This is a genomic window from Streptomyces sp. NPDC015127, assembly GCF_043080095.1.
GTDB lineage: Bacteria > Actinomycetota > Actinomycetes > Streptomycetales > Streptomycetaceae > Streptomyces.
Map to the genome: position 1 here is coordinate 1 of NZ_JBIBVE010000020.1, position 56,902 is coordinate 56,902.

The 56,902-nt window shown below is 73.5% G+C and carries 45 protein-coding genes (1 of these 45 cut by a window edge); 22 read left to right on the forward strand and 23 right to left on the reverse strand.

Features of this window, described 5'->3' with window-relative positions; genetic code table 11:
- The first annotated feature begins 450 nt into the window (after window positions 1-450).
- Both ACF08N_RS31550 and ptsP read left to right on the forward strand, forming a co-directional pair.
- Window positions 451-900, forward strand: a complete 450-nt coding sequence (locus ACF08N_RS31550; RefSeq protein ID WP_392328133.1) for a PTS glucose transporter subunit IIA — start codon at window positions 451-453, stop codon at window positions 898-900.
- Window positions 901-976: 76 nt separating this feature from the next.
- Window positions 977-2,647 carry a phosphoenolpyruvate--protein phosphotransferase gene (ptsP, locus tag ACF08N_RS31555; protein ID WP_392328134.1) on the forward strand — a complete coding sequence of 557 codons (1,671 nt, stop codon included), beginning with the start codon at window positions 977-979 and terminating at the stop codon, window positions 2,645-2,647.
- 72 nt (window positions 2,648-2,719) lie between these two features.
- On the opposite strand, the gene ACF08N_RS31560 is transcribed toward ptsP, so the two are convergent.
- Both ACF08N_RS31560 and ACF08N_RS31565 read right to left on the reverse strand, forming a co-directional pair.
- Window positions 2,720-3,628, reverse strand: a complete 909-nt coding sequence (locus ACF08N_RS31560) for a hypothetical protein (RefSeq protein ID WP_392328135.1) — start codon at window positions 3,626-3,628, stop codon at window positions 2,720-2,722.
- Window positions 3,629-3,741: 113 nt separating this feature from the next.
- Window positions 3,742-5,718: an acetoacetate--CoA ligase gene (locus tag ACF08N_RS31565; protein ID WP_392328136.1), complete on the reverse strand. Its 1,977-nt coding sequence runs from the start codon at window positions 5,716-5,718 to the stop codon at window positions 3,742-3,744.
- Between the two features lie 227 nt (window positions 5,719-5,945).
- Between ACF08N_RS31565 and ACF08N_RS31570 the strand changes: the two genes are divergently transcribed.
- The gene (locus ACF08N_RS31570) at window positions 5,946-8,366 is read left to right on the forward strand and encodes a glycoside hydrolase family 31 protein (RefSeq protein WP_392328137.1); all 2,421 of its coding nucleotides are present in this window, start codon (window positions 5,946-5,948) and stop codon (window positions 8,364-8,366) included.
- 104 nt (window positions 8,367-8,470) lie between these two features.
- Here the strand turns inward: ACF08N_RS31570 and ACF08N_RS31575 are convergent, their stop codons facing one another.
- Window positions 8,471-9,001, reverse strand: coding sequence for an NUDIX domain-containing protein (locus tag ACF08N_RS31575; protein ID WP_392328138.1), 531 nt, complete (start codon window positions 8,999-9,001; stop codon window positions 8,471-8,473).
- A gap of 39 nt (window positions 9,002-9,040) precedes the next feature.
- On the opposite strand from ACF08N_RS31575, the gene ACF08N_RS31580 reads away from it, so the two are divergent.
- The 6 genes from ACF08N_RS31580 to glpK all read left to right on the forward strand — a co-directional run bounded on the left by ACF08N_RS31580 (window position 9,041) and on the right by glpK (window position 14,703).
- The gene (locus tag ACF08N_RS31580) at window positions 9,041-9,856 is read left to right on the forward strand and encodes a M15 family metallopeptidase (protein WP_392328139.1); all 816 of its coding nucleotides are present in this window, start codon (window positions 9,041-9,043) and stop codon (window positions 9,854-9,856) included.
- A gap of 31 nt (window positions 9,857-9,887) precedes the next feature.
- Window positions 9,888-10,235, forward strand: coding sequence for an Mpo1-like protein (locus tag ACF08N_RS31585; RefSeq protein ID WP_392328140.1), 348 nt, complete (start codon window positions 9,888-9,890; stop codon window positions 10,233-10,235).
- Between the two features lie 63 nt (window positions 10,236-10,298).
- Entirely contained in the window at window positions 10,299-10,742 is a 444-nt protein-coding gene (locus ACF08N_RS31590) for a Zn-ribbon domain-containing OB-fold protein (protein WP_392328141.1), read from the forward strand.
- Window positions 10,739-11,929, forward strand: a complete 1,191-nt coding sequence (locus tag ACF08N_RS31595) for a lipid-transfer protein (RefSeq protein WP_392328142.1) — start codon at window positions 10,739-10,741, stop codon at window positions 11,927-11,929. The genes ACF08N_RS31590 and ACF08N_RS31595 overlap by 4 nt, the downstream gene beginning before the upstream one ends.
- Window positions 11,930-12,372: 443 nt before the next feature.
- Complete coding sequence (locus tag ACF08N_RS31600; protein WP_392328143.1) at window positions 12,373-13,134, forward strand: MIP/aquaporin family protein; 762 nt, start codon at window positions 12,373-12,375, stop codon at window positions 13,132-13,134.
- A 54-nt stretch (window positions 13,135-13,188) separates the two neighbouring features.
- Window positions 13,189-14,703 (forward strand): glycerol kinase GlpK, encoded by a 1,515-nt coding sequence (gene glpK, locus ACF08N_RS31605; RefSeq protein ID WP_392328144.1) that lies wholly within the window; start codon window positions 13,189-13,191, stop codon window positions 14,701-14,703.
- A gap of 159 nt (window positions 14,704-14,862) precedes the next feature.
- Here the strand turns inward: glpK and ACF08N_RS31610 are convergent, their stop codons facing one another.
- From ACF08N_RS31610 to ACF08N_RS31625, 4 genes are read right to left on the reverse strand one after another with little or no spacing between them, the layout of a single operon-like run.
- Entirely contained in the window at window positions 14,863-15,468 is a 606-nt protein-coding gene (locus tag ACF08N_RS31610) for an ATP/GTP-binding protein (protein WP_392328145.1), read from the reverse strand.
- A complete protein-coding gene (locus tag ACF08N_RS31615; RefSeq protein WP_392328146.1) occupies window positions 15,449-15,853 on the reverse strand; it encodes a DUF742 domain-containing protein in 405 nt (134 codons plus the stop codon). Before ACF08N_RS31615 ends, ACF08N_RS31610 begins: the two co-directional genes overlap by 20 nt.
- Before the next feature lie 9 nt (window positions 15,854-15,862).
- Window positions 15,863-16,318, reverse strand: coding sequence for a roadblock/LC7 domain-containing protein (locus ACF08N_RS31620; RefSeq protein ID WP_392328147.1), 456 nt, complete (start codon window positions 16,316-16,318; stop codon window positions 15,863-15,865).
- The gene (locus ACF08N_RS31625) at window positions 16,315-19,221 is read right to left on the reverse strand and encodes a nitrate- and nitrite sensing domain-containing protein (RefSeq protein WP_392328148.1); all 2,907 of its coding nucleotides are present in this window, start codon (window positions 19,219-19,221) and stop codon (window positions 16,315-16,317) included. The genes ACF08N_RS31620 and ACF08N_RS31625 overlap by 4 nt, the downstream gene beginning before the upstream one ends.
- 502 nt (window positions 19,222-19,723) lie before the next feature.
- On the opposite strand from ACF08N_RS31625, the gene ACF08N_RS31630 reads away from it, so the two are divergent.
- Window positions 19,724-20,188, forward strand: coding sequence for a hypothetical protein (locus tag ACF08N_RS31630; RefSeq protein WP_392328149.1), 465 nt, complete (start codon window positions 19,724-19,726; stop codon window positions 20,186-20,188).
- A 146-nt stretch (window positions 20,189-20,334) separates the two neighbouring features.
- Here ACF08N_RS31630 and ACF08N_RS31635 read toward each other — a convergent pair whose 3' ends face one another.
- The 4 genes from ACF08N_RS31635 to ACF08N_RS31650 all read right to left on the reverse strand — a co-directional run bounded on the left by ACF08N_RS31635 (window position 20,335) and on the right by ACF08N_RS31650 (window position 29,292).
- Window positions 20,335-25,533: a hypothetical protein gene (locus tag ACF08N_RS31635; RefSeq protein ID WP_392328150.1), complete on the reverse strand. Its 5,199-nt coding sequence runs from the start codon at window positions 25,531-25,533 to the stop codon at window positions 20,335-20,337.
- Window positions 25,534-25,640: 107 nt separating this feature from the next.
- Complete coding sequence (locus ACF08N_RS31640) at window positions 25,641-26,573, reverse strand: hypothetical protein (RefSeq protein WP_392328151.1); 933 nt, start codon at window positions 26,571-26,573, stop codon at window positions 25,641-25,643.
- Window positions 26,574-26,925: 352 nt separating this feature from the next.
- Window positions 26,926-28,452 (reverse strand): hypothetical protein, encoded by a 1,527-nt coding sequence (locus ACF08N_RS31645; protein WP_392328152.1) that lies wholly within the window; start codon window positions 28,450-28,452, stop codon window positions 26,926-26,928.
- Window positions 28,453-28,581: 129 nt separating this feature from the next.
- A complete protein-coding gene (locus ACF08N_RS31650; RefSeq protein WP_392328153.1) occupies window positions 28,582-29,292 on the reverse strand; it encodes a GntR family transcriptional regulator in 711 nt (236 codons plus the stop codon).
- Window positions 29,293-29,520: 228 nt separating this feature from the next.
- Here ACF08N_RS31650 and ACF08N_RS31655 point away from each other — a divergent pair, with 228 nt between their 5' ends.
- The 5 genes from ACF08N_RS31655 to ACF08N_RS31675 all read left to right on the forward strand — a co-directional run bounded on the left by ACF08N_RS31655 (window position 29,521) and on the right by ACF08N_RS31675 (window position 33,920).
- Complete coding sequence (locus tag ACF08N_RS31655; RefSeq protein ID WP_392328154.1) at window positions 29,521-30,798, forward strand: MFS transporter; 1,278 nt, start codon at window positions 29,521-29,523, stop codon at window positions 30,796-30,798.
- Window positions 30,799-30,887: 89 nt separating this feature from the next.
- Window positions 30,888-31,634 carry a putative hydro-lyase gene (locus ACF08N_RS31660; RefSeq protein ID WP_392328223.1) on the forward strand — a complete coding sequence of 249 codons (747 nt, stop codon included), beginning with the start codon at window positions 30,888-30,890 and terminating at the stop codon, window positions 31,632-31,634.
- Window positions 31,635-31,651: 17 nt separating this feature from the next.
- Entirely contained in the window at window positions 31,652-32,416 is a 765-nt protein-coding gene (locus ACF08N_RS31665; RefSeq protein ID WP_392328155.1) for a LamB/YcsF family protein, read from the forward strand.
- Window positions 32,413-33,057 (forward strand): 5-oxoprolinase subunit PxpB, encoded by a 645-nt coding sequence (gene pxpB, locus ACF08N_RS31670; protein WP_392328156.1) that lies wholly within the window; start codon window positions 32,413-32,415, stop codon window positions 33,055-33,057. Before ACF08N_RS31665 ends, pxpB begins: the two co-directional genes overlap by 4 nt.
- Window positions 33,054-33,920, forward strand: a complete 867-nt coding sequence (locus tag ACF08N_RS31675) for a biotin-dependent carboxyltransferase family protein (protein WP_392328157.1) — start codon at window positions 33,054-33,056, stop codon at window positions 33,918-33,920. Before pxpB ends, ACF08N_RS31675 begins: the two co-directional genes overlap by 4 nt.
- Before the next feature lie 363 nt (window positions 33,921-34,283).
- On the opposite strand, the gene ACF08N_RS31680 is transcribed toward ACF08N_RS31675, so the two are convergent.
- From ACF08N_RS31680 to ACF08N_RS31705, 6 genes are all read right to left on the reverse strand, one after another.
- A complete protein-coding gene (locus tag ACF08N_RS31680) occupies window positions 34,284-37,934 on the reverse strand; it encodes a hydantoinase B/oxoprolinase family protein (protein WP_392328158.1) in 3,651 nt (1,216 codons plus the stop codon).
- A complete protein-coding gene (locus ACF08N_RS31685) occupies window positions 37,931-38,857 on the reverse strand; it encodes an SGNH/GDSL hydrolase family protein (protein ID WP_392328224.1) in 927 nt (308 codons plus the stop codon). Before ACF08N_RS31685 ends, ACF08N_RS31680 begins: the two co-directional genes overlap by 4 nt.
- Window positions 38,858-39,060: 203 nt before the next feature.
- Entirely contained in the window at window positions 39,061-40,221 is a 1,161-nt protein-coding gene (locus tag ACF08N_RS31690; RefSeq protein ID WP_392328159.1) for a glycosyltransferase, read from the reverse strand.
- Window positions 40,218-41,342, reverse strand: coding sequence for a glycosyltransferase family 4 protein (locus ACF08N_RS31695; RefSeq protein ID WP_392328160.1), 1,125 nt, complete (start codon window positions 41,340-41,342; stop codon window positions 40,218-40,220). Before ACF08N_RS31695 ends, ACF08N_RS31690 begins: the two co-directional genes overlap by 4 nt.
- Window positions 41,343-41,451: 109 nt before the next feature.
- Window positions 41,452-42,870, reverse strand: coding sequence for a HEAT repeat domain-containing protein (locus tag ACF08N_RS31700; RefSeq protein ID WP_392328161.1), 1,419 nt, complete (start codon window positions 42,868-42,870; stop codon window positions 41,452-41,454).
- Window positions 42,871-43,201: 331 nt separating this feature from the next.
- Window positions 43,202-43,594: an ankyrin repeat domain-containing protein gene (locus ACF08N_RS31705; RefSeq protein WP_392328162.1), complete on the reverse strand. Its 393-nt coding sequence runs from the start codon at window positions 43,592-43,594 to the stop codon at window positions 43,202-43,204.
- Window positions 43,595-43,915: 321 nt separating this feature from the next.
- Between ACF08N_RS31705 and ACF08N_RS31710 the strand changes: the two genes are divergently transcribed.
- Both ACF08N_RS31710 and ACF08N_RS31715 read left to right on the forward strand, forming a co-directional pair.
- Complete coding sequence (locus tag ACF08N_RS31710; RefSeq protein WP_018850156.1) at window positions 43,916-44,110, forward strand: hypothetical protein; 195 nt, start codon at window positions 43,916-43,918, stop codon at window positions 44,108-44,110.
- A gap of 38 nt (window positions 44,111-44,148) precedes the next feature.
- Window positions 44,149-45,732, forward strand: coding sequence for a hypothetical protein (locus ACF08N_RS31715; protein ID WP_392328163.1), 1,584 nt, complete (start codon window positions 44,149-44,151; stop codon window positions 45,730-45,732).
- Window positions 45,733-45,858: 126 nt separating this feature from the next.
- On the opposite strand, the gene ACF08N_RS31720 is transcribed toward ACF08N_RS31715, so the two are convergent.
- Window positions 45,859-47,358: a PLP-dependent aminotransferase family protein gene (locus tag ACF08N_RS31720; RefSeq protein WP_392328164.1), complete on the reverse strand. Its 1,500-nt coding sequence runs from the start codon at window positions 47,356-47,358 to the stop codon at window positions 45,859-45,861.
- A gap of 101 nt (window positions 47,359-47,459) precedes the next feature.
- Between ACF08N_RS31720 and ACF08N_RS31725 the strand changes: the two genes are divergently transcribed.
- The 4 genes from ACF08N_RS31725 to ACF08N_RS31740 all read left to right on the forward strand — a co-directional run bounded on the left by ACF08N_RS31725 (window position 47,460) and on the right by ACF08N_RS31740 (window position 50,894).
- Window positions 47,460-48,107, forward strand: coding sequence for a YitT family protein (locus ACF08N_RS31725; RefSeq protein ID WP_392328165.1), 648 nt, complete (start codon window positions 47,460-47,462; stop codon window positions 48,105-48,107).
- Window positions 48,104-48,868 (forward strand): glycerophosphodiester phosphodiesterase, encoded by a 765-nt coding sequence (locus tag ACF08N_RS31730; RefSeq protein ID WP_392328166.1) that lies wholly within the window; start codon window positions 48,104-48,106, stop codon window positions 48,866-48,868. Before ACF08N_RS31725 ends, ACF08N_RS31730 begins: the two co-directional genes overlap by 4 nt.
- Before the next feature lie 40 nt (window positions 48,869-48,908).
- Window positions 48,909-50,264, forward strand: coding sequence for an MFS transporter (locus ACF08N_RS31735; RefSeq protein WP_392328167.1), 1,356 nt, complete (start codon window positions 48,909-48,911; stop codon window positions 50,262-50,264).
- Window positions 50,265-50,519: 255 nt separating this feature from the next.
- Window positions 50,520-50,894: an RNA polymerase-binding protein RbpA gene (locus ACF08N_RS31740; protein WP_026278069.1), complete on the forward strand. Its 375-nt coding sequence runs from the start codon at window positions 50,520-50,522 to the stop codon at window positions 50,892-50,894.
- A 507-nt stretch (window positions 50,895-51,401) separates the two neighbouring features.
- Here the strand turns inward: ACF08N_RS31740 and fxsA are convergent.
- From fxsA to ACF08N_RS31760, 4 genes are all read right to left on the reverse strand, one after another.
- Window positions 51,402-51,971: an FxsA family membrane protein gene (fxsA, locus tag ACF08N_RS31745; RefSeq protein ID WP_392328168.1), complete on the reverse strand. Its 570-nt coding sequence runs from the start codon at window positions 51,969-51,971 to the stop codon at window positions 51,402-51,404.
- 46 nt (window positions 51,972-52,017) lie between these two features.
- A complete protein-coding gene (locus tag ACF08N_RS31750) occupies window positions 52,018-52,815 on the reverse strand; it encodes a polyprenol monophosphomannose synthase (RefSeq protein WP_392328169.1) in 798 nt (265 codons plus the stop codon).
- A gap of 565 nt (window positions 52,816-53,380) precedes the next feature.
- Complete coding sequence (locus ACF08N_RS31755; RefSeq protein ID WP_392328170.1) at window positions 53,381-55,006, reverse strand: amidohydrolase; 1,626 nt, start codon at window positions 55,004-55,006, stop codon at window positions 53,381-53,383.
- 10 nt (window positions 55,007-55,016) lie between these two features.
- The gene (locus tag ACF08N_RS31760) at window positions 55,017-55,457 is read right to left on the reverse strand and encodes an Lrp/AsnC family transcriptional regulator (protein WP_392328171.1); all 441 of its coding nucleotides are present in this window, start codon (window positions 55,455-55,457) and stop codon (window positions 55,017-55,019) included.
- Window positions 55,458-55,661: 204 nt separating this feature from the next.
- On the opposite strand from ACF08N_RS31760, the gene ACF08N_RS31765 reads away from it, so the two are divergent.
- Window positions 55,662-56,066: a hypothetical protein gene (locus tag ACF08N_RS31765; RefSeq protein WP_392328172.1), complete on the forward strand. Its 405-nt coding sequence runs from the start codon at window positions 55,662-55,664 to the stop codon at window positions 56,064-56,066.
- A 551-nt stretch (window positions 56,067-56,617) separates the two neighbouring features.
- On the opposite strand, the gene ACF08N_RS31770 is transcribed toward ACF08N_RS31765, so the two are convergent.
- A protein-coding gene (locus ACF08N_RS31770; protein WP_392328173.1) for an acyl-CoA dehydrogenase family protein crosses the window boundary here: on the reverse strand, window positions 56,618-56,902 show its final stretch. Its footprint extends 888 nt past the window's final position; 285 of the gene's 1,173 nt are visible here — the last part of the coding sequence; its start codon lies off the right edge, out of view; it ends in the stop codon at window positions 56,618-56,620.

A 56,902-nucleotide genomic window follows, 5' to 3' on the forward strand; every position in this document is an offset into this window, starting at 1 on the left:
ATCTCCCGAGGGAGACGGGGTATCAACATATCTGGCGTTGATTTTTGGCACGCTGTTGAGTTCTCAAGGAACGGACGCTTCCTTTGTACTCACCCGCAGAACATTCTCTGGGGCTTTCCTCCGGGCGCTTCCCTTCGGTGTTTCCAACACTATCAGGCTTTCCCGCTCCCCCTGACCACCACCCTGCGGACAGCAGTGGTTTAGACCAGTTAGGATCTCGGCTTGATAGCGCTGCCGACCCCCGACTCGATGTCGCGTTGGGGCCAGGCAGGGGTACGACAGTACAGGTCGGCCGCAGACGAGGCAAATCGTTTGTGGTGCTCCCCTAGGTCCGTCAACTGGTAGCTGTCATGCGGAACTAGGACTTCATATGACATACCCTGCAGAACAGTGCGTCGTCGGGTACAAGCCGTGACGGCGCAGCAGGAAATCCCCGCCCTGGGAGGCTCCATGACCACAGTGACGTCCCCTCTCGCCGGACGGGCCATCGGGCTCGCGGCCGTGCCCGATCCCGTGTTCTCCGGCGCGATGGTCGGTCCTGGGACTGCCATCGATCCCGAGCGCGGGGCTTCGGAGGCCGTCTCCCCCGTCGCGGGCATCGTCGTCTCGCTCCACCCGCACGCGTTTGTGGTCGTCGACGACGAGGGGCACGGCGTACTGACGCACCTCGGCATCGACACCGTGCAGCTCAACGGTGAAGGGTTCGAACTGCTTGTCAGCAAGGGCGACACCGTGCAGCGCGGACAGGCTGTGGTCCGGTGGGACCCTGCGGCCGTCGAGGCAGCCGGGAAGTCGCCGATCTGTCCGGTCGTGGCGCTCGAGGCCACTCCCGACTCCCTCTCCGACGTCCGTGAGGACGGCGACGTGAAGTCCGGCGACAGCCTCTTCGGCTGGCAGTGACCGCCGCACGCCGGTGACGGCGAGTTCGACATCGACCGCGGCGGCACGGATCGCCGCTCAATCGGAGACGGGTGACATGGAGACAACGCTGCGAGGCGTCGGCGTGAGCCACGGGGTGGCGATCGGCGAGGTGCGGCACATGGGCACGGCGGTTCTCGAGCCGCCGGCCAAGCAGATACCGGCTGAGGACGCCGGGCGGGAGCAGGGGCGGGCGCGTAAGGCGGTCGAGGCCGTGGCCGCCGATCTGATCGCCCGGGGCAATCTCGCCGGCGGCGAGGCGCAGGCCGTGCTCGAGGCGCAGGCCATGATGGCGCAGGACCCCGAGCTGATGGCGGACGTGGAGCGTCGGATCGCCGTCGGCAGCACGGCCGAGCGTGCCGTGTACGACGCGTTCGCCGCCTACCGTGCTCTGCTGGCGGGTGCCGGTGAGTATCTGGCCGGGCGGGTCGCGGACCTGGACGACGTACGGAACCGGATCGTGGCCCGGCTGCTCGGGGTGCCGATGCCGGGTGTGCCGGACAGTGACGAGCCGTACGTCCTGATCGCGCGTGACCTGGCGCCGGCGGACACCGCGCTGCTGGACCCGGCGCTCGTGCTCGGTTTCGTGACCGAGGAGGGCGGGCCGACGAGTCACAGCGCGATCCTGGCGCGGGCGCTGGGCGTCCCCGCCGTCGTGGCTCTGCCGGGCGCCGGTGAGCTGGCCGAGGGCACGCTCATCGCGGTGGACGGCAGCACGGGAGAGATCTTCGTCGAGCCGAGCGCCGCGAAGCGGGCCGAGATGGAGCGGGCCGCCGCCGAGCGCAAGGCCGCTCTTGCGGCGTCGAGCGGTCCGGGTGCCACGTCGGACGGGCACAAGGTGCCGCTGCTGGCGAACGTGGGCGGTCCCGCGGACGTGCCGGCGGCGGTGGATGCCGGTGCCGAGGGCGTCGGTCTTTTCCGTACCGAGTTCCTCTTCCTCGACGACAGCAAGCAGGCGCCGTCGGAGGAGAAGCAGGTCCAGGCGTACCGCCAGGTGCTCGAGGCGTTCCCCGAGGGGCGGGTCGTGGTGCGCGTCCTCGACGCGGGTGCCGACAAGCCGCTCGACTTCCTGACGCCCGCCGACGAGCCGAACCCGGCGCTGGGTGTGCGCGGGCTGCGCTCGCTGCTGGACCACCCGGAGGTGCTGCGGACGCAGCTGTCCGCGCTGTCGAAGGCGGCGCAGGGTCTGCCCGTGTACCTGGAGGTCATGGCGCCGATGGTGGCGGACCGTACGGACGCCAAGGCGTTCGCGGATGCGTGCCGGGAGGCGGGGCTGCAGGCGAAGTTCGGGGCGATGGTGGAGATCCCGTCCGCCGCGCTGCGGGCGCGGGCGATCCTGCAGGAGGTCGAGTTCCTGTCGCTGGGGACCAACGACCTCGCCCAGTACACGTTCGCCGCCGACCGTCAGGTGGGTGCGGTCTCGCGGCTGCAGGACCCGTGGCAGCCGGCGCTGCTGGATCTGGTGGCGCTGGCCGCGGAGGCCGCGAAGGCCGAGGCGAAGAGCTGTGGTGTGTGCGGTGAGGCGGCCTCCGATCCGCTGCTCGCGTGTGTGCTGACGGGTCTGGGTGTCACGTCGCTGTCGATGGGCGCCGCGTCCATTCCTTACGTACGGGCGACGCTGGCGAAGTACACGCTCGCTCAGTGCGAGCGGGCCGCGGCGGCGGCCCGGGCTGCCGACACCGCCGAGGAGGCGCGACTGGCCGCCCAGGCGGTGCTGTCCGGCGAGTAGTCGTCGGCCGGGTCTGGAGAAGGGGGCTTTCCGCCAGGTGGCGGGAGGCCCCCTTCGCCGTTCGTCGGCCGGTCAGTGGTGGGCGTCCGGGTCGTCGGTGGTGACGGGGAAGCCGGCGCAGTATTCGACGCCGGGTTCGGGCGACAGCGGCTCGCCGGTGGCGGCGTCGGTGCAGTAGGCGCTGAAGACCTCTCCGGCGGTGAGCGGGATCAGCCGTCCGTGGTCGAGGCGCCAGCCGTGGAGGTGGTCCGGGCTGCCGGGGCTGCTGGTGCGCAGGACGACTCCGCCGGTGGTTTCGAGCGCGATTCCCGCCGCGAGGACGGTGACGAATTCGGCGCCTTCGTCGGCGTCGAGCTCGGCGGAGGACGTGGCGGACCCTTGGGCGTGCAGCACGGCGATGAGCTGTTCGTCGGGGCCGGGGACGCTGCATACGAGGTGGTGCGTGCCGGGTCCGGCGACTTCGAGGAGTCTCATGAGGATCCGGGACGCCCGGTCGAACGCGGAGCGTCCGATGTCCTGGCCGCAGTCGGCGCAGGCGCCGAGGTCGGCGAGCAGCAGGGTCGCGTACTGCCAGGTGGCCTGGCGGACGGCCTTGTTGATGAGCCGGGGCAGCAGCTCGGCCAGGGGCTGTCCGGTGTAGGGCACGGTGGGGCCGCGGCTGGCGAGCTCGGCGGTGAAGCGGCTGCGGGCCTCCGCGGTGTCGGCGTCGAGGCCGGTCTCGGTGCAGAACTCCGCGTATTCGTCGGGGTCGAAGAGGGCGATCGTCGTGTGCAGTTGCCGGGTGGCGAGCGTCTTCAGCAGGTGCTCGGCCTGGCGGAGGTAGGTGGTGTGGTCGTCGAAGGTGAAGCTGCGGTAGCGGCGCATCGCGGTGAAGTCGCGGGCGTCGGCGAGGATGCCGACGGTGCTGGGGACTTCGCGGCGCAGGGTGCGCCGCATCGATGCGTGGGTGCCGGGCCGCTTGGACCTGCTGGTGTGCGCCATGCTGATTTCCCCCTGAGCGCTGTTGGTCACTGCTCACTCACGGTAGGTGGTGGCACTGACAACGGCGGCCGGGCGTCCCGGGCGCCGCCCGTCGGCGGCGCCCGGGCGGGGGACTACCTGCGGGAGCGGGCCAGTTCCTCGTAGAAGCGCAGGAGTTCGAGGTTGTCGACCGATCCCGGGTTGACCGCCTTTTCCAGCGCCGTGCCCTGGAGGAGGCGCTTGACGGGGACCTCGATGCGCTTGCCGGTGAGGGTGTGGGGCACGCCGGGGACCTCGATGATGTCGTCGGGGACGTGGCGCGGCGAGAGGTTTTCGCGGATGGTGCGCTTGATGCGGTCCCTGAGGGCGTCGTCGAGTGCGGCGCCTTCGGCGAGGTGGACGAACAGGGGCATCCAGTAGCCGCCGTCCGGTTCCTCCAGTCCGATGACGAGGGACTCGCGGATCTCCGGCAGGCGTTCGACCGCCTCGTAGATGTCGGCGGATCCCATCCGTACGCCCTGGCGGTTCAGGGTGGAGTCGGAGCGGCCGTGGATGACGACGGAGCCGGTTTCGCTGATGGTGATCCAGTCCCCGTGCCGCCAGACGCCGGGGTACATCTCGAAGTAGCTGTCGCGGTAGCGGCTGCCGTCGGGGTCGTTCCAGAACCGGATGGGCATGGAGGGCATGGGGTTGGTGACGACGAGTTCGCCGACCTCGCCGATGAGCGGCTTGCCCTGGGGGTCCCAGGACTGGAGGTCCGTGCCGAGGCAGGCGGCCTGGAGTTCGCCGATGTGGACGGGGAGGGTGGGGACCGCGCCGGCGAAGCAGCTGCAGACGTCGGTGCCGCCGCTGACGGAGGCGATCCAGACGTCGTCGGCCAGCTCGTCGTGGAGCCAGCGGAAGCCGTCGGGCGGCAGGGGGGATCCCGTGGTGGCGACGCAGGCGACCTTGGAGAGGTCGTGGTCGCGGGCGGGGTGGACGCCGGCTTTGGCGCAGGCCATGACGTAGGCGGCGGAGGTGCCGAAGAGGGTGGCGCCGGTGCGTTCGGCGACGCTCCACTGGGCGCCGGTGGTGGGATGGCCGGGGCTGCCGTCGTAGAGGACGACGGTGGTGCCGGTGAGCAGGCCGGAGACGAGGAAGTTCCACATCATCCAGCCGGTGGAGGTGTACCAGAAGAACCGGTCGCCGGGGCCGAGGTCGCAGTGGAGGCCGAGCTGCTTGAAGTGTTCGAGGAGGATGCCGCCCTGGGACTGGACGATGGCCTTGGGCAGTCCGGTGGTGCCGGAGGAGTACAGGACCCACAGCGGGTGGTCGAAGGGGACCTGCTCGAAGACCGGGTGGGCGTCGCCGGCGGTGACGGCGGACCAGTCAAGGGCGCCGTCCGGGGCCTCCGTGCCGAGCAGGGGGATGTGGACGACGGCGCGCAGGGTGGGCAGTGCGCGGCGGAGCTCGGCGACGGTCTCGGTGCGGTCGTGTTCCTTGCCGCCGTAGCGGTAGCCGTCGACGGTGAAGAGGACGACCGGTTCGACCTGCTGGAAGCGGTCGAGGACGCTGCGTGCGCCGAAGTCGGGGGCGCAGGAGGTCCATACGGCGCCGACTGCCGCGGTGGCGAGCAGGGCGGTGACGGCCTGGGGGATGTTGGGCAGGTATCCGCTGACGCGGTCGCCGGGGCGTACGCCGAGGGCGCGCAGTTCGGCGGCGAGTGCGCCGACCTGGCGGCGGAGCTCGGTCCAGCTGATGGGCGTGGGCTCATGTGTCTCGTCCACATGCAGCAGCGCGGGGTCGTGTGCCCGGGCAGGGTCTTCGGCGGTGCGCAGGGCGTGTTCCGCGTAGTTGAGGGTGGCGCCGGGGAACCACTGGGCGCCGGGCATCGACCGGTCGCCGAGTACGCGCTCGTACGGGGTGGAGAAGCGGATGTCGAACCAGTCGGCGACGGCACTCCAGAACGTCTCGAGCTCGTCGACGGACCAGCGGTGCAGCGCCGGGTAGCCGCCCTCGGCCGGTGCTCCGTAGCGCTCGGCGGCCCAGGACTGGAAGTGGGTGACGCGGGCGGCCGCGATGCGGTCGGCGTCGGGCTGCCAGAGCGGGGCGGATTTCGCTGCTGAGGTCATGGGTCGGCTCCCGGGCTTTCTCTACGCGGTCGGTGCGCGGTGTCTGCGCGGCCCGCGGGCGGGCGGGGTGTGCGCGGACGCGGGCTGACAGGGACGATGCCATGTGATCGTCTTTCGCACCAGGGCTCCCCGCCCATGGTCGGCGGAGCGCATATGTGCTCCCACCACGGGTGAACGGCAGTTGAACACGGTCTCTGATCCCTCGGGCGGGTGGCAGGGTGATCCGCATGGACGGTCGTGACCTGGTGCGCTCGGTGAGGAATGTCGGCTCGGTTCAGGGGCTGCGGGCGGCGCGCTCCGCGTGGCGCCGGGGCCGGGCGGATGCGCGGGAACTGCCGGCCAGGGGTGCGGAGCGCGCCCGGGTGCCGGGGGCGGCGGTGGTGGCGCAGCCGCTGCCGGGCGGCGGGGTCGTCCGGTTCGCCCGTTCCGAGCTGCGCATCGTGGTCGCGACGGGCGGGGCGGTGTTCCGGGGCTGGGACGGCGCGGAGCCGCTGCCGTCGTACGGGCTGGCCGGGCCGCCTCCGGAGCCCGATCTGCGGGCCGGTCTGGAACCGGACAAGGACGGCGGCTGGCGGGTGGTCTCGGAGCGGGTGACCGTCGAGGTGTCCCGGCACGGCGCGGTGGAGATCCGTACTCCGGGCGGCGTGGTCCTTCGCCGGGATCTGCCGCCGCGCTGGTGGGAGCCGGCCGGGGGCGGCGGTCCGGCGCGCTGGGTGCAGCGCAGCGAGGTCGGCGCCGACGCGCGGGTGTTCGGTCTGGGCGGCCGTGGCTCGGGGCTGCGGCTGCACGGGGGGACGTACGCGCTGTGGAACCGCGGTCCCGGCGGGGGCGCCGGGCCGGAGGGGGATGCTCCGCACATCACGATGCCCGTGCAGATGGTGGTCGCCGATGCCGGGACGCATCTGGCGTTCCACGACACGTCGTGGGGCGGGCGGGTCACGGTGCGGGAGGGTGAGGAGGGTGCGGGCTCGGGGCACGACCGGCCGGGAGCCGTCGAGCTGCGGATGGACGGCGGGCCGCTGCGCAGCTGGGTGCTGGTGGGCACTCCGGCGCGGGTGATGAGTGGTTTCGCGCAGCTCACGGGTGCTCCCGCGCTGCCGCCTTCATGGGCGCTCGGGCTTCAGCACGCGGGCGGTGGGGCGGACGACGAGCAGGCGGTGCGGCGCCTGGTGGCCGCGTACCGGGAGCGGGGGCTGCCCTTGTCGGCGGTGCATCTCGGCGCGGGCGGTGGGCGTCCGGCGGACCCGGGCGGGCCGGGTCGTCGCGGGACCGGCCCTGTCCGCGGCGGACCGGCCGCGGATGCGGCGGGGTCGTTCGGCGTGGACGAGGCGCGGTTCCCGGATCTGCCCGCGCTGGCGAAGGATCTGCGGGAGGACGGGGTGCGGCTGGTCCGTGTCGTCGGTCCGACCGTCGCGGCGCGGCCGGGGGACGAGGTGTACGAGGCCGGGGTGCGCGCGGGGGCGTTCGTGCGGGACGCGCGCGGCGGTGAGGTCCGTGGCGTGGCGGCCCCGGGCGACCGCGTGCATCCGGACTTCACGGATCCGCGAACCCGGATGTGGTGGGGGGAACTGTACGGCGAGCTGGTGGACCAGGGCTTCTCGGGGATGTGGCACGAGTCGGACGGGCCGTGGGCCGCGTCGCTGTTCGGCGCCATGGCTCTGCCGCGTTCGGCCCGGCATGTGCTGGAGGGGCGTGGCGGGGACCATCGGGAGGCACACAACGTGGGCGGGCTGGCGATGGCGCGCGCCGCGTACGAGGGCCTGTGCCGGGTGCGTCCCGAGGAGCGGCCGTTCCTCGTCTCCGGCTCCGGCTGGACCGGGGTGCAGCGGTACGGCGGTGTGTGGGCCGGGCCGGTGCCGGAGGGGTGGCCGGGACTGCGTGCCTCGCTGGCGATGGTGCTGGGGCTCGGGGTGTGCGGGGTGCCGTTCGCGGGGGCGGAGGCGGGGCCCGTTCCCGGCATGCCGGCGGAGCTGTATCTGCGCCGGCTCCAACTGGCCGCGTATCTCCCGTTGCTGCGCACGGGGGCGACGGGCGAGCGGACGCGGGACGCGGAGCCGTGGGAGTTCGGGTCCGAGGTGCTGGCGCATGCGAGGGCGGTGCTGCGGGAGCGGGAGCGGCTGCGGCCGTATCTGGTCGGTCTTGCGCAGCTGGCGCGGCTGACCGGTGCGCCGTACGCCCGGCCGCTGTGGTGGGGCTGTCCCGAGGACCGGGTGCTGCGGGACTGCGAGGACGCGTTCCTGCTGGGCGACTCGCTGCTGGTGGCGCCGGTGCTGGAGCCCGGGGCGGACCGGCGGGCGGTGCGGCTGCCGCGGGGGCGCTGGTACGACACGGCGACGGGCCGTGCGTACGAGGGCCCGGCCCAGGTGCTGGTGGACGCCCCGGTGTCCCGGATCCCCGTGCTGGCGCGGGCGGGGACGGTGCTCGCGGTGCAGGACGGGGACGGCCGGGTGGAGCTGGAGGCGTGGGCGCCCGCCGCCGGGCGCAAGGGCGGTGGTCTGGTGGTGCGCGACACCGGTGAGGGCTGGGCGCTGTCGCGGATCGAGCGGTACGCGACGCGTCTGGTGGACGGCCGTGTGGTGGTGGAGCGGGTCACGGACGAGGGTCGGGTGGCGGTCGAGGAGCCGGTGCGGGTGCGCGGGCTCGACTGAGGTCTCGGCTGACGCGGGGCCGGTGCGGGTGCGCGCGCTCGACTGACGGCGGGGCCGGTGCGGGTACGGGGCTCGACTGACGTCTCGGCTGACGGCGGCGCCGCTCAGCACCGTGTGTACGAGCCCCTGAACCAGTTGGCGGCCGCGACGGTGTGGAGGGGGAAGGCCAGCTCGGCGGGGCCGCGCAGCAGGTGCCAGCCGTCGGTCTCCTCGGTGGGCCGGGGCGGTGGCAGCGCGGCCGAGGGGCGGGCGGGCAGCAGTCCGAAGAGCAGCAGGTGCCCGGCCGGCGAGCTGAGTGCGTCGGCGAGGCGCACCTCGTGCTGCGGCGCCTCGATGCCGGTCTCCTCGGCGAGTTCGCGCACGACCGCGTGCCGCCAGTCCTCGCTGTGGTCGATGAAGCCGCCGGGCAGTGCGGTGCCGCCGCGGGCGGGTTCGATGGTGCGGGTGATGACGACGAGTCCCGTGCCCCGGTCGTCGTAGGCGGGCAGCAGGGCGACGGCGACGGGCAGGGGGTTGCGGTACGCGGTCTCACCGCAGGCGGGGCAGGTGCGGGGCCAGCCGACTGGAGAGCCGTACGGCGCTCCGCAGTGGCCGCAGTGGGAGTCCTTGGACACGGGCGGACTGTATCCGATCACTCTTTCCCGCCACGGCGGGAAGTGATAAACGGTGTGCGCATGACTCGACTTGGTTCCGCTTTCCGCGCTCTGACCGTGGCGGCCGCCGGGCTGCTCGCCGTCGCACCGGCCGCCCCCGTCGCTCAGGCGACTCCCGAACCGAAGGCGCCGCGGGAGTTCGTGTCGCTGCGCTCGGTCGCGCCGACGATCATCGAGGAGATGCGCTACACGACGGACCACAACTTCGTCGGCGTGCCCGTCGACGGGTATCGCCGGCCGCTGTGCATCCTGACCAGGCCGGCCGCCGAGGCGCTGGCCCGGGCGCAGTCCCAGCTGCTGCGGCAGGGCTACTCGCTGAAGGTGTACGACTGCTACCGGCCGCAGCGGGCGGTCGACCACTTCGTGCGCTGGGCGAAGGACCTCGACGACGAGGCGATGAAGCAGGAGTTCTACCCGCGGGTCGACAAGTCGCGTCTGTTCGCGGACGGTTACATCGCGGAGAAGTCCGGGCACAGCCGGGGCAGCACGGTGGACCTGACGATCGTGAAGCTGCCCGCCGAGCCGACCCGGGCGTATGAGCCGGGCGAGCCTCTGACGGCGTGCTACGCGCCGCAGTCCGAGCGCTTCCCGGACAACTCCGTCGACATGGGCACCGGTTACGACTGCTTCGACACGCTGTCGCACACCGACGATCCCCGGACGACCGCGGCCCAGCGCGCCAACCGCCAGTTGCTGAAGGGGACTCTGGCCGCGCAGGGGTTCGTGAATCTGCCGGAGGAGTGGTGGCACTTCACGTACAAGCCGGAGCCGTTCCCGGACACGTACTTCGACTTCCCGGTGGCGCGGCGCTCGGTCGCGGGGCACCGGGCGGGCTGACGCGGGAGCGCCGGGCCGTTACGGTGCGGTCATGGCGCAGCAGACGTTCGATACGTACGAGGAGTTCTGGCCGTACTACGTGGCGATGCACTCGCGGGCCGCTACTCGATGGGTGCATGTGGCGGGCACCCTGGCGGGGCTCGCGATCAGTGTGTACGGCCTGGCACGGGGGCGGCTGCGGTACGCGGCCGCCCTCCCGCTGATCGGTTACGGGACGGCCTGGCCGGCCCATTTCCTCATCGAGAAGAACAACCCGGCCACGTTCGGGCATCCGGCCTGGTCGCTGCGCGGTGACGCGCAGATGATCCGGATGATGGTGGCGGGCCGGGACGGGGAGCTGGCGGAGATCGCCGCCAAGTGGCTCGCCGAGAACCGCTGACGGTCCCGGCCCGGCATGGCACACTTCTGACGATCCGTCAGTTCTCTGTGCCGGGGAGGGGTCGTGACACGCACACCCGTGGTGGCCCGATGGTTCACCGACCAGGGCGGTGAGGAGGACTTCCGGCTGCTGGGCACGCGGTGCACCGCCTGTGCGTCGGTCTTCTTCCCCCGCGAGGACGCGTTCTGCCGCAACCCGGCCTGCGAGGGCGGCGAGCCGGTCGAGGTGCCGCTGTCCAAGCGGGGCACGGTGTGGTCGTACACCGACAGCCGCTACCGGCCCCCGGCGCCCTACGTCTTCGACCCGGACGCCCCATGGCGGCCGTACACCCTGGTCGCCGTGGAGCTCGCGGCCGAGCGGATGATCGTCCTCGGCCGGGCGGCACCCGGCATCACCCCCCGCGACCTCGCCGTCGGGATGGAGGTCGAGGTCGTGCCGGGCGTGCTGGACGAGGGCGACGGCACCGGCCCGGCCACCTGGCACTGGTGTCCTGTGGCGGCGTCGTGAGCGGGGACGTGGCCGTGCTCGGTGCCGGTATGCACCCGTGGGGCAAGTGGGGACACGGCTTCGTCCGGTACGGAATTGCCGCTGCGCGGGCGGCGCTCGCCGACGCGGGTGTCGAGTGGCGGCGTGTGCGGTCGGTGGTCGGCGCGGCCACCGTGCGCGGCGGCTACCCGGGTCATGTGGCGGGCTCGGCGTTCGCGCAGGCCCTCGGCTGGCAGGGGGCGAAGGTCACCAGCGTGTACGCGGCCTGCGCCTCGGGCGCGCAGGCGATCGCCGCGGCACGCGCGCAGATCCTCGCCGGGCAGGCGGACGTGGTGCTGGTCGTGGGCTCGGAGTCGGCGCCGAAGGGATTCTTCGCGCCTGCGGGCGGCGAGCGTCCCGACGACCCGGACTGGCTGCGCTTCCGGGTGCTGGGAGCGACCAACCCCGCCTACTTCGGTCTGTACGCCCGGCGCCGTATGGCCGTCCACGGGGACACGCCGGAGGACTTCGCGCTGGTCAAGGTGAAGAACGCCGCCGCGGGCGCGCTCAATCCGTACGCCCGCTACCGCAAGGCCGTCACGGCCGAGGAGGTGGCCGCCTCCGCGGTGGTCGCCGATCCGCTGCGGCTGCTCGACATCTGCGCGACCTCGGACGGGGGCGCGGCGCTGGTGCTGTCGAGCATGGACTTCGCCCGCCGGCACGGGGTGGTCGATCCGGTGCGCGTCCGCGCGGTCTCCACCGTCACCCCGGTCTATCCGCGCGCTGCGCTCGACCTGCCGGACATCGCGACGGACTCGGCGGTCGCGGTGTGCCCTCCCCCGCTCTCCTTCCGGGCGTCGATCGCGCGAGCCGCGTACGAGGAGGCGGGGATCGGTCCGGAGGACCTCTCGCTTGCCGAGGTGTACGACCTGTCCACGGCCCTCGAACTGCAGTGGTACGAGGACATCGGGCTCTGCGCGGAGGGCGGGGGCGCGGCGCTGCTGCGGGCCGGGGTCACGTCCCCGGGCGGGCGGGTGCCGGTCAACCCGAGCGGGGGGCTGGCCTCCTTCGGCGAGGCCGTGCCCGCCCAGGCCATCGCCCAGGTGTGCGAGCTGACCTGGCAGCTGCGCGGCACGGCGGGAGCACGGCAGGTGCCGGGCGCCCGTGTCGGGATCACGGCGAACCAGGGGCTGTTCGGGCACGGTTCGGCGGTCGTGGCCGTGCGCTAAGGGCGGCCGGCTCCTGACGTCCCCGCCTGCCCGGGGGGTGTCCGGCTCTTCGTGTTCCCGCCCCCAGGGGCTGTCCGGCTCCTGAACGCTTCCGTCCCCAGGGCCTGTCCGGCTCTTGACGTTCCCGCCCGCCACGGCCTGTCCGGCTCCCGGCGTTACCGCCTCCCCAGACCCGTCCCGCTCTTGACGTTCCAGCCCGCCGTGTCCAGCGCCCGCCGTGAACTGCGCATGCTGTCCGCGACCTTGACGCCCCAACACGGCAGGGGAAAACTGCCTCCTCATCGGCATCGCCGCACTTCGGCACGCTCACCACGCTCGTCACGGACGCCGGGCGGGCCGGGGATCTCCCCTGCCTCCGGGTCCGCAGCCATGGCACGCCATGGAGCACGCACCCTGCACGGAGGAACGGGGCCGGGCCCCGGGACCAGGGCAAAGGAGCCGCCATGAGCAACGGAGACATATTCCTCGGTGAGGTCATCGGCACCGCGATCCTCATCCTCTTCGGCGCGGGTGTCTGCGCCGCCGTCACACTGCACCACTCCAAGGCAAGGGCAGCCGGCTGGGTCGTCATCGCCTTCGGCTGGGGCTTCGGTGTGCTGGCAGGCGCCTACACCGCGGCTCCCCTGTCCGGCGGGCACCTCAACCCGGCCGTGACCGTCGGCGTCGCCGTCGACACCGGGGACTGGGGCAAGGTGCCGCTCTACATCGCGTCGCAGATGGTGGGCGCGATCATCGGCGCCGTACTCGCCTATCTCGTCTACTACGCCCAGTTCCAGGCGAACGCCGACATCAAGACCGCACAGCCGACACTGGGGATCTTCTCCACCGGCCCGGAGATCCGCAAACCGGCCGCCAACGTCGTCACGGAGATCATCGCCACGGTCGGACTGGTGCTGCCGATCCTCGCCTTCGGGAAGAACGACGGCATCGGAGTGGGCCAGATACCGGGCCAGGACGCCGGAATCTACGGATCCGGCATCTCCATCCTGCTGGTGTCCCTCCTGGTCGTCGGCATCGGCCTGTCCCTCGGCGGACCGACCGGATACGCCATCAACCCGGCCCGCGACCTCGGTCCGCGCATCGTCCACGCCCTGCTGCCGATCCCCAACAAGGGGACGTCCGACTGGGGTTACTCGTGGGTGCCCGTCGCCGGGCCCCTCGTCGGCGGACTGCTGGCGGGCCTGATCTTCAACGCGGCCTTCTAGCCGCATGCCTCCCGGCCTCGGGGCCGCTTCGACAAGGGGACGTAAGGGGACGTCATGACCGACAGGTTCGTCGCCGCTATCGACCAGGGCACCACGTCCAGCCGCTGCATCGTCTTCAACCAGGACGGCGAGATCGTCGCCGTCGACCAGCGCGAACACCGCCAGATCTTCCCCAGGCCCGGCTGGGTCGAGCACGACGCGACCGAGATCTGGTCCAAGGTGCAGGCGGTGGTGGCGGGTGCCCTCGCGAAGGCGGGGCTGCGGGCCGGCCAGCTGAGCGCGCTGGGCATCACCAACCAGCGCGAGACGACGGTCCTGTGGGACCGGGCCACCGGCAAGCCGGTGCACAACGCGATCGTCTGGCAGGACACCCGCACCGCGGCGCTCTGCCGTGAACTCGGCGGCGCGGACGGCCAGGACCGCTTCCGCGACACCACCGGCCTGCCGCTCGCCAGCTACTTCTCCGGGCCCAAGGCCGCGTGGCTGCTGGACAACGTGCCGGGGCTGCGCGCCCGCGCCGAGCGCGGCGAGATCGCCTTCGGCACCATCGACTCCTGGCTGATCTGGAACCTCACCGGCGGCACCGACGGCGGCGTCCACGTCACGGACGTCACCAACGCCTCGCGCACCATGCTGATGGACCTGGAGACCCTGCGCTGGGATCCGGCCATCCTGTCGGCGATGAACGTGCCGGAGGCGATCCTTCCGGAGATCAGGTCGTCCGCCGAGGTGTACGGCACCGCCGTGGGCCAGCTCTCCGGCGTCCCGGTGGCCTCCGCGCTCGGCGACCAGCAGGCCGCCGTCTTCGGCCAGGCGTGCTACGACACCGGTACGGCCAAGAACACGTACGGCACCGGCAGTTTCCTGCTGCTCAACACCGGAAACCGGCCCGTGCCCTCGAAGAGCGGGCTGATCACCACGCTCGGCTACAAGATCGGCGACGAGAACCCCGTGTACTGCCTGGAGGGATCGATCGCGATCACCGGGGCACTGGTGCAGTGGTTCCGCGACCAGCTCGGGATCATCCGGTCGGCAGGCGAGATCGAGACATTGGCCGCGAGCGTCGACGACAACGGCGGCGCGTACATCGTGCCCGCCTTCTCCGGCCTCTACGCGCCCTATTGGCGCTCCGACGCGCGCGGGGTGATCACGGGACTCACCCGGTACGTCACCAAGGCGCACCTGGCGCGGGCCGTGCTGGAGGCGACGAGCTGGCAGACGCGCGAGGTCGTCGACGCGATGTACCAGGACTCCGGCGTGCGGATCACCACGCTGAAGGTCGACGGCGGAATGACCGCCAACAACCTGCTGATGCAGCACCAGGCGGACGTGCTGGCCGTGCCCGTGATCCGGCCGAAGGTCTCCGAGACGACCTGTCTGGGCGCCGCGTACGCGGCCGGCCTCGCGACCGGTGTGTGGTCGGACCTGGACGAACTGAAGGCCCACTGGCGGCGCGACGTGGAGTGGTCGCCGCGGATGGAGGCCGAGGTGCGCGAGCGCGAGTACCACAACTGGCGCAAGGCGGTGGAGAAGAGCTTCGGCTGGGAGGAGGAGCCCGGCGGGAGCTGAGACCGCGCCGGCGGCTCCCGCGCGGACGCCCTGCAGTGCTCACCGAGCGGGACGCACGCTTCAGGCACACCGCGCCGGCGCCCCCCGCGGGACGCCCTTCAGGCGCACGGCCCGTACCCCTGTCGGTGGGGGTACGGGCCGTGTCCTGTGGGTGTGCGGTCAGGTGGTGGCGGGCTCGCGGGCCCGGTCGGCGCGGGCCCACGCGTGTTCCACGACGGCCACCAGGATCTCCTTGACCGACTCGCGTTCGCGCGCGTCGCCGATCAGCAGCGGAACTTCGGCGTCGAGGTCCAGGGCCGCCCGTACGGTCTCCGCGGGATACCGGTTCGCCCCCTCGAAGCAGTTGACGGCGACGGCGAACGGAATGTTCCGGCGCTCGAAGTAGTCGATGGCGGCGAAACAGTCCTCCAGGCGGCGGGTGTCGGCGAGGACGACCGCCCCGAGCGCCCCCTGCGCCAGTTCGTCCCACAGGAACCAGAAGCGGTCCTGTCCAGGAGTGCCGAAGAGGTAGAGCACCAGGTCGTCGCGGAGGGTGATCCGCCCGAAGTCCATGGCGACCGTGGTCGTCGTCTTGCCCTCCACGCCGGAGAGGTCGTCGACGGGCCGCCCCGCCTCGCTGAGCGTCTCCTCGGTGCGCAGGGGTCTGATCTCGCTGACGGCGCCGACCAGGGTGGTCTTGCCGACGCCGAAGCCGCCCGCCACCAGGATCTTCAGAGTCACCGGCTCCGGCGGTGCCTCTCGGCGGCTAGAGCGCCCGAAGGCCATTGATCACCTCGCGCAGAATGCTCACGTCCGGCAGCTCGGCCGGGGGAACGGGACGGGTTACGTGGACGAGTTCGTCGTCGACGAGGTCGCCGACCAGGACCCGCACCACGCCCACGGGCAGGTCCAGTCCGGCGGCGAGCTCGGCGATCGACTGGGGTGTGCCGCCGCAGCGTTCGACGATCTCGACGTGCTCCGGGGACAGCGTCTGGTCGTGACCGGGGTCGGCGGCGGACGCATCGGGCACGACGAGCGCGATCAGATCGAGCCGGTGGCGGCTGTCGTGCGCGGTGCGGCCGCGCGTCATGGCGTACGGACGGACCACGGGACCGGCGTCCGCGTCGATCCAGTGGTGCGAGGTGCGGCTGTTCCGGAGTGAATCACTCATGGCAGCCTCTCACCCCCCGGCGGCCTGACCGGTCCGCGGCGCGGTGGCGAGGTGGACACCCACCCGCTTGACCATCAGCGTCATCTCGTAGGCGACCTGGCCCACGTCGGAGTCGGCGTCGGCGAGCACGGCAAGGCAGCTGCCGTCGCCCGCCGCGGTGACGAAGAGGAACGCCTCGTCGAGCTCCACCACCGTCTGCCGGACCTGGCCGACGTCGAAGTGGCGGCCGACGCCCTTGGCGAGGCTGTGGAAACCCGAGGCCACGGCGGCCAGGTGCTCGCTGTCCTCGCGGGTCAGGTCCTTGGAGGTGCCGGTGGCGAGGCCGTCGCTGGAGAGCACGAGCGCTTTGCTGATGCTGGCGACGCGGTCGACCAGCTCGTCGAGGAGCCAGTTGAGCTCGCCGGAGCTCCCGGCGGCGAACGGTGCGCCGGTGGCGCTGGATGCTGCGGCGTGCGGTGCGGTCATCGACCGTCCCCCTCCGATGTCGTTCCTGGTGCGTCCGGGCCCCGGCCGGTGGCCTGGTCCGTGCCGCGTTCGGCCGCGGCTTCCTCGGCGTTGCGGCGGCGGCCGCGCTGCCAGCCGCGCTGCATGGACGCCATGCGGTTGCGGACTTCCTCCGCGTCCCGCTCGTACTCCCGCCCCGCGGCGGGAGCCGTCGGCGGCTGCGCGGCCGACGCGGCCGCGTCCCTCAACTGCGGGGCCAGGCTCGCCTGCCGGACCCGCCGCGGCAGTCCGTCGAGCAGTGGTGCGGCGGGCGGCTCCTGGTGGCCTGGGGCCGGGTCGCGAGGCACGTCCGGCGGGTACGGCAGGTCCGGGGCCGGGGACACGGGGTCACGTCCCTGGCCGGGCCGGTCGCGGCGGTCCGGAACGAGCGGGATCGGCGGGGAGGGTGCACTGGCGCCGCCGGGAAGCGGCGAGGGCCGGCCGAAGGGCGCCGGGACGTCGCCGCCGCGCCCCGCGTCGGAGGCGGCGCGGTGCCGACCGGCGTCGGAGGCGGCATGGTGTCCGGCGTCCGGAGCGGGATGGTGCCGTCCGGCGGCGCCGCGCTCGTCGACGCGGCGGCCGTGGTCGGCCACCAGCGTCGGGGGCCGCCTGCGCTGGGGCAGCGGCACCGGTCCGGCCGGCGGCTCCTGTCCCGGTACGAATCCCTGCCGGTGCTGGTCCCTGCCGGCACCTTCGCGGCGGTTGTGGGAACGGGGGCGGAAGATGCCGCCGCGCTCGCTCTCGGTGTCCTCCAGGTCGGCGAGAGCGGCGTCGACGATGCCCGCGCGGCCTGCGGTGCCGGGCCGGTCGCCGGCGCGGTCGTCCGGCCCCAGGGCGCCGACGGGCGCCTCCAGTTCCACGGGCCCGTCGAGCAGGGCGGAGCCGTTGAGCCCGGAGGGGACCTTCGACAGGGCGAGCCTGCCGTGGTCGCGCCGTCCGGCCGCGCTCTCGGACTTGCGGTCGAGCCGGAACCCCGTCCCCTGTGTCTCCGGCGCCTCGGTGAGCAGCGCGGCGGGGATGAACACGACGGCCGTGGTGCCGCCGTACGGCGACTGCTGGAGCGAGACCCGCACGTTCTGGCGCTGGGCGAGGCGGCTGACGACGAACAGGCCGAGCCGGTCGGTGTCGGACAGCTCGAACTCGGGCGTCTCTGCGAGGCGGAGGTTCGCGTCGAGGAGCGCGTCGGGCGCCATGCCGAGACCGCGGTCGTGGATCTCCAGGGTGAATCCGTTGGCCACGCGCTCGCCGTGGACCTGCACACCCGTGTGCGGGGGCGAGAACACCGTGGCGTTCTCCAGCAGTTCGGCGATCAGGTGGGTCAGGTCGGCGACCGCGGGACCGCCGACGCCGATGCGCGGCAGCCGTCGCACCTCGATGCGCTCGTAGTCCTCGACCTCGGCGACCGCCGCCCGGACGACGTCCATCAGCTGGATGGGCTTGCGCCACTGGCGGGAGGGCGCCGCGCCGGAAAGGATCACCAGGCCTTCGGCGTGGCGGCGCATACGGGTGGTCAGGTGGTCGAGGCGGAAGAGGTCGGCGAGCTCCTCGGTGTCCTCCGTGCGCCGCTCCATCGCGTCGAGGAGGGTGAGCTGCCGGTGCAGCAGGACCTGGTTGCGGCGGGCGAGGTTGACGAAGACCTCGGAGACGCCGCGCCGCATGTCGGCCTGGCGCACGGCGGCCTCGACGGCGGCGCGCTGGAGGGTGTTGAGCGCCTGCCCCGCCTGCCCGATCTCGTCCTTGTCGTACTCCAGGCGCGGGGCCTCGGTCTCGACGTCGACGTGCTCCCCGGCGGCGAGGCGGCGCATCACGCTGGGCAGGCGCACGCCGGAGACCTCGTGGGCCTCCTTGCGCAGCCGGGTCAGGTCGCGGACCAGGCCGCGGCCGATACGGACCGAGACGATCACGGAGACGAGGACGGCGAAGAAGCCGAGCACCCCGGCGACTCCGGCCCGTACGAAGACGCTGTACGCGGCGGGTTCGATGCGGTCCTCGTGGCGGTCGCCGGCCTCCTTGCTCTCGCGGGCGAGGTCGTCGAGGACGGGGGTCGCGGCCTCTTCCCAGCGGTCGACCTCGGCGGCGGCGAGCCGGTCCACCGGGCCCTCGGTGATGAGGCGTTCCTCGGCCTCGCGCAGCGGCACGGTCTCGGGGCTGCGCCAGTACTCCTCGTGGATCTCGCGGTCCTTGGCGGGCAGGCTCGCCCGGTTGAGCTCGTAGTACAGGTTGCGCTGGGCCACGAGGTCGGTGAGGGTGCGTATCTCCTCGCCGGTGACCTTGCGGGTGGTGAGCGTGGAGGCGACCAGGGCGTCCTCGCGGGCGAGCATCTCGCGGGCACGGAGCAGCCCGACCAGGCCGGTCCCCTGCCGTTCGAGCTCGGCGTCGTTGAGGCCGTGCAGGGTCAGCAGGAAGTTGTAGGACGGGTCGACGAGCCGGTTGAAGAACTCGAGGGCCTGGACCCGGGTGATCGTGTTGCCGTCCACGGACCGGCGCAGCGCGCCGAGGCCGTCGAGCGCGTCGAGGAGCGAGGTGAGCTGCTGTGCGGCCGAGGGCGTCATGTCGTCGCGCACGGACTGTGCCCGGGCCTTGTCGCGGAGCGCGGCGATGACGGCGTCCGTCTCGTCGCGCCGGGTGCGCAGGGCCGGCTGCGCGTCGGAGGCGCGGCGGTCGGCCAGGTAGACGAGGGTCTGGCGGCGTTCCCTCTGGAGGACGTCGACGGTGTTCTCGACAGGGGGTCCGACCTCTTCGGCGACGGAGCTGGCGTCCAGGAGCTGGGCGGCGTCCCGGCCCGTCAGGGCGGTGGCGAACACCCACAGCGCCGTGAGGGACAGCAACGGCACGAGCAGCAGCGCCACGATCTTCCGGCGGATGGACTTCCCGCGAAAGCGCATGGCCTCCCCCTGCTCAACCCGGCCCGGCTCGGCGGGTGTTCCGTCAACAAACGGCGTGAGCCTACTACTGTCACACAGACAACTCGAAGGCACGTCCGGACGATTTTCGGCCGACGGAAGTGATCCGGGTAGCGGGATGTCCTGGTGTTCGTGGAGATGGCATTCCTCTCTGTGCCGCCGGGCAGCGACGACACGTCCTCTTTTCGGACCGGGGCAGTTGGCCGGAAATATGCGGCGCAGGGGTACGCGGTGGCGTGCGGGCGGGAATCTTCACGGCCTCCCGCTCGTCCATACGTACGGGGAGCCGCGCGGGTTCAGTGTCGTTCGGGCGCCGACTCGTCGGCGGGGCACCGCATTCCACGGGATGGGGGCAGATGTCCGGGTTGGGAATGCGCGAGCCGGTGCAGCCGGTGCAGCCGGTGCAGCCGGTGCAGCCGGAGTAGAACGACGGATTCCGGGCAGCCACCCTGATATTGGACAGAGGTGGGGAGTGACAGGATCCATGGACACGCACGAGCGCCGGGAACGGACACCGGTCTCCGCGTCCGAGGCGGCGTCGGGGCACGATGACGCCTATGCGCCGCGGCCGCTCTGGATCGAGGAGCCGAAGGCCAGGCGACGCATGGCGGACCCGGTGCGCACGGCCGCGGTCCGGGCGGTGATCATCACGTCGCTGACGATGATTCAGGCGATGGCGGCGTTCCTCCTCTCGGTGACGGGGTCCTGGCTGGCGTTCCCGATGGTGCTCAGCAGCGTGGCGAGCACCGTGGTCGCGACCTGGGCGGTGCTGGACGTGTGGGTGACGCGGCAGGTGTGGAACCAGCGGCATGGCGTGGTGTCCACGCCGAGCAGCACTGCGCGGCACCTGCGCCGCGAGCGCCGCCGGGCGCGCCGGACGGCACGCGCGTCCGCACGCGAGACGTCCCGGATACGGAGGCCCGGCGCGGGCGGGCTGTCGCGAGCGTGACGCGGGGGCATGGCCGGGGGGCGGGGTGTCGGGGATGGCCCTCGCTAACTGGCCGCCCCGTGCCGGCTACGCGTCCCGGGTCGGCGCTGTCCGGCCGGGTGCCGGGCTAAGCGTCCCGGGTCGGCGCTGTCCGGCCGGGTGCCGGGCTAAGCGTCCCGGGTCGGCGCTGTCCGGTCGCCCGAAGGGGACGGCTCGGGCGTCGGCTGCTCCGGGACCGGGGCCCGCTTGAACATGCGCGTGGCTGTGATCTCGCCGTGCACCGTCTCCCCCGTGGGATCGACCTGGGGAAGCCCGGGACGCAGGTGCTCCTCGACGCTGATGTACTTCAGGCCGGCCCGCAGGTCCGCGTCGTTCCGGAGCCGGATCACCAGGGGGAACTCGGCGAGCGCCGTCGTGTCGAACAGGCCCGTCGTATACAGCAGCTGCACACCGAGGGCGTCCGAGACCGCGCGCTGGAGTTCCAGCAGGTACGTCGCGTTGGCCCGGCCGATCGGGTTGTCGAGGAACAGGGTGCCCGCGTGCCGGTGCTTGTCGCGGCCGCGGTCGTTGCTGCGCAGGGCTGCCATCGTGCAGTACAGCGCGATCGCCGCCGTCAGCAGCTGGCCGCCGGAGAACACGTCGCCCATCTGCCCCACCGGCACCCGCTCCGCCCGGAGCACGGCGTCCGGTTTGAGGATCTCCACCGCGACGCCCTTGGGCTCCAGGGCCGCCTGGACGCCCCGCAGCAGCAGGGACATGCCGTCCCGGCGCCCCTCCCCGTAGGCCGCCGACGCGTTCTTCTTCACCGCGGCACGCGTCGCCTCGTCGACGACCTCGCCGAGCCGCTCCGCGAGCGTGGCCTGGTCCGGTTCGTCGAAACGGATCCGCAGGAACTCCTGTCCGGACCACTCCCCGAGCCCCTCCGGCAGCCGGGACAGCCGCTGGGCCGAGCGCAGCGTCGCCAGTGCCGATTCCACCAGACCGCGCAGCCGGTCCACGATGGTGTCCCGGTTGCGCTCCAGCTGCGCGAGTTCGTCGCTGAGCACCCGCAGCCGGGGCGCGAACGCCTCCGCCCACTTCGCGGCGTGCTCGGGCAGCGCGGCCGCGGGCAGTTCGCGGATCTGCTGGCGGGCAGGGGTGCGGACCTGCTCGTACCGCGTCGCGTTGGCATGCCGTACGAGGACGTCGCTCGCCTCACGGACGGCCGACTCGGCGGCCGACAGGTCGGTCGCGCAACCGCGGAGCGAACGGCGGGCCTCGGCCGCGGAGTGGCGGGCCTCCTCCAGCGTGCCCGGATAAGGCTCCGGGGCCTGGGCCGTCTCGTCGTCCTGCTGGTGGTCGCGGAGCAGGTCGCGGAGGAGCGCGGCCGTCTCGTCGAAGCCTCCGGCGGCGTCCTCGGCGGCGCGGTGGGCCCGGAGCAGTGCCGCGTGCGTGATGCGGGCGGTTTCCAGCGCCTCGGTGCGCGCGGCCAGTTCGCCGTCGGCCGTGCGCAGCAGTGCCTTGGCGTGCTCGGCGTCTGCGGGGACGAGGTCGTCGGGGAGTTCGGTGTGCGAGGCGCCGTCGGCCGGGGCGAGCCGTTCGGCCTCGCCACGGAGCCGGCCGAGCTTCTCGCTCGCCTCGGACGCCCGTGACTCCAGCATCTGCACGAGCGCTTCGGCGCGGGCGGCGGCTGCCTGGCGGGAGGGGCCGTCGGCGCCGTCCGTGCCTTCGAGCAGCTGGGCCGCGCGGGTGCGGACCTTGTTGGTGAGCCGGTCGAGCTCGGCGAGCGCGGCGCTCTCGTCGCTCTCGGCGCGGGCCTGTTCGGCTCGGAGGTCGGCACCGACGCCGACCTTCTCGTAGAGCTGGGAGGCCGCGCGGTAGGCCTCGCGGAGCGCGGGCAGGGAGGCGCGCGGGGCGTCGCCGTCGGTCTCGGGGAGGTTCTCGGGGGCTCCGGCGATCTCGGCACGTTCGGCGCGGAGGGCGCGGGCGGTGCGGCGGGCGTCGTCACCGGCGCGCTGCGCGGCGCGGCGGTCCTCGTCGGCGGCCTTGGCCCGCTCCAGGCAGGCGGCGGCGCGGGCCTCGGACTCGGCGGCCTCGTCGGCCAGTTCGCGCAGCTTCGCCTGCCAGCCCGCGCGTTCGCGCAGCCGGAACGCGAGGCCGGCGAGCGCGTCCGCGGCGCGGCGGGCGCGTTGGGCGGCGTCCTGCCGCTCGTCCCGCACGCGCGCGGCGTCGGCGGCCGCCTCGTCCGCCTCGGCCCGTGCGGTACGGGCCTCGGCAAGGGCCTCCTGCGCCTCCGCGGCGGCGGCGCGGGCGGTGCGCGCGCCGTCGGCGAGCTCGGCGAGCATGCCCTGCGGGCAGTCCTCGCGCCAGGCGGCGAGCCGGGCCGCGAGGGAGCGGTCGCCCGCGAGGCGGGCGGCCAGCGCGCGGATCTCCTCGTCCCGGGCGGTCGCCCTGGCCCGCAGCGCGTGCCGCTCCTCGTCGGCGGCGGCCTCGTCGTGCATGGCGGGGTTCGGCGGGACGAGGAAGACGTCCTGCTCGCTGCCGGTGCCCGCGGCGGGCACGGGCGCGAGCAGCGCGGCGGCGGTGCCGACGGCGACGGCCGAGCGCGGCAGCAGTGCCGCGCCGGTGAGCGCCTCCCGGGCCCGGGCGTGCGAGGCGGGGTCGGTGATCACGACACCGTCGACGAGCTCGGGCCGGGCGGCGAGGACGGCGGCGTGGTCGGCGGGGTCGACGGACTGGGCGAGGTAGCGCCAGCCGGGCAGTGCGGGGATGCCGTGCTCGCCGAGGTACTCGACGGTGGCGAGCACGTCGGGTGCGGGCGGCAGCAGCCCGCCGTCACCGAGGGCGCCGAGGATGCAGGCGTCGTCGGCGGCGGCGGTGCGCAGGTCGAAGAGCTGTCGCTCGGCGGAGGCGACGGACTGCTCCAGCAACTCGCGGAGCTCGTCCGCGAATCCGTCGAGCTCGCCGGCACTGAGGGCACCGTCGCCGTCCCGTCGCGATGCGGCGCCGTCGCGCGGGGCGCCCGCGGGAGCCGAGCGTCGCGACGCGGCACCGTCCTCGGCCGAGGCCCTGGTGTCCGGGTGCGCGAAGGGGGTCGCGTCGCGCTGGGCGTGGCCGCCGGACACGGCGCCGTCATGCCCGGACGGGACGTCGCCCTGCGCGTGCCCGCCGGACCCATCGGTGCCCGCTGCGCCCGCTCCGGCGCCGGGGCCGGCCTGGTCCGACGCGCCGTCACCTCGGGCGCGGCCGGCATCGCCGTACGCCGCGGCGCCCGCTGCGCCTGCGGGCCAGGCGCCGTCTTGCCTGGTCTCGACGTCGCCCCGGCCGTGCCCGCCGGACCCATCGGCGCCTGCCGCGGCCGGCGCCCCGGAGCCGGTCCGGTCCGACGCGGTGTCAGGGTGAGCGGACTCGGCCGGGACGGCTGCGCCGGTGCCGCCGGCAGCCACGTCGTCGTGCGCGGCGTCGCCGGGGCGTGGCCCGCGGGCCGTGGACGCCACGCCCGGGGCGCGGGGTGCCGGGACCGCCGGGCCAGGCAGCCCGGGGGTGGGCAGGCCCAGCAGGTCCGCCAGCCGGCCGTCCTCCGCGATCGACTCGGCCGCGCGGCGCTCCGCCTCGTACGCGTTCTCCGCGGCCTGCGCCGCGTCCGCCGCGCGCGCGGCGGTGAGCTCGGCGCGCGACTCGGCCGCGGCCGCCTCCTTGGCGCGCTCGGCCGTGACACGGGCTGCCTCACGGGCGGTGTCCCACGCGGCGACCGCCGTCTTCTCCGCGTCGCTCGCGGCGAGCGCGGCCCTGGCCGGGTCGGCATCGGGTGCGGTGTCGTCGAGCCAGCCGGCCCGTACGGCCTCCGCCGTCTCCTGCTCGACCTCGGCGAGGCGCTGGCGCAGGTGGCCGATCTCGCTGCGGGCGCGCTGGGCCTCCGTCGCGGCGACCGTGGCGTCGCGGTGGGCCGCCTCGCCGGTCTCCTGGAGGGCGCGGGAGCGCTCCTCCTCCTCGTTGGCGACCCGTTCGCCGTCCTCGGCCGCCGTGTGCAGGGCGCGTACGAGATCGCCGGCGGCCTTGGCCCGTGCGGCCAGGGCGGGGGCCGCGTCCCGCTCGGCCTCGCGGATCGCCGCCGCCACGCGGGCGGAGCGGTCACCGGCGGCGCGGTGGCGCAGTACGGCTTCGGCGGCCTGCCAGGCCGAGTGCAGCGTGCGTGCGTCGATGAGCTCACGGCGCTGGGCCGCGGCGCTCTTCTCGGCGACGGTCAGGGCCAGGGAGGCGTGCCGGTAGGCCAGTTCGGCGGCGATCAGGGCACTGCGGCCGCGGGCCTGCTCGGCCTCGGTGACCGTGTGCGCGGCGGCCGTGACCTGCTGGGCGAGGTCGGCGGCACGGGCCCGTTCCTCCGTGGCGCGGGCGGAGAGGCGGCGCGCCAGGGTGCGGGTACGGCGCTCGGCGTCGGCGTGGACGTCCCGTGCCCGCGTACGCGCCTCGGCGGCCTCGACGATGCGGCCGAGGAGGTCGACCGAGCCCGCTGTGAAGTCCCGCTCCGCGGTGAGCTCGGCGCGCCGGCCGAGCTTGTTGCCGAAGCCGCTGACGAGGTCGGCGAGACCGTCGGTGTCGCGGGTGTCGGTGACGGCTCGCAGCAGCAGGTCGGTGAAGTCGGAGTCCTTCTTGACGGCGAAGAGGCCCGCTGCCTCGCCCTCGTCGGCGTTCATCTCCCGCTGGTAGCGGAACAGTTCGGGGTCGAGACCGAGATCGCCGAGGTGTTCGTTCCAGCGGTCGTGGATCTCCTCCCAGTACACGTCGAGGTGCGGGTACGCCTTGCCCGCCTCGGTGACGGCGTCGCGGAAGCCCTTCATGGTCCGGCGGCGGCCCCGGGCTCCGGATGCTCCTTCGACGGGTGGTCGCACGGCCGTGGACTCGGCGACCGGGAGGGAGTCGAGGCTGAGTCCGGGGCCGGGCCGGAACGAGTACCAGGCCTCGGCGAACTTCCGCGGGTCGTTGGACACCTGGCGGCCGCGCCACTCGCTGACCTTGCCGACCACGACGAGCTCACCGGTCTGCGTGTGCTGCCACTCCAGGGCGACGTGTCCGCAGTCGTCGGCCAGCAGGAACTTGCGCAGCACACCGGAGCTGGCGCCGCCCAGGGTGTTGCGGTGGCCGGGCAGCATGACGGAGAAGATCAGCTTGAGCAGGACGGACTTGCCGCCGCCGTTCTCCAGGAAGAGCACGCCGGCGGGCGCCGGGCGGCGCGGCGGGCCGACCGGCTCCTCCTCGAAGAACTCCGCCTGGGCGGGGGCGGGGTGGGGCACCGGCTCGCCGACTCCGCGCAGGTCGAGCACGGTGTCGGCGTAGCGCGCACCGGCAGGGCCGATGGAGTAGAGGCGGACCCGGGACAACTCGTACATGGCGGCGGACTCTCAGTCTTCTTCTGGCTTCGTCGAGCGGTTGCGCGTGGGGTGCGGTGCCGCGTGGAGGGCGGCCGCGCGGGGGCGGTGGCGCCGGGCGGGGACGGTCACGCGTGGAACGGCAGGCCGGCGTCGGCCGCGAGCTCCAGATCGTCGCCGTCGGGCGGCGCGACGAGGGTCGCGGTGCCGTCGCTGACGGGGACGACGCCCAGCTCCAGCAGTTCGGCCATGGCGGCGCTGCCCGCCATGTCGCGCACCTGGAGCTGGTAGCGGGCGGTGGTGCGGTACGCGCCTCCCGCGTCGTCGCCGGTCCGCTGGAGGAAGCCGGAGTCGGTGAGGAAGGCGACCGCCTTGCCGACGATGCCGGTGGTGGATCCGGCGAGGCGGCGGGCGTCCTTGGTGGCGCCGGTCGCGCTGCGGCGCGCGTAGACCCGCCAGGCCGCCTCCAGTCCGGGGGCGTCGCTGGCCGGGTCGCTGTTCTCGCCGTGTTCCGCGGCGCGCTCTTCCAGCCTCCGGCAGGCCTGCCGGACGAAGGCGTCGACGCCGTTGACGGTGATCCGGCCGATGTAACCGTCGTCCGCGAGGTCCTCGGGGCGCGGGAAGGCCATGGCGGCGACGGCGAGGTGGGCCAGGCCGTGCAGGAAACGATCGGCGGAGTCGGCCGCGGCGCGGCGCGCGTAGTCGCCCATGCGGACGGCGAAGACGGAGTCCTCGGCAGCGGTGACCGCCATGCCCGCGCGGGGTGAGACCTCGAGCACGACGAGGCCGAGGCCCGTTGCGACGGCGTCGGCGAGCCGCGCGAACGGGGTGTCCTCGCGGTAGCGGCGGAGCAGTTCGGCGTATTCGGCGTCGCGGGCGGGGAGCAGCTTGGGCTGGAGACCGAAGGAGACGAGACGCGCGGCATCCGCGGCGTCGGCCGGAGTGACGGCGCCGGCGCCGCGGGCGGGGCCCGTGGCCCCGGAGGCGGGGCCGGTCGGGTGGCCGAGCGGCGCGTCGGCCTCACGCCACGGCGTGGCGTGGTCTGCGTGCGGCTCGGTCACGGGCGGTGCTCCTCTGTGCGGTGGTGGTGCGGGTGGGCACGGGTGGCGCCTCCGGCGGGACGTGCCCCACGCCGCCCCTGGCCGCGGCCGGGGGCTGTGCCCCCGGGCTCTTGCTCTGCACCCTGCGGGCGCGCGGGGACCGCCGGCGCCTCGATCGACGGCTGGGCTCGGTCTGCCTGCGGCAGACCGAGCCGGTCCGGGCCCGGCGCCCACGGTCGCCGGGCCGTGGACGCACACCGCCGAAGGCGGTACGGGATCCGGGGCGAAGCCCCGAAGTCCGCGCCCGCCGGGGCGCAGGGCCACGAGGCCCGGCGCAGAATCCCGGTCGGGGAAGGGGCGGGGTGGAGAGGCTTCACGTCCCCTCCGCGCGGTCCGCGGCCATGCCCGCCGCGTCCAGCAGCGCCGTGCCCACGATCAGGTCGGCGCCGCCGAATTCGGGGTCGTCCAGCTCCGTGCCGTCGTCGACGGCGAAGAGCAGGCGCTGCTCGCCCTGGCGGTACGCCGTGCCGACCGGCGGGCTCGCCGCGTGGACGGCCAGCAGGGCGACGAGATAGGGCAGTTCGGGATCGGTACGGCGGGCGTCGGCGAGCAGTCCGGAGAGCCGACGGGGTGCGTCGTGCTCCAGGTCGAGCAGCTCCATGGCGCTCGCCAGTTGCTCTTCGCTGAAGCGGCTGTCGTCGGGAGTGGCGATGAGGTCGGGCTCCGGCATCTCCGCGCCGAGGTGCTCGCGCTCCGGCGGCGGGGTGAGCAGGAGATCGACCAGGTCGCCGACGCGGACGGAGGCGGGCGTGCGCAGTCCGGTGCCGCGCGCGAAGAAGGCGTCGGTGACGCGGGTCGCCGAGGCGACGGGCAGGGGCAGCAGGGGTGCCACCAGCTGACCGTACAGGTCGAGTCCGGTCCGGGCGGTGGGGCGGGCGAAGGCCTGGCGGTCCTGCTCGGCACGGAAGAGCGGTCCGGCTTCGAGGAGCCGGGACTGCAGCTGGGTGTGGCGGCGGATGCAGTCCTTGACGATGTCGACGAGCTCGGCGGCCCGCCGCTTGTGCTCCGGGTCCTCGGCCTCGTCGCGTGCCTTGCGGATGTTGGTCAGGATGGCGTTCTCGTGGCGGTAGCGGTCGGCGACGTGGTCGAGTGCCTCCGCGATCATGTCGGGGACGGCGTTGAGCCAGTCGACCGCGCGCACGTTGCGCCGGGTGGCGTCCAGGGTCCGGCGCAGGGTCTCCGAGTACTGCACGGTGCGGTACCGCGCCTGCTCGGCGGCGAGCTGCGCGTCGGCGAGGCGGCCCCGGCTGATGAGGACCTCCAGCTTCACCTCGGCCGCGATCTGCGCGCTGGTGACGTCGGTGTCGAGGGCGCCGACGAGGACGTTGACCGCTTCGTCGGTCGTGCGCAGGTAGACGCTGCCGCCGTATCCGGGGACTTCCTCGATGAGCTTGAAGTCGTAGTCGCGGCGGGTGTAGACGCCGTCGGTGCCGAAGGTGCCGTACACCGCGCGGAATCCGCGGTCCACGCTGCCGACATTGATCAGGTTCTCCAGGACCCAGCGGGCGACGCGCTCGTGCTCGGCCTGCGGGCGGTCCGGTGCCTGGGCGGCGACACGCGGGAGGAGTCTGGCCACTATCTGGTCGTGGTCGGCCCCGGTGTCGAAGTCCATGTTCAGCGTGACGAGGTCGATCGCGGCGAGGGCGACCTCGGCCATCGCGTAGACCGTGTACTCCCCAGCCAGGTTGGCCTTCCGGGCGTCGAGGTCGTGCAGCGGAGCGGTGCACGCGAGCGCGCGGAGGCGCCGCGCCAGCCCTTCGTCGGCGGCCGGGCCCTGCGCGGGCCGCGGCCCCGCGCTGAGCTGGGGCGGAACGAATTCCGTCGGGGCAGGCGAAGTCACGGTGCACAGATTAGGTCCTCGCACTGACAACGGAGAAAACGGCGCAGAAGCGACCGCTCCGTGACCCCGCCCCCCCGTCGCTGCTCCACGCCGCCTGCGTCGCCGCGCCGCTCCCGCATCGGGGGGCGGCTACACCCCCTCGGCGTCGGCGACGTGTCCCGCGTAAGCCTCGACGAGGCGGGTGCGCGAGTCGTCGAGGTAGTCGGCCAGCAGCCGTTCGGCCCTGGTGCGTTCACCGGCGCGCAGGGCCTCCAGGATCTCCCGGTTGCGCACGAGATAGGGCTGGTGGAGGCCGCGGGGGTCGTCCACGACGTGGAAGGCGAGGCGGAGCTCGGCGAGGACGCTGCGCATCAGCTCGTCGGTGCGCGCACTGCCCGCCAGGGCGACCAGTTCGCGGTGGAAGTGGATGTTGGCGGTCGAGACGCCCTTCCAGTCGTGTGCGCGCGCCGAGCGTTCGCCGCCGCTGACGGCCGCGTCGAGTTCGGCGAGGTCGTACGGCGGCTCGCCCAGGCCCTGCACGACGGCGCACTCGACGAGCTGCCGGGTGCGGTAGATGTCCTCGACGTCCTGGACGGCGAGCATGCGCACGAAGACGCCGCGGTTGAGCTCGTGGACGAGCAGCCGTTCATGGGTGAGCAGCCGGAACGCCTCGCGCAGGGTGTTGCGGGAGACGCCGAGCGCCTTGCCGATGGCGTCCTCGGACAGCCGGTCGCCGGGCGGGAAGTAGCCCTCGGCGATGCGGGTGCGCAGGATGTCCGCGACCCGCTCGGCCGTGCTCGTGCGCCCCAGCAGGGGGCGGTCGTCCGCCAGTCCGCCGGCCCCGGGCTCCGTCGTCCCCACAACGCCCTCTCTCCCTCGCCGGACGGCTCACACCGGCGCACGGAGTCCATCGTAGAAGCTCGAACGACTCAACGCGCCCCTTGTCGGATCGTTCAACAATCCTCTACGTTGGCGTCACCGCTCGACCCGTACATGCGCTCCGCCCCCGTTCCCTCGGGACTCGCCACGACCTCCGGCGGCACTCAGTCAGCACGCCCCACGGCACTCCCTCCCCTCAGCGAGGTGCAGATGAGTACGACCCAGGCCCAGCCCAAGCACGGCGAACTGCCGGAGCAGTCCGGCCCGTTCGCATGGCTCCGCTCCCTCGGCCCGCAGGGCCGGCGCGCCTTCGGCGGCGCCTTCGGGGGTTACGCGCTCGACTCCTACGACTACTTCACGCTGCCGCTGAGCATGGTGGCGATCTCGGCCTACTTCAGCCTCGACAACGGGCAGACGGGGCTGCTCACCACGGTCACGCTGGTCGTCTCGGCGATCGGCGGCGCGCTCGCCGGGATCCTCGCCGACCGCATCGGCCGGGTGAAGGCACTGATGATCACGGTGATCACCTATGCCGTTTTCACCGTTCTGTGCGGCTTCGCTCCGAACTACGAGACGCTGCTGGTCTTCCGCGCCCTCCAGGGCCTCGGCTTCGGCGGCGAGTGGGCCGTCGGCGCGATCCTGGTCGCCGAGTACGCGACGGCCAAGCACCGCGGGCGCACACTCGGCGCGGTGCAGAGCGCGTGGGCGGCCGGCTGGGCGCTCGCCGTCCTCGTCTACACGCTGGTGTTCCAGTTCCTCGACGCCGACACCGCCTGGCGCGTGATGTTCTGGACAGGCGCGCTGCCTGCCCTGCTCGTCGTGTACGTACGGCGCAATGTCAGTGACGCGCCCGAGGCGGCGGAGCTGCGCCGTACGAGCACCGAACGCGGCTCGTTCTCCGCCATCTTCAAGAAGGACCTGCTGCGCACCACCCTGTTCGCCACCCTGCTGTCCACCGGCGTCCAGGGCGGCTACTACACGCTCGCGACGTGGGTGCCGACATACCTCAAGACGGAGCGCGGGCTCACCGTCGTGGGCACGGGCGGCTATCTCACCTTCCTGATATCCGGCGCCTTCGTCGGCTATCTCACCGGCGGGTATCTGACCGACCGTATCGGCCGCAAGAACAACATCACGCTGTTCGCGGCGCTCTCGGCGGCCGGGGTCGTGGCCTACACCAACATCCCGTCGGGGGCCAACGGCCTGCTGCTCGTGCTCGGTTTCCCGCTCGGCTTCTGCATGTCGGCGATCTTCAGCGGCTTCGGCTCGTACCTGAGCGAGCTGTACCCGACCGCCGTGCGCGGGACCGGCCAGGGCTTCACCTACAACAGCGGCCGGGCTGTGGGCGCCTTCCTGCCCACCGTCGTCGGATTCCTGTCCGACAGCTGGGGCGTCGGCGGCGCCCTGGTCCTCGGTGCCGCCGGCTACGGACTCGCGGTGCTGGCCCTGGTGGGCCTGCCGGAGACACGTGGAAAGGAGCTGGTGTGAGCGCGACGGCGGTCAGCGGCGCGACGAGCGCCGTGCAGGCGGTACCGGGGATCGCCGATGCCCGCTCGTGGACGGCGGAAGAGGCCCGTATGCGGTTCCGTTCCGGCGCCTCGTGGCCCACCGGGGGCATCGCGGCCGGCCACACCCAGGTCAACATGGTGTCCGTCCCGGCCGACTGGGCGTACGACATGCTGCTGTTCTGTCAGCGCAACCCCAAGCCCTGCCCGGTGCTGGACGTCACCGATGCCGGTTCCTGGACGACGCCGCTCGCCACCGGCGCCGACCTGCGCACCGATCTGCCGCGCTACCGGGTCTGGGAGGACGGCGACCTCGTCGACGAGCCCACCGACGTGACCGACCGCTGGCGCGGCGACCTGGTGACGTTCCTCCTCGGCTGCAGCTTCACCTTCGAGTGGTCCCTGCTGGCGGCGGGTGTGCCCCTGCGCCATGTCGAGCAGGGCCGCAATGTGCCGATGTATGTGACGGACCGTATGTGCCGGCCGGCGGGGCGGCTGCACGGGCCGATGGTGGTGTCGATGCGGCCTGTTCCGGCCGAGCACCTTCCGGCCGCGATCACGCGCAGTGCCATGATGCCTGCGGTGCACGGCGGTCCGGTGCACATCGGCGACCCGGCGGGGCTCGGGATCCGTGATCTCGGCCGCCCCGACTTCGGCGAAGCGGTGGTGCCGGAGCCGGGTGACGTTCCGGTGTTCTGGGCGTGCGGAGTGACGCCGCAGGCCGCCCTGACCGCCTCGCGTCCGCCGTTCGCCCTCACCCACGCGCCGGGCCGGATGCTCGTCACGGACGTCCGTGACGAACAGTACCGAGTGGCCTGACCGGACAGGAGAATCACATGACCTGGGCGTCCATCGACCTCAACGCGGACCTCGGCGAGGGCTTCGGCCGCTGGCAGCTGACCGACGACGAGCAGTTGCTCTCCGTCGTCACCAGCGCCAACGTCGCCTGCGGCTTCCACGCGGGCGACGCGCCCACCATGCGCCGGGTCTGCGAGTCGGCCGCCGCGCGGGGCGTACGGATCGGCGCCCAGGTCTCGTACCGCGATCTCGCCGGCTTCGGACGGCGTTCCATGGACGTGCCGCGCGACGAGCTGGCCGCCGAGATCGCGTACCAGATAGGAGCGTTGGAGGTGTTCGCCCGCGCGGCGGGGTCCCGCGTGTCGTACGTCAAGCCGCACGGCGCCCTGTACAACCGCGTGGTGCACGACGAGGAGCAGGCCGCCGCCGTCGTCGAGGGCGTGCTGCTGGCGGGCGAGCGACTGCCGGTCCTCGGGCTGCCCGGGTCCACACTGCACACGATGGCGGAGAAGGCCCAACTGCCGACCGCCACCGAGGCGTTCGCAGACCGCGCCTACACGGCCGAGGGCACCCTGGTGCCGCGCGGGCAGGACGGAGCGGTGATCACGGACACGGCGGCCGTCGTGGAGCGGTCCGTGAGCATGGCCCGGTTCGGTGTGATCACCGCGCGGTGCGGCAGCACGGTCGGGGTGCGCGCACGTTCGCTGTGCCTGCACGGGGACACCCCGGGTGCTGTGGCACTGGCCCGCGAGGTCCGGCAGCAGTTGGAGACGGCGGGCGTGCGCGTGGAGGCGTTCGTATGAGCGGCGCTGCCCCGGTGCGGGATCTGCGAGCCCTGCCCGTCGGCGACCGCGCGCTCCTGGTCGAGCTTCCCGGCGGCAGGGAGGCCGAGGCCCTCCACGCGGAGCTGCTGCGTCGGCGCGCCGCGGGCACGCTGCCGCCGGTGCGGGAGATCGTCCCCGCCGCGCGGACCGTGCTGCTGGACGGCGTGGACGACCCGCGGGCCCTCGCCCGCGAGCTCGCGGGTTGGGCGATACCGGAGCTCGACCCGCGCGCGGAGCGCTCGGTCGAGATCCCGGTGCGCTACGACGGCCCGGACCTGCCGGATGTCGCCGCCCTCTGGGGTGTGTCCGTGGAGGAGGCCGTGCGGATCCATGCGTCGGCCGACTTCCGTGTCGCCTTCTGCGGTTTCGCGCCGGGCTTCGGCTACCTGACGGGCCTGCCGCAGCGGTACGACGTGCCCCGCAGGGCCACTCCGCGCACCACGGTCCCGGCCGGGTCGCTGGCCCTCGCCGGCGCGTACTCGGGCGTGTACCCCCGCTCGTCACCGGGAGGCTGGCAGCTGATCGGCTCCACGGACGCCGTGCTGTGGGACCCGGCGCGCGAGCCCGCGGCGGTGCTCTCCCCCGGGACACGGGTGCGTTTCGTGCCGGAGGGCCGATGACCGACCGTGCCCTGGCAGTCCTACGGGCAGGGGCGCTGACCACGGTGCAGGACGGTGGCCGGCCCGGGCACGCCCATCTCGGGGTGCCGCGTTCGGGAGCACTGGACGCCCCGGCGGCACGGCTGGTGAACCGTCTCGTGGGCAACGGCGACGGCGCGGCTGTTCTGGAGACGACGCTCACCGGGTGTGCCTTGCGCCCGCGGTGCGCCGTCGTGACCGCGGTGGGCGGTGCGCCGTGCGCGGTCACCCTCGACGGCCGCCCGGTGGCCTGGGGGACGCCGGTGCGGGTGCCGGCCGGCGCGGCGCTGGACGTCGGCCCCGCCACGCGGGGCGTGCGGAGCTATGTCGCCTTCGCGGGAGGCATCGCCGTCGATCCGGTGCTCGGCAGCCGCTCGACCGATCTGCTCTCCGGCCTGGGGCCGGTGCCGCTCACGGACGGTGCCGTCCTCCCCCTGGGCGAGCCCACCGGCCCCCAGGGCCGGATCGACGGCACGCTGCCCTGGCCCGCTCCCCCGGACGAGCTGGTGCTGCGGACCCGGCTCGGGCCGCGCGACGACTGGTTCACGCGGCAGGCTCTCAGGACGCTGACCGGGCCCGGATACCGGGTGTCGTCGGCGAGCAACCGCATCGGGCTGCGGACGGAAGGTCCTCCCCTGGAGCGTGCCGTCACCGGTGAACTGCCCAGCGAGGGCATGGTGCTGGGCGCGGTGCAGGTTCCTCCGGACGGCCGGCCCGTGGTCTTCCTCGCCGACCATCCCACGACCGGCGGCTACCCGGTGGTGGGCGTCGTCGACGGCCGGGACCTCGCGGCGGCGGCACAGGCGACGCCGGGCACGCCGGTGCGGTTCACGCTGGTGCGGTGACGCCGCGAGCCCCCCAGGCTCGGCCGACCTGGCGCAGTGACCCCGAGGGCCCATCGGGCTCGGCCGACTGCTCCGGTGACTCCGAGAGCCCGTCTTCGGGCTCGGCCGGCCTGGCGCGGTGCCCCCGAGAGCCCGTCGCCGGACTGGCGCGGCAACAGCCGGTCGGCCTGCTCCGGTGACTCCGATTGCCCGCCGGGCTGGCCGGGTCTGGTGACCCCGAGGGCCGTCGGGGTCGACCGGCCTGCTCCGGTGACTCCGGGAGCCCGTCTTCGCGCCCGGCGCGGCCGCAGCGGTCGAGAGCGGTTCGGCGGCCCGCCGGCCTGGCGCGGCAGCAGCCGGCCGGCGGCCCCGCCGGACGCGTGCTCACTGGTCGGGCCGGCCGTAGCCCCCGCCCCCCGGTGTCCTCACGATCAGCACGTCGCCCGGACCGACGTCCACGGAGTCGACGCCGGCCAGCCGTTCCAGGCTCCCGTCGGCGCGTACGACCTGGTTCTCGCCGAGCGCGCCGGGGCCGCCGCCGGCCATCCCGTACGGCGCGATCCGCCGGTGTCCGGTCAGCAGCGCAACGGTCATCGGCTCCAGGAACCGGATTCGCCGGACGACTCCGCGGCCGCCGTGCCACCGTCCGCGCCCGCCGCTGCCCTCTCGTACGGCGAAGGAGTCCACCCGCACCGGGTAGCGCCATTCCAGCACCTCGGGGTCGGTCAGCCGCGAGTTGGTCATATGGGTCTGCACGGCGTCGGCGCCGTCGAAGCCGTCGCCCGCGCCCGAGCCGCTCGCCACCGTCTCGTAGTACTGCACGCGGTCGTTGCCGAACGTCACGTTGTTCATCGTGCCCGAGCCCTCTGCCTGGACGCCGAGCGCCGCGTACAGCGCGCCCGTGACGGCCTGCGAGGTCTCCACGTTGCCGGCGACCGTGGCCGCCGGGTAGGAGGGCGCGAGCATCGAGCCTTCCGGCACTCGCACCTCGAGCGGCTCCAGGCAGCCGCTGTTGAGGGGGATGTCCTCGCCGACCAGGGTCCTGAAGACGTAGAGGACGGCGGCCATGACAACCGAGGTGGGCGCGTTGAAGTTGCCGGGCTGCTGCGCCGAGGTGCCGGTGAAGTCGATGACGGCGCCGCGCCGTTCGCGGTCCACCCGGACCGCGACCTGGATGACCGCGCCGCCGTCGGTCTCGTAGCGGTACTCGCCGTCGCCGAGGCCGGCCACGATACGGCGTACGGACTCCTCCGCGTTGTCCCTGACGTGCCGCATATAGGCCTGGACGACGTCGGTCCCGAACTGGTCGGTCATCCGGCGCAGTTCGGCGATGCCCTTCTCGTTGGCCGCGATCTGGGCGCGCAGGTCGGCGAGGTTGGTGTCCGGGGCGCGGGACGGGTGACGGGCTCCGGTGAGGAGGTCGCGGGTCTCGGCCTCGCGCAGCCGTCCGTTCCGTACGAGCAGCCAGTTGTCGAACAGCACCCCCTCCTCGTCGACGGTCCGGCTGAACGCGGGCATGGAGCCCGGGGTGATGCCACCGATCTCGGCGTGGTGTCCGCGGGAGGCGACCAGGAAACGCAGGTCGTCGTCCTCGAACACCGGTGTCACGACGGTGACATCGGGCAGATGGGTGCCGCCGTGGTAGGGGTCGTTGATCGCGTAGACGTCACCGGGCCGCATGGTGCCCGCGTTGCGGCGCAGCACCTCCTTGATCGACTCGCCCATCGATCCGAGGTGCACGGGGATGTGCGGTGCGTTGGCGACCAGGTTGCCGTCCGCGTCGAAGAGGGCGCAGGAGAAGTCGAGGCGTTCCTTGATGTTGACGGAGTGGGCGGTGTTCTCCAGGCGTACGCCCATCTGCTCGGCGATCGCCATGAAGAGGTTGTTGAACACCTCCAGGAGCACGGGGTCCACGTCCGTGCCGACCGCGACCCGGCCGGGTCTCGGGCGCACGCGGGTCAGCAGCAGGTGGCCCGCGTCGCCCGCGGCGGCCTGCCAGCCGGGGTCGACGACGGTCGTCGCGTCGGCCTCGGCGACGATGGCGGGGCCGGGGACCTCGTGCCCGGGCCGCAGGTCGCCGCGCCGGTACAGCGGGACGGTCACCCGCTCCCCCTCGACGAACACGGCGACGCGCGCCCGCGGTGCGGGCCCCCCTCGCCCGTCGGTCTCCTCAACGAGCGCTTGCCCGCCGGTCCCGTCACCGAGCCCTTGCCCGTCGGTGTCCTCGACGAGCGCCTCCTTGTGGTCGCCGGCCGTGCCCACGGCCTCGACGGAGACCGCCTCCACGACGAGCGGCTTGTCCATCGTGAAGGCGTAGCGGGTGCGGTGGAGGGACTCGAAGGCCGCCTGCATGGCCTCGGCGGTGTCGAGGGCGACGGGCAGGCTCGCGTCGGTTCCGGCGTAGCGCAGCAGCACACGCGCGTGGGTGGTGATCGCCTCGTCGGTGACCGCGTCCGCGCGCAGTTCGGCCCGGGTGCGGTCGGCGAGTTCGTCGCACAGGGTGCGGACGCGTTCGACGGCGTTCTCGTCGAGCGCGGCCTCCACGGACTGCTCGCGCATGGCCGTGGCGTCGGCGAGCCCGATCCCGTACGCCGACAGCACACCGGCGAGCGGCGGGACGATGACGGTGTCGACGCCCAGCGCGTCGGCGACGGCGCAGGCGTGCTGGCCGCCCGCACCGCCGAAGGAGGTCAGCGCGTAGCGGGTGACGTCGTGCCCGCGCTGGACGGAGATCTTCTTGACGGCGTTCGCCATGTTGAGGACGGCGATCTCCAGGAAGCCGGCGGCGACCTGCTCGGGGCTGCGCGGTGTGCCGCTCGCGCGTGTGATCTCCTGGGCGAGCGCGGTGAAGCGTTCGCGCACGATGCCGGCGTCCAGGGGCTGGTCGCCGTGCGGTCCGAAGACGGCGGGGAAGTGCTCGGGCTGGATGCGGCCGAGCATCACGTTGGCGTCCGTGACGGTCAGCGGACCGCCGCGCCGGTAGCAGGCAGGACCGGGGACGGCGCCCGCCGAGTCGGGGCCGACGCGGTAGCGGCGCCCGTCGAAGTGGAGCACGGATCCGCCGCCCGCGGCCACGGTGTGGATGCTCATCATCGGTGCGCGCATCCGGACGCCGGCGACCTGGGTGCCGAGCTCCCGCTCGAACTCGCCCGCGTAGTGGGACACGTCGGTGGACGTGCCGCCCATGTCGAAGCCGATGACCCGCCCGTACCCGGCCTGCTCCGACGTCCGGGCCATGCCGACGACGCCGCCCGCCGGGCCGGACAGCACGGCGTCCTTGCCGCGGAAGTGGGTGGCCTCGCGCAGGCCGCCGTTGGACTGCATGAACATCAGGCGGATGCCGGCGAGTTCGGCGGCCACCTCGTCGACGTAGCGCCGCAGGATCGGGGAGAGGTAGGCGTCGACGACGGTGGTGTCGCCGCGGGGCACGAGCTTGATGAGCGGGCTGACCTCGTGCGAGCAGCTGACCTGGTCGAAGCCGAGGTCGCGGGCGGCGCGGGCGATGCGCCGCTCGTGGTCGGGGTGGCGGTAGCCGTGCATGAGGACGACGGCGGCGCTGGTCAGGCCGTCCGCGCGGGCGGCGGCCAACTGCTCGGTGACCCGGTCGAGTTCGAGCGGTCTGACCACGGTGCCCTGGGCGTCGATGCGCTCGGGGACCTCGACGACCCGGTCGTACACCGCCTCCGGCAGCAGGATGCGCCGGTCGAAGAGCCGGGGCCGGTTCTGGTACGCGATGCGCAGGGCGTCCCGGAAGCCTTCGGTGATGACGAGCACGGTCGGTTCGCCGCGTCGCTCCAGCAGAGCGTTCGTGGCAACGGTGGTGCCCATCCTGACGGCGGCGACGCGGTCGGCCGGGACGGGCTCGTCGTCGGGCGTGCCGAGCAGCAGGCGGATCCCGGCGACGGCGGCGTCACGGTACCGCTCGGGGTTGTGCGAGAGCAGTTTGCGGGTCACGAGCCGTCCGTCGGGGCGTTTGCCCACGACGTCGGTGAAGGTGCCGCCACGGTCGATCCAGAACTCCCAGCGCCCGCTCATTCCCCCATTCTTGCCCCGGCGGGGCGGAACGGGGCCTCCGGCGACACGGCGGCGAGCGCGGCGGACAGGGCGTGTTCGGCGGAGCGGTCGAGGCGGGCACTGGTGCCGCGGGCCCAGTGCTGCATCTCGTCGCCGGCGAGCCGCAGGAGCTGCGGGATCAGGTCGGTGCACCGGCGCGCCACCCAGCCGGTGCCCGCCGTGGCGAGCCACAGCAGCGCCTCGGCCCGGGTGGGCCGCGGCCGGTCGGGCTCGGTCGTGGGCGGCGGGCCGTGGACGAGTCCGCGGGCGGCGAGCAGGTCGTGGAAGGACCGGGCGAGCATGCGGTGGCCGCGCTCGCCCGGGTGCAGCCGGTCGGCGCTCCACATGGACCGGTCGGCGACCCAGGCGGGGTCGGCGGCGTGCAGGTGGACGGCGCCGTAGCGGTCGGAGAGGGCGTGGACGACGGCGTTGACGGCCCGCTGCCGCCGGGCGAGCGGCCGGGCCAGGGGCGCGGGCAGCGCGAACATCGCGCCGGGATCGGGCAGACAGGCGGTGAGCAGTACGGTGCCGTGGGCGGAGAGCGCGCCGCACACCTCGTCGAGGTGGCGGGTGAGGGCGCCGATGTCGAAGGTGCGCCGGAGGGTGTCGTTGACGCCGACGACGACGGACGCGAGGTCCGGGCCGAATTCGAGGGCGCGCGGCGCCTGGTGCTCGGCGACGTCGCGGCTGAGGGCGCCGCTGACGGCGAGGTTACGGAAGACGGCGGGCTGCTCGTCGCTTCCGACGCCGTCGGCGAGCAGCGCGGCCCACCCCCGCCAGCCGCCGTCGACGGGGTCGCCGACGCCCTGGGTGAGCGAGTCCCCGAGCGCGGCGAACCGTACGGGCCGGGTGGCGACCGACCCCGCTCTCTTCGCTGCGTGGGGCGGTGTGGCCGTCTCGCCCAGGAGCACCGCCCCCGCGCGGCCGCCCCGCGGCGCGGGTACGGCGTGCTGCGCCGCCGCAATACGGGTCGTCGGCGAGATGCGCTCACGCGCCGGGCAGGCCGCCCGGGCCGCGGCCGCAGGCGGCTTGGAGGGCCCGGGCTCCGCGTGCGCCGCCGCGGTCGCGGGCGCGGCGGGCTCGAGTATGCCGTCGAGGTCCGCGGTCGTCATGGCTGGACTCCAGGTTCCGTCGCCCCGCTCCGTACCGGCAGGGCGTCGTGCGCGGCCAGGAACGCCGTCACCGAGCTGTTCCAGTCGAAGAGTTCGGCCCGCGCGCGGGCCGCCTCGCGGCGGGTGGTCTCCGGGCGGCCGAGGACCTGCACGACCGCGTCCGCGAAGTCCGCGCCGGTGTCCGCCGCGGCGACGCCCGCGTCGCCGATCACCTCCGGCAGCGCCGACGACGCGCTCGCCACGACGGGCGTGCCGCAGGCCAGGGCCTCCAGCGCGGACAGCCCGAACGTTTCCGCCGGGCCGGGCGCGAGGCAGACGTCCGCCGCGGCCTGGAGGTCGGCGACGGCCTCCCGGTCGGCGACGTGGCCGAGGAACCGGACCGGCAGGCGCTCGGCCTCCGCCCTGCGCACGAGTGAGGCCCTGAGCGGCCCGTCCCCGGCGACGACCAGTGCCGCCTGGACGCCCCGCGCCCGCAGTTCCGCCAGCGCGTCCAGTGCGGTGCCGGGCCGCTTCTCCACCGAGAGGCGCGAGCAGAGCAGCAGCAGGACACGCGCGCCGTCGGCGTGCCGGGCGCGCAGCACCGTGCTGCGCCGCCCCGGCCGGCACCGCTGGAGGTCGACGCCGAGCGGCGCCCGTACGACGTTCTGCGCGCCGATGCGGATGAACTCGCGCTCCGCCCACTCCGTCGTGCACACGATCGTCGAATAGGCCCAGGCGGTACGCCGGTTCAGCCGGTCAGCCGTCCGCGCGGCGAACGCGTCCGGCAGGCCCCAGGTGCGCAGCACACCGTCGGCGGTCTCGTGCGAGACCATGACCGACCGGACGCGGTGCCGGCGTGCCCATTCGCCGGTCCAGCGCAGCGTGGTGCGGTCGGAGACCTCCAGGCGGTCGGGTGCGAGGTCCTCCAGGAGGCGGCGCAGCCGGCCTCGCCCGGCGAGGACCCGGTAGCCGCCGGTGCCGATGAGCTCGGGGCCGGGCAGGGTGATGACGCGGCCCTGGGGTGTGTCCCGGTCGCTCTCCAGATCGCCGGGGACGACCAGCACGGGCTCGTGCCCGGCGGCGAGGTAGCCCCGCCCGAGCTGGTCGAGCGCCGTGCGCAGCCCTCCGGACGACGGCGTGACGAAGTTCGCGAGCCGTACGATGCGCAGTCCGCTCATGCCGCCACCGCCGTGCGCGTGCCGAGGACGTCGGCGTAGTGGTCGAGCAGCATGTCTCCGACCGCGGCCCAGGTGCGGCCCTCGACGGCGGTGCGCCCGGCGCGGGCGAAGGAGTGGCGCAGCACGGGGTCGTCGGCCAGGGCCTGGACCGCGTCGCGCACCGCGTCGCTGCTGTGGGGAGCCACAAGCAGTCCGGTCCGTCTGTGGTCGACGAGGTCGAGCGGACCGCCCGCGGCGGGCGCGACGACGGGGACGCCGCTCGCCATGGCCTCCTGCACGGTCTGGCAGAAGGTCTCGTACGGGCCGGTGTGGGCGAACACGTCGAGGGAGGCGAAGATCCGCGCGAGGTCGTCCCCGGTGCGGCGGCCGAGGAACACCGCGCCCGGCAGTGCGCCGCGCAGCGAGGTCTCGCTCGGTCCGTCGCCGACGACGACCACGCGTATGCCCGGCAGGGCGGAGGCGCCGGCGAGGAGTTCGACGTGCTTCTCGGGCGCGAGGCGGCCGACGTAGCCGACGATCAGCTCTCCGCCGGGCGCGAGTTCGCGCCGGAGGTCCTCGTCGCGCAGCTCGGGCCGGAAGCGGGCCGTGTCCACACCGCGCGGCCACAGCCGCACGCGTTCGACGCCGTGCTCCTCCAGATCGCGCCGGGCCGCGGTGGACGGCGCGAGGGTGCGGTCGGCTGCTCCGTGGACCGCCTTGATGCGCCGCCAGGCCGTCCCCTCGCCCGCTCCGACGTAGGTACGGGCGTAGCCGGCCAGGTCCGTCTGGTAGACGGCGACGGCCGGCAGGCCGAGCCGGGCCGCCGCGGCCATCCCGCGCACGCCGAGCACGAAGGGACTCGCGAGATGGACGATGTCGGCGCGGTGGGCGGTGATCGTCGCCGCCACTCTGCGGCTGGGGAGCGCGACCCGCACCTGCGGGTAGCCGGGCAGCGGCAGGGAGGGCACCCGCACGACGGGGCACGGCGCGTGGGGGTCGGCGCTGTCGGCCCCGGCCGCGGCCGGGGCGATGACAAGCGGTTCGTGACCGCGGGCGGCGAGGTGCCGGGCGGTCTGCAGGGCGCAGTGCGCCACACCATTGACGTCGGGCGGGAAGGATTCGGTGACGATGACGACACGCATACCCGTGTTGTCGTCGGGCCCGGGGTGGCTGCGCCAACGTGGATCTTTCCGGCCGGGGAACGTCCCATGAGCGTTTTGTTGCCACGCCCGGCACGACGGCCCCGAGTCGTCACACAGCGGGCATGTCGGGCCCGATCCTGCTGCGTACGGCAGTCTGCACCTCGGCCTCCTCGGCGGGGTCCGCGGCGAGCCGGCGCAGTCGCTCGGCGACGCGTACGTCACCGGTCTCGGCGTGGCGGGCGGCGACCTCGCGGGTGGTCTCCTCGCAGTCCCACAGGCATTCGACGGCGAATCCGGTGGCGAACGAGGGGTCGGTGGCGGCGAGCGCCCGGGCGGCACGGCCGCGGAGATGGGAGGAGGTCGTCTCGCGGTAGACGTGGCGCAGTACGGGTGCGGCGCAGGCGATGCCGAGCCGGCCGGTGCCGTCGACGAGGGTCCACAGCAGGGGCGCGTCGGGCCCGTCGGCGCGGACGGTCTCGCGGAGGGCGCCGAGGACCAGCGGCGCGTCCTTGGCGACGCCACGGCAGGCGAGGACTCCGGCGGCCGAGGCGCCGAGGGCGTCGGGCCGGTGGATCCAGCCCCGGGCCCGGTCCACGGCCTCGTCGCCGCACATCCGCTCGAACGCGGAGATCGCCGCTTCGGCGACCGTGGCAGATCCGCTCGCCACGGCCGCCTCGATCAGGTCGAGGACGACGGGGTCCCGGTTCTGGGCGAGGTAGTGCAGGGCGGCGCAGCGGGCTCCGTCGGATCCGCCGTGCGCCGCGCGGACGATCTCGGGCCGGTCCTCGGGTCCGGCGACGGCGGACAGGCAGCGGGCGGCGGGCACGTGCAGTGCGCTGCCGCGCGCCAGGCCCTGGTCGGCCCAGTCGAGGACGGCCTGGACGCTCCAGCCGGGGCGGGGGCCCGAGGGACGCATCTGGCGCTGCCAGCGGTCGAAGGAGCCGGCTTCCTGCGCGGCACGTACCCGGCCGCCGATGAACTCGCGCCGGTCCTCCGCCCACAGCCGCCAGGGCCGCGGCTCGAAGGCGTCGCGCACGGCGACGGCCAGTTCGGCATCGCCCTCGGGGGTGGCGGGGAAGCGGGCGAGGACCGGGGCAGCGAGGGAGCGCAGGCCGGCGTCGTCGTCGCGCAGGGCGAGTTCGTCGAGGGCCCAGGCCCAGTTGGCACCGTTCGCCGCGTACCGGCGCAGCAGCGCGAGGGCGTCGCCGCGGCCGTAGGAGGCGAGGTGCCCGAGTACGGCGAGCGCGAGACCGGTCCTGGTCTCGTCGGTGTCGAGGTGGTCGTCGGCATCACAGAGGTGCCGCTCGATCTCCTCGAGGCTGCCGTGGAGGTCGAGGTACAGGCGTGCGTAGTAGAGGGAGCGGTTCTCCACCTGCCAGTCGTGGCGGGGGTCGCTCAGAACACAGTGGTTGAGCGCCGCGAGCGCTTCGGCCCGTGGCGCGGCGAGCGCGTGCAGCGTGCCGTCGCCGCGGCCCCTCTGCAGCAGGCCGAGCAGGGTGCCGCTCGGCGCTATGACGGGATCGAACATGGGGAATGCCTCACATCAAGCTGTCGACGCAACCGGGACTGGAATGCCTAGGCCGCGCAGCAGCATGTCGGGCCGCCCGTCGTCATACGCGTCTTCTGCTTGGTGGTGAGCATGTTCCTCTGCCTCTCTTCGGTGGCCCCAGGGGAATTCCCGGATGATGAGGTCCGGGACAGGGCTGACGTCATGATGACCCACGCATTTCGCCACCGCGACCACATTTACGGCTCCCCGTGCGGCCCGGCAGCCGCCGCGGTGGCCCACCCCCGCCGGTGATCTCGTCGTGGCTGGTCGGAGCGCGTGAGGCGCCGACCGGAACGTGCGCGACGGCCGCTCAGCGGCCGTCGAACAGCTCCAGAAGGTCCGTCTTCCCAAACATCCGCGCGGTATCCACGGCGGAGGGGGTTCCGGCCTGCGGATCGGCGCCGCCGGAGAGCAGTGCGCGGATGACGGCGTCCTCGCCCTTGAAGACCGCGCCGGCGAGAGGCGTCTGGCCGCGGTCGTTGGCCCGGTCCGGTTCGGCGCCCCGGGCGAGGAGCGCCTCGACCGTGGCGGCGTGCCCGTGGTAGGCGGCGAGCATGACGAGGGTGTCGCCCTTGTCGTTGGTCAGGTTGGCCGGGACGCCGGCGTCGAGATACGCGGCGAGCGTCTCGGTCTCCCCCTGGCGCGCCAGGTCGAAGACCTTGGTCGCGAGTTCGATCACCTCGGAGTCCGGGACTTCGCTCATCGGACGGACCGCCTTTCACCACGTTGACCTGGGCCGCACGGCAGGAGCAGCCGTACGAGTGAACCGACAGGGTACTGCCCGGCGGCCGCGGCGAGGGGTCTGACGAGGGCGGACGTGTCATTCGGGCGAGGGGTGCGGGAGGGCGGCTCGGGAGGGCACTGTGCCGCTCCGCCGGGCCGCGTGCGCGCCGATCATCGAGCGATTGTGGGCCAGTGCAGTGAAACCTGCCGGATTTCACCCATTTGCAGCTTTTGTCGTATAGATACTTTCTGTAAGCATGGAAGAACTCAAGGTGAATGTCCCCTCACCCAGGAGAACCTCATGATCCTGTCCATCTCAGGCGTCGTGCTGCTCGGCATCATCGTCTTCCTCTTCTTCCGGAAAGACGGGCTCAAGGCGTCGCACGCATTCGTCTCCGCGCTCTTCGGCTTCTTCCTCGCGGGCACCGCGATCGCGCCGAGCATCACGGCGGGCACCACAAGCCTCGCCGGGCTGCTGGGCGGGATCAAGTTCTGACTCCCCGAACCACCGACGAGCACTCCCAGGAGACAGATGTGGCCCGGCGACCACTCCCCCGCATTCTGACCAGCGGCAGCGCACAGATCGCCCGAAGCCGGGAGATCGCGCGCACGGCCGCCGACAGCGCCACCGATGTCCTCCATCCGCTGATCACGGTCACCCGGGGTCTGCGGAAGCTGGCCGCCATGGCCCGGAGCAAGTGGGCCGCCACTCCCAAGGAACGGCGTGGTCCCACCCTGTTCTTCGTGGCGGCCTGCGTCCTGGCCGTCGCGGTCGTCCCGTACGGGCCGCTGATCGCCCTGATCACGGTGATGGCCGCGGCCGCCTGGGCGGGCCGGGCCAGGGCGCCGGTCAGGACCGGCCCCGACGAGGCCGAGGTCGCCCGGCTCAAGGCCCTGTACGAGGCCCTCGTGCCGTACTTCTCGGCTCCGGAGGACCCGGCTCCGCTCTACGCCCACGGCGGCGAGTGGAGCAAGGTCTTCAGCCACTACGCGTTCGACGAGGGCGGCCGGCTCACCCGGCTGCATCTGACGTACCCCGCGTACTTCACCGACTCCGAGGCGCAGTCCCGGGCCCGGATCGAGCGGTTGCTGCACGCCAAGTCCGGCCGGGGCCGCGAGTACCGCTTCAGCTGGGACGAGGAGGGCAACCAGCTCGACATGAGCGTGCTGCCCGCCCTGTCCACCTCCATCGCCGCCCAGCGGTTCGTCACCGGCCCCGGCGAGAGCGTGCTCGGCTTCACCGACGCCGACGCCGTCCAGCGCACGCTGCCGGTCACCCGGGGCGGGACCACGGAGCAAGCACCGCCCGTCATCTGGCGCACCGGCCCGCGCTCCACCGAGCCTCACCTGCTGGCCGTCGGCGAGCCCGGCAGCGGCACCACCACCCTGCTGCGCTCCCTCGCCCTCCAGGCCCTGCAGCACGGCGACGTGCTCGTCGTCGAGGGCAGCGGCACCGGGGAGTACGCCTGCCTCACCGGCCGGCCGGGCGTCATCACCGTCGAGTGCGGCCTCGCCGGAGCGCTGGCGAGCCTCGAATGGGCCGCGCGCGAGACCGAGCGCCGCCTGATCGCGGCGAACCGCGCACGGCAGGCGGGGTATCCGGCGCCCGACAACACGAAGCGGCCGCTGTGGATCCTGCTGGACCGGCCGAGCGTCCTCGGCCATGTGGCCGCGGCCGACGGCCGCATGGATCCGCAGGAGCTGCTCCAGATGCCGCTGCGGCACGGCCGGGCCGTGCACGTCACGGTCGTGGTCGCCGAGCAGTTCGACAGCACCGGCGCCCTGTCCGAGACCGTGTGGACGCATACGCGCGCCCGTGTCGTGCTCGGCGCGGCGGGCTTCGACCAGATCGAGGCGGTCCTCGGCACCGCTCCGCGCACGACGCCGGCCACGGACGTCCCGCCCGGGCGCGGCTACGCACGGCTGGGCACGGGCCCGGTACTCAGGCTCCAGGTGCCGGCGGCCCCGGACCCCTTCGACGACGCGACGAGCGAGGCGCACCGGCAGGCGGTGCTCGACCTGCTGCCTCCGCGCCCCGACGAGCCTCAGCCGGTGCAGCCGGCGGCCGCGCCCGTGTCCTCCCCCGCGCAGGCGGCTGCGGTCCCCGCCGAAGGCTGACGCCACCGCGTCCCGGCCGGGCCCGCAGCTCCCACGCGGTCCCGGCCGCAGCATGTCCGGGGCTCGCGCGGACGGCCCGCAGGACACGCCGCGCATCCCGTCCGCCGCGGCCGCAGCGTGCCCCGCCTACGCCACGAACGTGCGGGGCGCCTCCGTGCCCGTGGTCGCGCCCGTACGCACGAGCCGCGCCGCCGCGGCCAGCCGCGTGGCGGCCTCCTCCGCGACGGGGCCACCGACCGTGAACGGCAGCCGTACGTACCCCTCGAACGCCCCGTCGACGCCGAAGCGCGGCCCGGACGGCACCCGGATCCCGACCCGTTCGCCGACCTCCGCGAGCCGGGATCCGGAGAGACCGCCGGTGCGGACCCACAGGGTCAGACCGCCGGAGGGCACGTCGAACTCCCAGTCGGGCAGCTCCCTGCGCACCGCCGCGACCAGCGCGTCACGGTTGTCGCGGGCCTGCTCGCGGCGGATGGAGACGGCACTGTCCCAACCGCCGGTCTGCATCAGCCAGTTGACGCCGAGCTGTTCGAGGACGGGCGTGCCGAGGTCGGCGTACGCGCGCGCGGCGACGAGTGAGCGGATGACGTCGGGGGCCGCGCGCACCCAGCCGATCCGCATGCCGGCCCAGAACGCCTTGCTCGCCGAGCCGACGGTGAGAACGGTGGAGCCGGCCGGATCGAAGGCGCAGACCGGGCGGGGCATCTCGATGTCCGGGTCGAGGTACAGCTCGGACATGGTCTCGTCGACGACGAGCACCGTGCCCGCCGAGCGGGCGGCCTCCACCAGCGAACGGCGCTGGTCCTCGTCGGCGAGCGCGCCCGTCGGGTTGTGGAAGTCCGCGACCACATAGGCCAGCCGGGGCGCCGAGTCGCGCAGCACCTGACGCCAGCGCGGCAGGTCCCAGCCGGTCAGCCCCTCGGCCATGGCCACCGGCACGAGCCGGGCGCCGGCCTCGCGCATCAACTGGAGGATGTTGGCGTACGACGGGGACTCGACGGCGATGCGCTCGCCGCGGCCGGCGAAGAGGTGGCAGATGGCGTCCATCGCGCCCATGGCACCGGTGGTGACCATGATCTGCTCGGGCATGGTCGGGATGCCGCGCTCGGTGTAGCGCTCGGCGAGCATCTGGCGCAGCGCGGGCAGGCCCGCCGGGTAGTCGCCGTGGGTGTGGGCGTACGGCGGGAGCTCCTCGAGGGCGCCCTGGACGGCCCGGGTCAGCCACGGCTCGGGGGCCGGCAGGGACGCGCAGCCGAGGTCGATCATGGAGCCGAGCGACTCGGGCGGCAGGGGTTCGAGGCCGCGGGCGGGCAGCGGATTGCCCGCCGGGACGGCGGTCCAGCTGCCGGCTCCCCTGCGGGACTCCAGGAACCCCTCGGCACGCAGCGCCTGGTAGGCGGCGGCGACGGTGGTGCGGCTGACGGAGAGCGACACGGCCAGCTCCCGTTCGGCCGGCAGCCGCGCGGCGACGGGCACCCGGCCTTCGAGGACGAGCAGCCGGATGCCGTCGGCCAGCGCACGGTACGCGGGCGGCTTGCGGGTGCCCGGACCCGCGGGGTGCGGTTGCTGGGAGGTGAGCTGCCGGGCGAGCTGCGCCGCCCCCACCGCCGAAGTCCACTGCGACATGGAAGTCAGTCCACCTTCCTTGAATTGGCCATGGTTGCCCATTATTCCGTAGCCACAGAGTGTCATGCATCGGTCCACTACCACCACAGGGGGACGCCATCGTGTCCGGACATCTCACCCGCCGACTGCTCCAGCTGTACGTCGGCCTGGCGTTGTACGGGGTGAGTTCCGCACTCCTTGTGCGCGCCGGACTCGGGCTCGAACCGTGGGGCGTGCTGCATCAGGGGCTCTCGGAGCTGACCGGGATCTCGATCGGCGTGGTGTCGATCATCGTCGGCGCGGTGGTGCTGCTGCTGTGGATCCCCATCCGGCAGCGGCCGGGCCTGGGAACGGTGTCCAACGTGTTCGTGATCGGGATCGCCATGGACGCGACGCTGGCCGTCGTGCCCGATGTCCACGGCCTGGTGGGGCAGATCCCGCTCCTCGCCGCGGGTGTCGTACTGAACGGTGCGGCGACCGGCCTGTACATCTCGGCGCGCTTCGGCCCCGGTCCGCGCGACGGCCTGATGACGGGTCTGCACCGCCTGACGGGCCGTTCGATCCGCCTGGTGCGCACGGCCCTCGAAGTCGCCGTCGTCGCCACCGGGTTCCTGCTCGGCGGGTCGGTGGGCGTCGGCACCGTGGTGTACGCGCTGGCGATCGGGCCGCTGGCCCAGTTGTTCCTGCGAGTCTTCGCCATCCCCGAGGCGAAAGACGGCAGCACCGTGGTCGCCGGCTCGTCACCGCGGCAGGCCATACTGCGCCGGTGACTCGCATACGCCACCCCTATCTCGACCATCCGGCGACGCTCGCCTTCGCCCACCGCGGAGGCGCCGCCGACGGCATCGAGAACACCACGGCCGCCTTCCGCCGGGCCGCCGACGCCGGATACCGCTACTTCGAGACCGATGTGCACACCACGTCCGACGGACGGCTGGTCGCGTTCCACGACCCGACGCTGGACCGGCTGACCGACTCCCGCGGACGGATCGCCGAGCTGCCCTGGAGCGAGGTGAGCCGGGCCCGGGTGGCGGGCCGAGAACCCCTGCCGCTGTTCGAGGAGCTGTTGGAGGAGTTCCCCGAGGCCCGCTGGAACGTGGACCTCAAGGCGGAGTCCGCGCTGGAGCCGCTGGTGGATCTGATCCGCAGGACGGGCACCTGGGACCGGGTGTGTGTCGGTTCGTTCTCGGAGGGCCGGGTGGCGCGGGCGATGCGCCGGGCCGGTCCGCGGCTCGCGACGTCGTACGGCGTCAGGGGCGTCCTGGGCCTGCGGCTCGCGTCGGTGGGGATACCGGCCGCGGTGCGCAGCGGAGCGGTGTGCGCCCAGGTCCCCGAGACCCAGAGCGGTATCCGCGTGGTGGACCGCCGGTTCGTGCGCGAGGCGCACGCGCGGGGGCTTCAGGTCCATGTCTGGACGGTCAACGACGCCGATCGGATGGCCGCGCTCCTGGACCTTGGCGTGGATGGCATCATGACCGATCATCTGGAGACGTTGCGCACGGTACTGACCGACCGTGGAGTGTGGGTCTGACCCGGGCGCGTCTGCCGACGGCACGAGCGAGGGGGCGCGGATGACGGCCGGCACCACCGACCGCACGGACGGCGCGGACAGCGCCCGCGAGCGAAGACGCGAGCAACGGGGCTGGTACTTCTACGACTTCGCGTGCTCGGTGTACTCGACGAGCGTGCTCACGGTGTTCCTCGGGCCCTATCTCACGTCGGTGGCCAAGGCCGCCGCCGACGCCGAAGGCTTCGTCCACCCGCTCGGGATCCCGGTGCGGGCCGGTTCCGTCTTCCCGTACGCGGTGTCGGTCTCGGTCGTCGTCGCCGTGCTGGTGATGCCGTTCGCGGGCGCGGCGGCGGACCGCAGCGGGCGCAAGAAGCCGCTCCTCGCCGTCTCCGCGTATCTCGGCGCGGCGGCGACGACGGGCATGTTCCTCCTGGACGGCGACCGTTACCTGCTCGGCGCTCTCCTTCTGATCGTGGCGAACGCCTCGCTCGCGGTCTCGATGGTCCTCTACAACGCGTACCTGCCGCAGATCGCCGAGCCGCACGAACGCGACGCGGTCTCCTCGCGGGGCTGGGCCTTCGGCTACACCTCGGGCGCGCTCGTGCTGGTGCTCAATCTGGTCGTCTACTCCGGCCACGAGTCCTTCGGCCTGACCGAGGGCGATGCGGTGCGCATCTGCCTGGCCTCCGCCGGCCTGTGGTGGGGCGCCTTCACGCTCGTGCCGCTGCGCCGGCTGCGGGACCGCCGTGCGGCACCGGACGGCGCGGGCGCGGTCGGCTCCGGCTGGCGTCAGCTGCTGGCCACGCTGAAGGACATGCGCCGCCATCCGCTGACGCTGTCCTTCCTGCTGGCGTACCTCGTGTACAACGACGGCGTGCAGACGGTGATCTCGCAGGCCTCCGTGTACGGCTCGGAGGAACTGGGCCTGGACCAGACGACGCTCATCACGGCGGTCCTCCTCGTCCAGATCCTGGCGGTCGCGGGTGCGCTGGGCATGGGCCGGCTGGCGCGGACGTACGGCGCGCAGCGCACCGTCCTCGCGTCGCTGGCTGTGTGGACCCTCATTCTCGCCGCGGGCTACTTCCTGCCGGCGGGCGCGCCGGTGTGGTTCTACTGCCTCGCGGCGGCGATCGGGCTGGTACTCGGCGGCAGTCAGGCCCTGTCGCGCTCGCTCTTCTCGCACCTGGTGCCGCGGGGCAAGGAGGCGGAGTACTTCTCCGCGTACGAGATGAGCGACCGGGGGCTCAGTTGGCTGGGACCCCTGGTGTTCGGTCTCGCGTATCAGCTGACGGGCAGCTACCGGGATGCCATCATCTCCTTGGTGATCTTCTTCGTCCTCGGATTCGTGCTGCTCGCGCGGGTTCCGGTACGACGCGCGGTGGCCGCCGCGGGCAACCCTGTTCCGGACCGGATTTAGACGCGGCAGTGAAAGGCCGGTAGTGTACGCCTTTGGCCCGCCAGGCGGACCGTTACTGCGTGCTCAAGTAGCAAAGACGCTGGGTGACATCTCATTCCAGATGTGACAAACCGGGCACTGGTGGGTAGAACAAGGGGCGGCACGACGGGCGACGCATGACCCGCAACGGGAATCTTTACCGCCGACCGGACGTTGACCGGATGACGACGACAGCGACACCTGTCCTGTGGGCGACAAGCCCGGGAGGCACGATTCATGAGTGAGCGAGCTCTTCGCGGCACGCGCCTCGTGGTGACCAGCTACGAGACCGACCGCGGCATCGATCTGGCCCCGCGCCAGGCGGTGGAGTACGCATGCGAGAAGGGGCATCGTTTCGAGATGCCCTTCTCGGTCGAGGCGGAGATTCCGCCGGAGTGGGAGTGCAAGGTCTGCGGAAGCCAGGCGCTCCTTGTTGACGGGGACGGCCCCGAGGAGAAGAAGGGCAAGCCGGCGCGTACGCACTGGGACATGCTCATGGAGCGGCGTACCCGCGAGGAGCTCGAGGAAGTGCTGGCCGAGCGGCTGGCGGTCCTGCGTTCCGGCGCCATGAACATCGCGGTGCACCCGCGCGACAGCCGCAAGTCCGCGTAGCGCGCGCGAGCGCGCGGTCCGCACACGTCACGGAGCCGCGGGGGGGGGGGCCCCCCCGGGGGGGGCCCCCCCCCCGCGGCTCCGCTGCGTTCAGGGCCGTGCGGACGCGCCCGCCCGGTCGGCCCGATCCGGGCCGGCGGGGGGTTACGCGCTCGGGAGCACATGGCCGATCCGGCCCTTGGTGACCCGGCCGCGGCACGGTCACGTCGCACGGAGTGCCGGCCGTCTGGCACACCGGTCCCGAAGCACCTGACCCATCCGCGCCGACGGAGCGTTGCGCGCTCGGGAGCATCTGGCCGGAACAGGCCAGGGGATCCGGCCTGTCGGCCTCGTAGGCAGGGCGGTCAACGCGTATGAGGCATCGGTATCGCGACCACACCCGTCTCGGTCGTGGCCGAGCCGCGTCTCGAGCCTGGCGTCAGGGGTAAGCGGGGCCGCGGGCCCCCGGTTGACTTGACCCGACCTCCCCCAACCCGGTCGTGGCCGAGCCGCGTCTCCCGCCCGGCGTCAGGGGGTCAGTGGGGGCCGTGGGCCGCCGGTGTCCCTGTCGGACCGGGGTGCGTCGTCGCGGATGACCTCTCCCTGGACGACCTTGCCGTCGGGGCGGTGGATCCGGGCCTGCTGGAAGGCGTTGCCCAGGGGGCCCGACGACGCCGCCCTCATCCGGCGCTCCAGCGAGCGCTCCGTGTACCGGCCGAGCCGGCTGCGCACGGGCGGCAGCAGGAGCAGCAGGCCCAGTGCGTCCGAGATCAGGCCGGGCAGCATCAGCAGCAGGCCGCCGAGCATCAGGAGACCATTGCCCTTGCCGCTGCTGCCCGTCGGCACGGCGGCTCCGGGCTGCTGCTGAAGCGTTTCCGTGAGGTTCGTGAACGCACGGCGTCCCGCTCGCTTGATCACCATCGCGCCGAGCACACCCGCGCCCACCAGGAGACCGAGGACGGCGAAGCCCCCGGCGGCCTCGGCCACGAGGGTCAGCAGCCAGATCTCCAGCACCAGCCAGGCGGCGATGCCGAGGGGGACGAGGGTGCGGGCGCGTGAGCGCCGGGGTGCGGTCGGGGTCGGTGCGCCGGTCGTCATGCCCCCAGTGTGCCTGGGCGGTTGCCGGAGTGGCGTAAGGAGTGGATCAGGAGGCCCCGGGCCTGCGGCCGAGCAGGCGGTTCGCCCGGTTTCCCACGCCCCAGGCCGTGACCCGCCACAGGGCTTCGACCACGATGTCCCTGTTCATCTTCGAGTCGCCGTGTTCGCGCTCCACGAAGGTGATCGGGACCTCGACGACGTGGAAGCCCGCGGCCACGGCCCGGCGTGCGAGGTCGACCTGGAAGCAGTAGCCCTGCGAGGCGACGTCGTCGAGTCCCAGCCCCTGGAGCGTCTCGGCGCGGAAGGCGCGGTAGCCGCCGGTCATGTCACGGATGGGCACGCCGAGCAGCATGCGCGAGTACGTGCTGCCGCCGCGGGAGAGGAACTCGCGGTGCCTGGGCCAGTTGACGACGCGGCCGCCCGGCACCCAGCGCGAGCCGAGGACCAGGTCGGCGCCCTTGAGCGCGGTGAGCAGCCGGGGCAGCTCCTCCGGCTGGTGGGAGCCGTCGGCGTCCATCTCGACGAGCACGCCGTAGTCGTGCTCGATGCCCCAGCGGAAGCCCGCGAGGTACGCGGCGCCGAGTCCTTCCTTGCCCTTGCGGTGCAGGACGTGCACCTGCTCGTCGGTGGCGGCGAGCTCGTCGGCGAACTTGCCCGTGCCGTCGGGGCTGTTGTCGTCGGCGACGAGGACGTCGGCGTCGGGCACGGCCGCGCGCACCCGCGAGACGATCGCCTTGATGTTCTCGGCCTCGTTGTAGGTCGGGATGATCACCAAGGCCTTGCCGAGCGCGCCGTACTGCCTCCCACGGGGTCCGCCATGGGGAACCGCACCACCGTCGTTCACTGCTGCCCCTTAAAGTCCGTCGCAGAGCCCCACCATAGCGAGCGCTCGGAGCGCACCGCCGGGAGGCGGCGGATCATGACGCGAGAGAGGCCGGCAGGGGCTGCGGAAAGCCGGAACGGGCCACCTGAGCGGGGACGGGACCGCCGGACGGCGCCGGGCGGCAGCGGATCGGACCCGGCGTCCTTCGGGCCGACCTGGGGCCCGCTGGCTGCGGGTCGACCGAGAGCCGTTGTCTACTGAACGCCGGGCCCCACCCGGGTCGCACCTGCCGGCCGGCGGAAACCTTCCCTCTGCCCCCGAGGCGCGGGCGCTGAACCTGGCTCCCAGTGGTGGTGCGCCGGTGCGGCACACCACCCCATGACCCAGCGGCGTTCGACGACTGCGTGGAAGGTTGCCGGTCGGACGTCCTGTGGTGGACCCGGCCGAACCTACCGGCCCGTGGGCGCTCGCTGTCAACAGTCGCTCCACCAGCGGGAATCAGCCGTATCACCAGGTCAGAGGCGAAGATCCGCAGGTCGAGGCCGAACGGTGCGGGCATCGATCGGCGGTACGAAATGTCCGCACGTCACCCGTTCGGTCCCGCGAAGACGGTGCGGCCGCCGACCACCGTCCGCAGGCAGACGGGCAGGTCGTTGCCGGGGGTGAGGTCCGGCAGTCCGGGGGTGCCCGAGCGGGGGTCGGTGGACCAGCGCGCCACCCGGTCGTCGGGTGCCTGGACCACGAGTTCGCCGGTGCGCCAGACCGCGTAGTCCGCCGGGGCTCCCGGCACCAGGACGCCCGCGTCGTCGCGGCCGACGGCACGCCAGCCGCCCCGCGTGTGGGCGGTGAAGGCGGCCCGGGCCGAGATGCGGTGCTCGGGGGTGCGGTGGAAGGCGGCGGCCCGGACGGTTCCCCACGGGTCCAGCGGGGTCACGGGACTGTCGGAGCCGAACGCCAGCGGGACCCCGGCGCGCAGCAGCGCCGCGTACGGGTTGAGCGTGCGGGCCCGCTCGGCGCCGAGCCGCTGGGCGTACATGCCGCTCTCGCCGCCCCAGGCGGCGTCGAAGGCCGGCTGGACGGAGGCGGTGAGCCCGAACTCGGCGAAGGCGGCGATGGTTTCGGGCGTGAGCATCTCGGCGTGCTCGACGCGATGGCGGGCGGCGCGGACCCGTGCGAGGCCCAGCTTGTCCGCCGCGGCGCGCACGCCGTCGACGACCGCGGTCAGGGCGGCGTCGCCGATGGCGTGGAATCCGGCCTGGAGTCCGGCCTCGGTGCAGGCGACGACGTGGGACGCGACGGCGGCCGCGTCGAGGTGCGCGGTGCCGGTGTGCCCGGCGTCGGCGTACGGCTCGTGGAGGCAGGCGGTGTGCGAGCCGAGGGAGCCGTCGGCGAACAGGTCGCCCGCGGCGCCCACGGCGCCCAGTGCGCGCGCCCGGTCGACGTCCCGGTCGGCCCAGTAGCCGACGACGCGCGGACCCGGTTCGGCCCGCGCGAGCCTCAGCAGGCCGGTGAAGTCGTCCTCGGACGAGATGTCGGGGCCGCCGCATTCGTGGACGGTGCCGATGCCGAGGGAGGCCGCGTGCCGGAGCGCGGCACGCTGCGCCTCCGTGCGCTGCCCCGGGTTCAGGGCCGCGTAGGCGGCGGCGCGTACGGCGTGGTGGGCGTCGCCGGTCAGCGGTTCGCCGTCGCGGAAGCCGGCGAGGTCGCGGATGCCCGGGACGAGGTCCAGCAGGGCCGTGGTGACGACGGCTGAGTGGACGTCGATGCGGGTGAGGTAGAGAGGGCGCCCGCCGGTGAGCGCGTCGAGTTCCTCGCGCCGCGGCGGGCGGGCCTCGGGCCAGCGGGCGGCGTCCCAGCCGTGTCCGACCAGGATCCGGTCGCCCGGGCGGGCGTCCGCGTAGGCGCGGACGAGCGCGGCGGCTTCGTCGAGCGTGGCAGCGCCGGACAGGTCGAGTCCGGTGAGCGCGAGGCCGGTCGCCGTGGTGTGGACGTGCGCGTCGGTGAACGCGGGAGTGACGAGGGCGCCTTCCAGGTCGACGACCTCGTCGACGCCGGAGGCGAAGGCGTCGGCCGCTCCCTCGGAGCCCACCCAGGCGACATGTCCCTTCTCGACGACCATCGCGGTGGCGAAGGGGTCGGCGGGGCTGTGGACTTCTCCACCGCGCAGCAGCACGGTGCGGGTCTCGCTCTGGGGGGCGGTGCGCTCGGTCATGGGACCAAGACTAGATACGCGGCGGGCGAGCCTCGTACGGGGTCGACAGGACGACCGTGGTGCGGCTGGAGACCCCGGCCAGCGAGCGGATCCTGCTGAGCAGGTGCTCCAGTTCGAGCGGCGTGGCGACGCGCACCTTGAGGATGTAGTTCTCGTCGCCCGCGACGCTGTGGCACGCCTCGATCTCGGGGACGCCGGCGAGCCGCTCCGCGATGTCGTCCGGGGCGCTGGGATCGAACGGCTTCACCGAGATGAACGCGGTGAGCGGCAGGCCCACCGCCTCGGGGTCGACGACGGCGGCGTAGCCGCGGATGACCCCTCGCTGCTCCAGGCGGCGGACGCGCTGGTGCACCGCCGAGGTGGACAGGCCGGTGGCCTTGCCCAGGTCGGTGTAGCTCATCCGCCCGTCCTTGACGAGCAACTCCACGATCTGACGATCCAGCTCCTCCATGCGGATCAACCTATTGCCCCGAGCCGCCTCCGGCACAGTCCGGGGAGGCCACGAGGCGGCCCTGCGACACCCATGTGACGAACACCACAGGTTTGCGCCGGGGTCCGCCGTGACCTCGCGGTTACCTGCCCCGCGCGATGGGCATTGCTTGCTGTGGTCGAGGCCATCAGCGCCTGGTCGGCCCATCCGAGGGGGAGATTCTCCATGCAGAGCCTTAAGAACGACGGTCGTACCGAACTGGAGCCCGTCGATTCGGCCGCACAGGCCGACGGCGACGAGTTCGACGCGTACGACACCTTCGAGATGTACCGGGTCATCTGCCCGGACTGCGCCCAGCCGATCGCCCTCCTGGCGGACGAGGACGTCCTGCCGGAGCACGCGCTGTGCCCCACGCCGTGGAACCCCTTCGGACTGACGGTGTGCTCGGGCACCGGCCGGTCCGCCGGGGAGGCCCGTCCCGCCGACGAGTCGCTGGAGGTGCAGGAGCAGGACACGGCTCTGTTGCTGACGCTGCCGCAGGGGCTGGACTGGCGCACCCAGCCGTTCTCGCACGTCGGCGGTCCGGGTTCGCGGCCGCTGAAGGTGCCGCCGATGCGGCGCGCGGCCTGAGCCCGCGCCCCTGAGCGAGCGGGCCGCGCTGCCGCGGCCCTCAACTCCTGTATGTCCGGCTGGCCCGCGCGCACCCGCGCTGCGGACTCGCGGCGCGGTGACGCGCCGCCCTGGTCGCGGTCCTCTCGGCTCGGGCCCCTGGGCGGGGTGCGATACGTCCGCCTCACCCGGTGCTCCGCGCAGGCGTGCACGCCCGGGCGTGACCTGCGCGCGCTTCCGCGCCGACCGCTCCCTGCCGCGCGCCGCCCGTGCGGGACGCGGGCCGGCGGAGCCCTCGTGCGTACGCCGTGGACTGGCGCTCGAATCGGCCCGGCGGTAACCCGCCCGCGGACCCAGGCGTTGGCCGGGCATGAACCCGTACTCCACGACCGCGAAGCGCGGGCGTCGGCGGCTGATCGTGCCGGCCTCTGAAGAATCGGTTCCGCACCCCGCGGACCCGCCGATCTACCGCGAGCTGCTCACGCTGTGGGCGAGCCGCGGCAGGACGCTGCCGGGGCGCCGGGATCCCGAGTGGAGCAGGCTCGCGGCGCCCCTGACGTGGGACGGCCGGGTCAGCGGCTCTCGGGCCCGGCCAGGTGACGGGCGATGACCATCCGCTGGATCTGGTTGGTGCCCTCGACGATCTGCAGCACCTTGGCCTCGCGCATGTAGCGCTCGACCGGGAAGTCCTGCGTGTAGCCGTAGCCGCCGAGCACCTGGACGGCGTCCGTGGTGACGCTCATGGCTGCGTCGGTGCAGAACAGCTTGGCCATGGCCGCCTGCCGCGAGAAAGGCCGGCCGGCGTCCCTCAGCCGCGCGGCCGAGAGGTACAGCGCCCGCCCGGCCTCGATACGCGT

Excerpts from the sequence above, each read along its gene's own strand:
- glpK (WP_392328144.1), top strand. The coding sequence starts at position 13,189 with ATGACCGACAGGTTCGTCGCCGCTATCGACCAGGGCACCACGTCCAGC.
- ACF08N_RS31570 (WP_392328137.1), top strand. The coding sequence starts at position 5,946 with ATGGACGGTCGTGACCTGGTGCGCTCGGTGAGGAATGTCGGCTCGGTT.
- ACF08N_RS31585 (WP_392328140.1), top strand. The coding sequence starts at position 9,888 with ATGGCGCAGCAGACGTTCGATACGTACGAGGAGTTCTGGCCGTACTAC.
- ACF08N_RS31765 (WP_392328172.1), top strand. The coding sequence starts at position 55,662 with ATGCAGAGCCTTAAGAACGACGGTCGTACCGAACTGGAGCCCGTCGAT.
- ACF08N_RS31600 (WP_392328143.1), top strand. The coding sequence starts at position 12,373 with ATGAGCAACGGAGACATATTCCTCGGTGAGGTCATCGGCACCGCGATC.
- ACF08N_RS31735 (WP_392328167.1), top strand. The coding sequence starts at position 48,909 with ATGACGGCCGGCACCACCGACCGCACGGACGGCGCGGACAGCGCCCGC.
- ACF08N_RS31565 (WP_392328136.1), bottom strand. The coding sequence starts at position 5,718 with ATGACCTCAGCAGCGAAATCCGCCCCGCTCTGGCAGCCCGACGCCGAC.
- ACF08N_RS31690 (WP_392328159.1), bottom strand. The coding sequence starts at position 40,221 with ATGAGCGGACTGCGCATCGTACGGCTCGCGAACTTCGTCACGCCGTCG.
- pxpB (WP_392328156.1), top strand. The coding sequence starts at position 32,413 with ATGAGCGGCGCTGCCCCGGTGCGGGATCTGCGAGCCCTGCCCGTCGGC.
- ACF08N_RS31660 (WP_392328223.1), top strand. The coding sequence starts at position 30,888 with ATGCGGTTCCGTTCCGGCGCCTCGTGGCCCACCGGGGGCATCGCGGCC.
- ACF08N_RS31550 (WP_392328133.1), top strand. The coding sequence starts at position 451 with ATGACCACAGTGACGTCCCCTCTCGCCGGACGGGCCATCGGGCTCGCG.
- ACF08N_RS31655 (WP_392328154.1), top strand. The coding sequence starts at position 29,521 with ATGAGTACGACCCAGGCCCAGCCCAAGCACGGCGAACTGCCGGAGCAG.
- ACF08N_RS31615 (WP_392328146.1), bottom strand. The coding sequence starts at position 15,853 with ATGAGTGATTCACTCCGGAACAGCCGCACCTCGCACCACTGGATCGAC.
- ptsP (WP_392328134.1), top strand. The coding sequence starts at position 977 with ATGGAGACAACGCTGCGAGGCGTCGGCGTGAGCCACGGGGTGGCGATC.
- ACF08N_RS31635 (WP_392328150.1), bottom strand. The coding sequence starts at position 25,533 with ATGTACGAGTTGTCCCGGGTCCGCCTCTACTCCATCGGCCCTGCCGGT.
- ACF08N_RS31630 (WP_392328149.1), top strand. The coding sequence starts at position 19,724 with ATGGACACGCACGAGCGCCGGGAACGGACACCGGTCTCCGCGTCCGAG.
- ACF08N_RS31560 (WP_392328135.1), bottom strand. The coding sequence starts at position 3,628 with ATGGCGCACACCAGCAGGTCCAAGCGGCCCGGCACCCACGCATCGATG.
- fxsA (WP_392328168.1), bottom strand. The coding sequence starts at position 51,971 with ATGACGACCGGCGCACCGACCCCGACCGCACCCCGGCGCTCACGCGCC.
- ACF08N_RS31760 (WP_392328171.1), bottom strand. The coding sequence starts at position 55,457 with ATGGAGGAGCTGGATCGTCAGATCGTGGAGTTGCTCGTCAAGGACGGG.
- ACF08N_RS31705 (WP_392328162.1), bottom strand. The coding sequence starts at position 43,594 with ATGAGCGAAGTCCCGGACTCCGAGGTGATCGAACTCGCGACCAAGGTC.
- ACF08N_RS31710 (WP_018850156.1), top strand. The coding sequence starts at position 43,916 with ATGATCCTGTCCATCTCAGGCGTCGTGCTGCTCGGCATCATCGTCTTC.
- ACF08N_RS31720 (WP_392328164.1), bottom strand. The coding sequence starts at position 47,358 with ATGTCGCAGTGGACTTCGGCGGTGGGGGCGGCGCAGCTCGCCCGGCAG.
- ACF08N_RS31755 (WP_392328170.1), bottom strand. The coding sequence starts at position 55,006 with ATGACCGAGCGCACCGCCCCCCAGAGCGAGACCCGCACCGTGCTGCTG.
- ACF08N_RS31675 (WP_392328157.1), top strand. The coding sequence starts at position 33,054 with ATGACCGACCGTGCCCTGGCAGTCCTACGGGCAGGGGCGCTGACCACG.
- ACF08N_RS31700 (WP_392328161.1), bottom strand. The coding sequence starts at position 42,870 with ATGTTCGATCCCGTCATAGCGCCGAGCGGCACCCTGCTCGGCCTGCTG.
- ACF08N_RS31680 (WP_392328158.1), bottom strand. The coding sequence starts at position 37,934 with ATGAGCGGGCGCTGGGAGTTCTGGATCGACCGTGGCGGCACCTTCACC.
- ACF08N_RS31610 (WP_392328145.1), bottom strand. The coding sequence starts at position 15,468 with ATGGCCTTCGGGCGCTCTAGCCGCCGAGAGGCACCGCCGGAGCCGGTG.
- ACF08N_RS31695 (WP_392328160.1), bottom strand. The coding sequence starts at position 41,342 with ATGCGTGTCGTCATCGTCACCGAATCCTTCCCGCCCGACGTCAATGGT.
- ACF08N_RS31580 (WP_392328139.1), top strand. The coding sequence starts at position 9,041 with ATGACTCGACTTGGTTCCGCTTTCCGCGCTCTGACCGTGGCGGCCGCC.
- ACF08N_RS31665 (WP_392328155.1), top strand. The coding sequence starts at position 31,652 with ATGACCTGGGCGTCCATCGACCTCAACGCGGACCTCGGCGAGGGCTTC.
- ACF08N_RS31625 (WP_392328148.1), bottom strand. The coding sequence starts at position 19,221 with ATGCGCTTTCGCGGGAAGTCCATCCGCCGGAAGATCGTGGCGCTGCTG.
- ACF08N_RS31620 (WP_392328147.1), bottom strand. The coding sequence starts at position 16,318 with ATGACCGCACCGCACGCCGCAGCATCCAGCGCCACCGGCGCACCGTTC.
- ACF08N_RS31740 (WP_026278069.1), top strand. The coding sequence starts at position 50,520 with ATGAGTGAGCGAGCTCTTCGCGGCACGCGCCTCGTGGTGACCAGCTAC.